Origin of the sequence: Variovorax restrictus, from assembly GCF_051216715.1 — a bacterium.
In the GTDB taxonomy this organism is placed as follows: domain Bacteria; phylum Pseudomonadota; class Gammaproteobacteria; order Burkholderiales; family Burkholderiaceae_C; genus Variovorax.
The window spans coordinates 723164-777898 of the sequence record NZ_JBPJZH010000002.1; the positions used below are offsets into that span (position 1 = coordinate 723164).

General features: G+C 69.6%; 55 protein-coding genes (1 of these 55 running past the window's edge). 28 read left to right on the top strand and 27 right to left on the bottom strand.

Features of this window, described 5'->3' with window-relative positions:
* Positions 1-147: 147 nt before the first annotated feature.
* The 4 genes from ACSFA0_RS18020 to pdxH all read right to left on the bottom strand — a co-directional run bounded on the left by ACSFA0_RS18020 (position 148) and on the right by pdxH (position 2728).
* The gene (locus ACSFA0_RS18020) at positions 148-498 is read right to left on the bottom strand and encodes an FKBP-type peptidyl-prolyl cis-trans isomerase (RefSeq protein WP_435451627.1); all 351 of its coding nucleotides are present in this window, start codon (positions 496-498) and stop codon (positions 148-150) included.
* A 103-nt stretch (positions 499-601) separates the two neighbouring features.
* Positions 602-991 (bottom strand): winged helix-turn-helix transcriptional regulator, encoded by a 390-nt coding sequence (locus ACSFA0_RS18025; RefSeq protein ID WP_435451628.1) that lies wholly within the window; start codon positions 989-991, stop codon positions 602-604.
* A gap of 125 nt (positions 992-1116) precedes the next feature.
* Positions 1117-1968, bottom strand: coding sequence for an archaetidylserine decarboxylase (gene asd, locus ACSFA0_RS18030; protein ID WP_435451629.1), 852 nt, complete (start codon positions 1966-1968; stop codon positions 1117-1119).
* A gap of 115 nt (positions 1969-2083) precedes the next feature.
* On the bottom strand, positions 2084-2728 hold the full coding sequence (gene pdxH, locus ACSFA0_RS18035; protein WP_435451630.1) for a pyridoxamine 5'-phosphate oxidase: 645 nt from the start codon (positions 2726-2728) through the stop codon (positions 2084-2086).
* A gap of 53 nt (positions 2729-2781) precedes the next feature.
* Here pdxH and ACSFA0_RS18040 point away from each other — a divergent pair, with 53 nt between their 5' ends.
* Positions 2782-3363, top strand: coding sequence for an NTP transferase domain-containing protein (locus ACSFA0_RS18040; RefSeq protein ID WP_435451631.1), 582 nt, complete (start codon positions 2782-2784; stop codon positions 3361-3363).
* A gap of 145 nt (positions 3364-3508) precedes the next feature.
* Here the strand turns inward: ACSFA0_RS18040 and ACSFA0_RS18045 are convergent, their stop codons facing one another.
* Positions 3509-4045, bottom strand: coding sequence for a superoxide dismutase family protein (locus ACSFA0_RS18045; RefSeq protein WP_435451632.1), 537 nt, complete (start codon positions 4043-4045; stop codon positions 3509-3511).
* Positions 4042-4716, bottom strand: a complete 675-nt coding sequence (locus ACSFA0_RS18050; protein WP_435451926.1) for a gamma-glutamylcyclotransferase — start codon at positions 4714-4716, stop codon at positions 4042-4044. The genes ACSFA0_RS18045 and ACSFA0_RS18050 overlap by 4 nt, the downstream gene beginning before the upstream one ends.
* A gap of 120 nt (positions 4717-4836) precedes the next feature.
* Between ACSFA0_RS18050 and ACSFA0_RS18055 the strand changes: the two genes are divergently transcribed.
* Positions 4837-5403 carry an OmpA family protein gene (locus ACSFA0_RS18055; protein WP_435451633.1) on the top strand — a complete coding sequence of 189 codons (567 nt, stop codon included), beginning with the start codon at positions 4837-4839 and terminating at the stop codon, positions 5401-5403.
* Between the two features lie 61 nt (positions 5404-5464).
* Here ACSFA0_RS18055 and gntR read toward each other — a convergent pair whose 3' ends face one another.
* Complete coding sequence (gntR, locus tag ACSFA0_RS18060) at positions 5465-6493, bottom strand: HTH-type transcriptional regulator GntR (protein WP_435451634.1); 1029 nt, start codon at positions 6491-6493, stop codon at positions 5465-5467.
* 185 nt (positions 6494-6678) lie between these two features.
* Between gntR and ACSFA0_RS18065 the strand changes: the two genes are divergently transcribed.
* The 7 genes from ACSFA0_RS18065 (at position 6679) to ACSFA0_RS18095 (ending at position 13447) form a co-directional block, all read left to right on the top strand.
* A complete protein-coding gene (locus ACSFA0_RS18065; protein ID WP_435451635.1) occupies positions 6679-7263 on the top strand; it encodes a gluconokinase in 585 nt (194 codons plus the stop codon).
* Positions 7260-7775: a TRAP transporter small permease gene (locus ACSFA0_RS18070; RefSeq protein WP_435451636.1), complete on the top strand. Its 516-nt coding sequence runs from the start codon at positions 7260-7262 to the stop codon at positions 7773-7775. Before ACSFA0_RS18065 ends, ACSFA0_RS18070 begins: the two co-directional genes overlap by 4 nt.
* 10 nt (positions 7776-7785) lie before the next feature.
* Positions 7786-9066: a TRAP transporter large permease gene (locus ACSFA0_RS18075; RefSeq protein ID WP_435451637.1), complete on the top strand. Its 1281-nt coding sequence runs from the start codon at positions 7786-7788 to the stop codon at positions 9064-9066.
* Positions 9067-9127: 61 nt separating this feature from the next.
* Entirely contained in the window at positions 9128-10135 is a 1008-nt protein-coding gene (locus ACSFA0_RS18080) for a TRAP transporter substrate-binding protein (RefSeq protein WP_435451638.1), read from the top strand.
* A gap of 107 nt (positions 10136-10242) precedes the next feature.
* Positions 10243-12081 (top strand): phosphogluconate dehydratase, encoded by a 1839-nt coding sequence (gene edd, locus ACSFA0_RS18085; RefSeq protein WP_435451639.1) that lies wholly within the window; start codon positions 10243-10245, stop codon positions 12079-12081.
* The gene (gene eda / locus ACSFA0_RS18090; protein WP_435451640.1) at positions 12072-12716 is read left to right on the top strand and encodes a bifunctional 4-hydroxy-2-oxoglutarate aldolase/2-dehydro-3-deoxy-phosphogluconate aldolase; all 645 of its coding nucleotides are present in this window, start codon (positions 12072-12074) and stop codon (positions 12714-12716) included. Before edd ends, eda begins: the two co-directional genes overlap by 10 nt.
* Before the next feature lie 5 nt (positions 12717-12721).
* Positions 12722-13447: a haloacid dehalogenase type II gene (locus ACSFA0_RS18095; protein WP_435451641.1), complete on the top strand. Its 726-nt coding sequence runs from the start codon at positions 12722-12724 to the stop codon at positions 13445-13447.
* A 19-nt stretch (positions 13448-13466) separates the two neighbouring features.
* Here ACSFA0_RS18095 and hpaI read toward each other — a convergent pair whose 3' ends face one another.
* The 3 genes from hpaI to ACSFA0_RS18110 are packed head-to-tail and all read right to left on the bottom strand — an operon-like array spanning position 13467 to position 16843.
* On the bottom strand, positions 13467-14276 hold the full coding sequence (gene hpaI / locus ACSFA0_RS18100; RefSeq protein ID WP_435451642.1) for a 4-hydroxy-2-oxoheptanedioate aldolase: 810 nt from the start codon (positions 14274-14276) through the stop codon (positions 13467-13469).
* A gap of 28 nt (positions 14277-14304) precedes the next feature.
* Positions 14305-15828 (bottom strand): UxaA family hydrolase, encoded by a 1524-nt coding sequence (locus ACSFA0_RS18105; protein WP_435451643.1) that lies wholly within the window; start codon positions 15826-15828, stop codon positions 14305-14307.
* A 19-nt stretch (positions 15829-15847) separates the two neighbouring features.
* Positions 15848-16843: a tripartite tricarboxylate transporter substrate binding protein gene (locus ACSFA0_RS18110; protein WP_435451644.1), complete on the bottom strand. Its 996-nt coding sequence runs from the start codon at positions 16841-16843 to the stop codon at positions 15848-15850.
* Positions 16844-16971: 128 nt separating this feature from the next.
* On the opposite strand from ACSFA0_RS18110, the gene ACSFA0_RS18115 reads away from it, so the two are divergent.
* Entirely contained in the window at positions 16972-17904 is a 933-nt protein-coding gene (locus tag ACSFA0_RS18115; RefSeq protein ID WP_435451645.1) for a LysR substrate-binding domain-containing protein, read from the top strand.
* Positions 17905-17926: 22 nt separating this feature from the next.
* Here the strand turns inward: ACSFA0_RS18115 and gloA are convergent, their stop codons facing one another.
* The gene (gene gloA, locus ACSFA0_RS18120; protein ID WP_435451646.1) at positions 17927-18337 is read right to left on the bottom strand and encodes a lactoylglutathione lyase; all 411 of its coding nucleotides are present in this window, start codon (positions 18335-18337) and stop codon (positions 17927-17929) included.
* Between the two features lie 133 nt (positions 18338-18470).
* Between gloA and trxC the strand changes: the two genes are divergently transcribed.
* Positions 18471-18908: a thioredoxin TrxC gene (gene trxC, locus ACSFA0_RS18125; RefSeq protein ID WP_435451647.1), complete on the top strand. Its 438-nt coding sequence runs from the start codon at positions 18471-18473 to the stop codon at positions 18906-18908.
* Here trxC and ACSFA0_RS18130 read toward each other — a convergent pair whose 3' ends face one another.
* The 6 genes from ACSFA0_RS18130 to ACSFA0_RS18155 all read right to left on the bottom strand — a co-directional run bounded on the left by ACSFA0_RS18130 (position 18909) and on the right by ACSFA0_RS18155 (position 24914).
* Entirely contained in the window at positions 18909-19904 is a 996-nt protein-coding gene (locus ACSFA0_RS18130; protein WP_435451648.1) for an exostosin domain-containing protein, read from the bottom strand.
* A gap of 102 nt (positions 19905-20006) precedes the next feature.
* Positions 20007-20678, bottom strand: a complete 672-nt coding sequence (locus ACSFA0_RS18135) for an ABC transporter ATP-binding protein (protein WP_435451649.1) — start codon at positions 20676-20678, stop codon at positions 20007-20009.
* Entirely contained in the window at positions 20675-22369 is a 1695-nt protein-coding gene (locus tag ACSFA0_RS18140) for an ABC transporter permease (protein ID WP_435451927.1), read from the bottom strand. Before ACSFA0_RS18140 ends, ACSFA0_RS18135 begins: the two co-directional genes overlap by 4 nt.
* 120 nt (positions 22370-22489) lie before the next feature.
* The gene (locus ACSFA0_RS18145) at positions 22490-23563 is read right to left on the bottom strand and encodes a Fe(3+) ABC transporter substrate-binding protein (protein WP_435451650.1); all 1074 of its coding nucleotides are present in this window, start codon (positions 23561-23563) and stop codon (positions 22490-22492) included.
* 122 nt (positions 23564-23685) lie between these two features.
* Positions 23686-24300 carry a flavin reductase family protein gene (locus tag ACSFA0_RS18150; RefSeq protein ID WP_435451651.1) on the bottom strand — a complete coding sequence of 205 codons (615 nt, stop codon included), beginning with the start codon at positions 24298-24300 and terminating at the stop codon, positions 23686-23688.
* Positions 24301-24365: 65 nt separating this feature from the next.
* Positions 24366-24914 (bottom strand): PaaI family thioesterase, encoded by a 549-nt coding sequence (locus tag ACSFA0_RS18155; protein ID WP_435451652.1) that lies wholly within the window; start codon positions 24912-24914, stop codon positions 24366-24368.
* A 51-nt stretch (positions 24915-24965) separates the two neighbouring features.
* On the opposite strand from ACSFA0_RS18155, the gene ACSFA0_RS18160 reads away from it, so the two are divergent.
* The 4 genes from ACSFA0_RS18160 to ACSFA0_RS18175 are packed head-to-tail and all read left to right on the top strand — an operon-like array spanning position 24966 to position 28983.
* Positions 24966-25415 (top strand): MarR family winged helix-turn-helix transcriptional regulator, encoded by a 450-nt coding sequence (locus ACSFA0_RS18160; RefSeq protein ID WP_435451653.1) that lies wholly within the window; start codon positions 24966-24968, stop codon positions 25413-25415.
* Between the two features lie 58 nt (positions 25416-25473).
* A complete protein-coding gene (locus ACSFA0_RS18165) occupies positions 25474-26790 on the top strand; it encodes an MFS transporter (protein WP_435451654.1) in 1317 nt (438 codons plus the stop codon).
* Between the two features lie 7 nt (positions 26791-26797).
* A complete protein-coding gene (locus ACSFA0_RS18170) occupies positions 26798-28237 on the top strand; it encodes an MATE family efflux transporter (RefSeq protein ID WP_435451655.1) in 1440 nt (479 codons plus the stop codon).
* Positions 28238-28284: 47 nt separating this feature from the next.
* Positions 28285-28983, top strand: a complete 699-nt coding sequence (locus ACSFA0_RS18175) for an SDR family oxidoreductase (RefSeq protein WP_435451656.1) — start codon at positions 28285-28287, stop codon at positions 28981-28983.
* Positions 28984-28990: 7 nt separating this feature from the next.
* On the opposite strand, the gene ACSFA0_RS18180 is transcribed toward ACSFA0_RS18175, so the two are convergent.
* The 3 genes from ACSFA0_RS18180 to ACSFA0_RS18190 are packed head-to-tail and all read right to left on the bottom strand — an operon-like array spanning position 28991 to position 31311.
* Complete coding sequence (locus ACSFA0_RS18180) at positions 28991-29764, bottom strand: aldolase (protein WP_435451657.1); 774 nt, start codon at positions 29762-29764, stop codon at positions 28991-28993.
* A 10-nt stretch (positions 29765-29774) separates the two neighbouring features.
* Positions 29775-30419 carry a 2-dehydro-3-deoxy-6-phosphogalactonate aldolase gene (locus ACSFA0_RS18185; protein ID WP_435451658.1) on the bottom strand — a complete coding sequence of 215 codons (645 nt, stop codon included), beginning with the start codon at positions 30417-30419 and terminating at the stop codon, positions 29775-29777.
* A gap of 7 nt (positions 30420-30426) precedes the next feature.
* A complete protein-coding gene (locus ACSFA0_RS18190) occupies positions 30427-31311 on the bottom strand; it encodes a 2-dehydro-3-deoxygalactonokinase (RefSeq protein ID WP_435451659.1) in 885 nt (294 codons plus the stop codon).
* Positions 31312-31525: 214 nt separating this feature from the next.
* On the opposite strand from ACSFA0_RS18190, the gene ACSFA0_RS18195 reads away from it, so the two are divergent.
* On the top strand, positions 31526-31924 hold the full coding sequence (locus ACSFA0_RS18195; protein WP_435451660.1) for a hypothetical protein: 399 nt from the start codon (positions 31526-31528) through the stop codon (positions 31922-31924).
* Positions 31925-32012: 88 nt separating this feature from the next.
* On the opposite strand, the gene ACSFA0_RS18200 is transcribed toward ACSFA0_RS18195, so the two are convergent.
* On the bottom strand, positions 32013-33806 hold the full coding sequence (locus ACSFA0_RS18200; protein WP_435451661.1) for a DEAD/DEAH box helicase: 1794 nt from the start codon (positions 33804-33806) through the stop codon (positions 32013-32015).
* A 280-nt stretch (positions 33807-34086) separates the two neighbouring features.
* Between ACSFA0_RS18200 and ettA the strand changes: the two genes are divergently transcribed.
* The gene (gene ettA / locus ACSFA0_RS18205; protein ID WP_435451662.1) at positions 34087-35748 is read left to right on the top strand and encodes an energy-dependent translational throttle protein EttA; all 1662 of its coding nucleotides are present in this window, start codon (positions 34087-34089) and stop codon (positions 35746-35748) included.
* Positions 35749-35795: 47 nt separating this feature from the next.
* Positions 35796-36137 (top strand): hypothetical protein, encoded by a 342-nt coding sequence (locus ACSFA0_RS18210; protein WP_435451663.1) that lies wholly within the window; start codon positions 35796-35798, stop codon positions 36135-36137.
* 18 nt (positions 36138-36155) lie between these two features.
* Here the strand turns inward: ACSFA0_RS18210 and ACSFA0_RS18215 are convergent, their stop codons facing one another.
* Both ACSFA0_RS18215 and ACSFA0_RS18220 read right to left on the bottom strand, forming a co-directional pair.
* Positions 36156-37514, bottom strand: coding sequence for a TAXI family TRAP transporter solute-binding subunit (locus tag ACSFA0_RS18215; RefSeq protein ID WP_435451664.1), 1359 nt, complete (start codon positions 37512-37514; stop codon positions 36156-36158).
* A gap of 33 nt (positions 37515-37547) precedes the next feature.
* A complete protein-coding gene (locus tag ACSFA0_RS18220) occupies positions 37548-38570 on the bottom strand; it encodes a P1 family peptidase (protein ID WP_435451665.1) in 1023 nt (340 codons plus the stop codon).
* Positions 38571-38711: 141 nt separating this feature from the next.
* Between ACSFA0_RS18220 and ACSFA0_RS18225 the strand changes: the two genes are divergently transcribed.
* The 10 genes from ACSFA0_RS18225 (at position 38712) to ACSFA0_RS18270 (ending at position 52305) form a co-directional block, all read left to right on the top strand.
* The gene (locus ACSFA0_RS18225) at positions 38712-39824 is read left to right on the top strand and encodes an ion channel (protein WP_435451666.1); all 1113 of its coding nucleotides are present in this window, start codon (positions 38712-38714) and stop codon (positions 39822-39824) included.
* 218 nt (positions 39825-40042) lie between these two features.
* Positions 40043-41779, top strand: coding sequence for a PHA/PHB synthase family protein (locus tag ACSFA0_RS18230; protein WP_435451667.1), 1737 nt, complete (start codon positions 40043-40045; stop codon positions 41777-41779).
* A 1-nt stretch (position 41780) separates the two neighbouring features.
* On the top strand, positions 41781-42545 hold the full coding sequence (gene fabI, locus ACSFA0_RS18235; RefSeq protein WP_435451668.1) for an enoyl-ACP reductase FabI: 765 nt from the start codon (positions 41781-41783) through the stop codon (positions 42543-42545).
* Positions 42546-42555: 10 nt separating this feature from the next.
* Positions 42556-43980: an efflux transporter outer membrane subunit gene (locus ACSFA0_RS18240; protein ID WP_435451669.1), complete on the top strand. Its 1425-nt coding sequence runs from the start codon at positions 42556-42558 to the stop codon at positions 43978-43980.
* A 17-nt stretch (positions 43981-43997) separates the two neighbouring features.
* The gene (locus tag ACSFA0_RS18245) at positions 43998-45077 is read left to right on the top strand and encodes an HlyD family secretion protein (protein ID WP_435451670.1); all 1080 of its coding nucleotides are present in this window, start codon (positions 43998-44000) and stop codon (positions 45075-45077) included.
* On the top strand, positions 45074-47821 hold the full coding sequence (gene rbbA / locus ACSFA0_RS18250; protein ID WP_435451671.1) for a ribosome-associated ATPase/putative transporter RbbA: 2748 nt from the start codon (positions 45074-45076) through the stop codon (positions 47819-47821). Before ACSFA0_RS18245 ends, rbbA begins: the two co-directional genes overlap by 4 nt.
* Before the next feature lie 8 nt (positions 47822-47829).
* Positions 47830-48957, top strand: coding sequence for an ABC transporter permease (locus ACSFA0_RS18255; RefSeq protein WP_435451672.1), 1128 nt, complete (start codon positions 47830-47832; stop codon positions 48955-48957).
* Between the two features lie 36 nt (positions 48958-48993).
* Positions 48994-50409 (top strand): bifunctional enoyl-CoA hydratase/phosphate acetyltransferase, encoded by a 1416-nt coding sequence (locus ACSFA0_RS18260; protein ID WP_435451673.1) that lies wholly within the window; start codon positions 48994-48996, stop codon positions 50407-50409.
* Positions 50410-50435: 26 nt separating this feature from the next.
* Positions 50436-51704 carry an acetate/propionate family kinase gene (locus tag ACSFA0_RS18265; protein ID WP_435451674.1) on the top strand — a complete coding sequence of 423 codons (1269 nt, stop codon included), beginning with the start codon at positions 50436-50438 and terminating at the stop codon, positions 51702-51704.
* 148 nt (positions 51705-51852) lie between these two features.
* On the top strand, positions 51853-52305 hold the full coding sequence (locus ACSFA0_RS18270) for a universal stress protein (protein WP_435451675.1): 453 nt from the start codon (positions 51853-51855) through the stop codon (positions 52303-52305).
* 7 nt (positions 52306-52312) lie between these two features.
* Here the strand turns inward: ACSFA0_RS18270 and ACSFA0_RS18275 are convergent, their stop codons facing one another.
* The 4 genes in view from ACSFA0_RS18275 to ACSFA0_RS18290 are tightly spaced (at most 30 nt apart) and all read right to left on the bottom strand, a layout consistent with a single transcriptional unit that may run on beyond the window.
* Positions 52313-52612: a copper-binding protein gene (locus tag ACSFA0_RS18275; RefSeq protein ID WP_435451676.1), complete on the bottom strand. Its 300-nt coding sequence runs from the start codon at positions 52610-52612 to the stop codon at positions 52313-52315.
* 23 nt (positions 52613-52635) lie between these two features.
* Positions 52636-53100 carry a DUF411 domain-containing protein gene (locus ACSFA0_RS18280; protein WP_435451677.1) on the bottom strand — a complete coding sequence of 155 codons (465 nt, stop codon included), beginning with the start codon at positions 53098-53100 and terminating at the stop codon, positions 52636-52638.
* Between the two features lie 26 nt (positions 53101-53126).
* Positions 53127-53621 carry a cupredoxin domain-containing protein gene (locus ACSFA0_RS18285; RefSeq protein ID WP_435451678.1) on the bottom strand — a complete coding sequence of 165 codons (495 nt, stop codon included), beginning with the start codon at positions 53619-53621 and terminating at the stop codon, positions 53127-53129.
* A 30-nt stretch (positions 53622-53651) separates the two neighbouring features.
* Positions 53652-54735, bottom strand: the 3' portion of a protein-coding gene (locus tag ACSFA0_RS18290) for a multicopper oxidase family protein (RefSeq protein ID WP_435451679.1). It continues 299 nt past the right edge of the window; the window shows 1084 of its 1383 coding nt (coding positions 300-1383); its start codon lies beyond the right edge, outside the window; the stop codon is at positions 53652-53654.

Sequence of the window (54735 nt, forward strand, 5' to 3'; positions counted from 1 at the left end):
CTTGCTCGGCAAGGCGCACGCAGTGCGCGAGCCCACAGAACACCAGGGCGACCGCGGAACCGGCTTCGCCGGGCCGCCGGTCTTGCCCCCGGAGGGGGGGAAGGGCGCTGGCGACACGAAGTGCGCCAAGCCCCTCAGGGGGGCGCCTTAGTGCGCGTCGAGCAGTTCGACGTCGAACTTCAGCGTGGCGTTCGGCGGGATCACGCCGCCGGCGCCGCGGGCACCGTAGCCCAGCGCGGCCGGGATGACCAGCGTGCGCTGGCCGCCGATCTTCATGCCGGCGACACCTTCGTCCCAGCCCTTGATGACCTGGCCGGCGCCCAGCGAAAAGGCGAAGGGGTCATTGCGGTCGCGGCTGGAGTCGAACTTGGCGCCCTGAACGCCGTCGTTGTAGAGCCAGCCGGTGTAGTGCACGTGCACGTGCTGGCCGGGCTTGGCCTCGGCGCCGTCACCGACGATGGTGTCTTCGTACTGCAGGCCGGAAGGGGTGGTGGGCATGGGCGCTCCTTGTGTGGGGGAAGAGGAAGAAAGCGGGGGAGTTTAACGAGCGTACGGTCTCGCTCTGCGGGACGCCGCGCCGTCGCTGCGCCGCATCGGGCGGTCAGTGCGGAGGCAGGGGCGGCTGCGAGGAGGCGGGCGACGCGGTCGGGTGTGCGGTGACGGGGGCTGCCGCCGTCGCAGCCGCCGCTTTCCGGACCTGGCCCGCCTGCCATTTGGCGGCGAAGGCCTGCAGGTCGGACAGGCGCTTGAGCAGGTCCTGCCCGCTCGGCGTGAGGCAGTAGCCCTCGCCGCCGTGGCTGACGACCCCGGCCTCGCGCAGTTCCTTGATGCGGGTGTTGAGCGTGTTCGGCGTGATGCCGCCCACGCTGTCCTGCAGCAGCCGGAAGGTCTGCGGATGGCCGTCCCGCAGTGCCCAGAGCACCCGCAAGGCATAGCGTGCTTCGAGCAGCGCCAGCAGCTGGTTCACGGCTGCGTTTTCCTTGGAACTCATCGGGATCGACTCCTCGGCATGGATGGCGGCGCAAAGCGGGGCTGGCGACTATAGCGCAGCAGGGCGGTTGCTACGAATGTTGTAGCTGTCGTCTCGCGCCAGCCTTGGGCTGTGGCGGGTGGGGCTCAATCGGTGCTGTGGTTGGCCATCACTTCGCCCAGACGCACCGGCCGGCTTGGCGCCCAGGTCGGGTTGAACGCCAGCGCGGGCCGCGGGAACAGCATCACGACCGTCGATCCGAGCAGGAAGCGGCCCATTTCCTCGCCCTGCTTGAGCGAGATGTCCTGGTCGTCGTAGCGCCATTCGCGCACCTCGCCGCCGCGTGGCGGGTTGATCACCCCATGCCAGACGGTGGCCATGCTGCCCACGATGGTGGCGCCGACCAGCACCAGCACGAAGGGCCCGCGCGGCCCGTCGAACAGGCACACGGTGCGTTCGTTGCGCGCGAACAGGCCCGGCACGCCGCGGGCGGTGGTCGGGTTCACCGAGAACAGCTCACCCGGCACGTAGATCATCCGGCGGAGCCGCCCGTCGCAGGGCATGTGGATGCGGTGGTAGTCGCGCGGGCTCAGGTAGAGCGTCGCGAAGCTGCCGTGCGCGAACTGCGCGGCCAGCGCTGCATCGCCGCCGACCAGCGCCGTGGCCGTGCAGTGGTGGCCCTTGGCCTGGAAGATCTGGTCGTCGTCGATCGTGCCGAACTGGCTGATCGCGCCATCCACCGGCGAGACCAGGTCGGCGGCGGCGATCGGCCGGGCGCCGGGCTTGAGCGCCCGGGTGAAGAAGTCGTTGAAGCTGGCGTAGCTGGCGATGTCGCTGTCGAGCGCCTCCGCCATGTTCACGCCGTACTTGGCGACGAAGCGCCGCACGATCCAGGTCGTGACCGCGCCGCGCTCCTTGCCGGCGACCCAACCGGCGAAGGAGGTCAGGGCCTGCTTGGGCAGGAGGTACTGGGGAAGAACGGGGAGGCGATCGGACACGTGGGGGAGGCAAGAGCGACGGGAGCGCGCATTCTAGGAACTTGCGGGCCGCGCGCCGGTGACCCGGGCGGGCGCGATCCGGTGTAGGCGGGCGCCGCGCCGGGCGAGGGACGGTTCAGGGAGCGAGCCGCTCGCGCACCCAGTCGCCGTCGAGCCGGTAGCGCAGTCGGTCGTGCAGGCGGCTCTTGCGGCCCTGCCAGAACTCCCAGCGGTCGGGCACCAGCCGGTAGCCGCCCCAGTGCGGCGGGCGCGGCGGGGACAGCAGATGCCGCGCGGCGGCCATGGCGGCGTTCTTCACCAGCACGTCGCGCCCCGAGATCACCTCGCTCTGCGGGCTGGCCCAGGCGCCGATGCGCGAGTCGAGCGGGCGGCTGGCGAAGTAGGCATCGCTTTCGGCGGCATCCACCTTCTCGACCCGGCCCTCGATGCGCACCACGCGTTCCAGCTCGACCCAGTGGAACTGCAGCGCCGCGTACGGGTTGCCGGCCAGTTCCTGGCCCTTGCGGCTCTGGTAGTTGGTGTACCAGACAATGCCGCGCGCGTCGTAGCCCTTGATGAGCACGATGCGGGTCGACGGCCGCAGGTCGCTGCCGACGGTGGCCAGCGTCATGGCGTTGGGCTCAGGCACTTGCGCCTCGATGGCTTCGCCGAGCCAGCGTTCGAACTGCTGCAGCGGCTCGGGCGCGCTGTGGGTTTCGTCCAGCTCGGCGCGTTCGTAGCTCTTGCGCAGGGCGGCGAGGTTGTCGTTGGGGGAGGTCATCGGGCGATTGTCGACCCACCGCGGCTCTGCGGCCGGCGCGTGATACTTCGCGCATGACCGCGCCCCTGCCTTCCGACCTGCCCACCGTACTTGTGCTGGCCTCCGGTCGCGGTGAACGCTTTCGTGCCTCGGGCGGGGCAACGCACAAATTGGCAGCGCCCCTCGGCGGCAAACCGGTGCTCGAACGCACGCTCGATGCGGTGCGTGCCAGCGGGCTGCCGTGGCACCTCGAGGATGCAGGGCATCCGGGCATGGGGGATTCGGTCGCCGCGGCGGTGCGCGCGACGTCGGGTGCTAGCGGCTGGCTCGTGCTGCCGGCCGACCTGCCGCTGGTGCTGCCCGAAACGCTGCGTCGCGTCGCTGAGGCGCTGGCTGCAGGTGCCGCCGCGGTGCAACCGCATCACGAAGGAAAACGGGGGCATCCGGTCGCGTTCGCCGCCGACGCGCGCGACGCGCTCCTGGCCCTGTCCGGCGAACGCGGCGCGGCGCCCGTGCTGCAGGCGTTGCGCGCACGCGGCCAGGTGCTCGACCTCGTGGTGGACGACATCGGCACCGTGACAGACATCGACACCCTGGCGGACCTCGCGGCGGCCGAAGCGCTGTTGGCGGCGCGGGGTGTCAGAAGCTGTGAATGAATTGGCCGCGTCCGAGCGGCGCGGCAGGGCGGTGTCCATCGAGACGCAAAGCGCAGCCATAGCTCGGGCTATGGCGAGCATTTGCAACGACGAGGGACATCGTCAGGGCGCGTCGAGCGGGCGTGGATGATTCGTTCACAGCTTCTTAACCCTTCGCGATGACCGCGCAGGCGATGCGCGGGCCGGAATTGCCGGCCGGCTGCGTCGTGTAGTCGTCGCGGTCGCGGTGCACCACCAGCGCCCGGCCGAGCACGTTGTTGGCAGCGCCGTCGGTCAGCGAGATGGAATGCACGTCGACACGGAAACGCGCCACGCCGCTCGCGTCGGCCATCAGGCTGGGCAGTTCTCCCGCGTGGGCGCCGGGGGCCGCGAACTTGCCGTGCACGCCGCCGGCCGGGTTGAAGTGCCCACCGGACGCATTGCCGTTGTCGCCGCAGTCGCCCTTCTCGTGGATGTGGAAACCGTGCTCGGTGTTCGGCGGCAGGCCGCGCACCTCGCCGGCCACGCGCAGGCCGTGTTCGAGCGGCGTGAACGTCACCTTGCCCACGGTCGGGTTCGGCGTGATCGCCGCGGTCGGCACCAGGTTGGCGACGGCACCGGTGCCACCGGACATCGAGGCGCAGCCTGCGAGCAGGCCTGCGGCCGCGGCGGCCAGGGCGATCGAACGGAAGCGAGAGGTCATGGTTTCTCCTGGAAGTTGTCGGGCGCTGCGGATGCGGCGGTGTCCCGGTATAGCGGCGCCGTCGTGGCGCTGCAAGCGGCCGATGCCGACAGTTCGGATTCTGCGAGCTGCACGAGTCGGGCGAGCGCCCGGTCGTGGATGGCGTGGCGCTGCAACTCGAGCAGGGTCTGGCGCGCGTAGTCGAGCGAGGTGCCGTAGCGGCCGGTGGCGCTCTGGAAGATCTGGCGGTAGCGCGCGTCGCTCAACTCGCCTGTGAAGTTCGGGCTGCGCCGCGACAGCGTGAAGGCCAGCGCCCGCACCCGCCCGCCGGGCGTGACGCAGTCGAGCCAGCGCGGGTCGTACACGCCGGTGGGCATCTCGCGCAGCCACAGCCGGCCCAGTGTCTCGAGGCCGTCGGCGGCCGGAATGCGGAACACCATCCCCTGGCAACAGCCGCCCGAGAGCAGCCCGAAGACCAGCCCCGGGTTCTGCACCGTGCCACGGTTCACGCGGCTCCACATCTTGAGCGCCCGGTGCCAGCCGTGCACCTTGGCCGCGCGGCGTTCCGAGAAGTCGAAGTCGGGCCGCCAGATGAGCGAGCCGTAGCCGAACAGCCAGAGGTCGTCGTGGCCGCCCCATTCGGCGATGGTGCGCTCGAGCATCGGCTGCGGGTCGCGCAGCGCGTGCGGCAAGGGGTCGAGGCCCGGCGGGCCGGGGTTGCCGCAGGCCGCGTCGGCCAGGGCACCTACAATTTCGCGGTCATGGATCACCCACCCATTATTTACCGCCCTCTTTCCTACGGAGAACATCGGATGTCATCCAGCAACGACGAAGACAGCCAGCAGCGCTTTGCCCTCGGATTCCTTTTCGCGCTGATCGCGCTGGTGGTCTTCACCGTGGTGGGCTTTGCCACGGCGAACTACGGCATGGGCGGCGCCAGTGCGCAGGACAGCGGCCTGCCGGTCACGCAGGTCGAGCCGGCGGAAGCCCCGGCACCCGCGCCTGGCAGCACGGTGACCTCCGAAACGGTGATGGTCGTCGTGCCCGAAGGCGCGAGCATCCAGGTGGTGGGCGGCGTGGTGAACTTCTACTTCGCCACCGGCAGCGCCGACCTCGCCCCACGCGCGGCCGAGGCGCTGGCCACGGTGATCCAGGGCATCGAGAGCGGCCGCCGGGCGGTCATTTCGGGCTTCCACGACGCCACGGGTGATCCGAAGATCAACGAGGAACTCGCCAAGCTGCGGGCCCAGACCGTGCGCGACGTGTTGCTGGGCCTGGGTGTGTCGGCCGACAAGGTCGACCTGCAGAAGCCTGCAATCAGCGCCGGTTCGGGCAACAACGCCGAGGCGCGTCGCGTCGAGGTCAAGCTGCTGGACTGACCCAGCTGACGCCTCGCACGAGCCCGGTGTCGACCGGGCTTTTTCTTGGGCGCCGCGTTCCTCAGCTGCTGCCGCGCACGACCAGCTGGTAGTCCAGTTCGACGCAGCCGGGCAACGGCAGCCTGCCGCGCATCATCCCCAACAGCATCTCGGCGCCAGCCCGACCGACTTCGCTGCGCGGCGTCCGCACGGTGGTCAGCGGCGGCACCATCTGGTCGCTGCCGGCCAGGTCGTTGAAGCCGGCAATGGCGAGGCGCCCCGGCACCGGTACCTGCAGGCGGTTGGCGGCCAGCAGCCCTCCCTGGGCGATGTCGTCGTTGCAGAAGAAGATCGCGTCGATGTCCGGCATGCGCTGCAGCATCTCCTCGAACAGGCGCGCGCCCAGCGCGATCGACGAGCGTTCGGGGCTGAGCATTTCCAGCCGCGGGTCGTAGAGGCCCGCCTCGCTCAAGGCGCGGCGGTAGCCTTCGGCGCGCTGCATCACGCGCGGGTCGAGTTGGGCGCCGCAGAAGGCGATGCGGCGGCGTCCCCGCTCCAGCAGGTGACGCGTGATGGCCGCGCCCGCGTCCACCTGCGAGAACCCCACGCACGCGACGCCGGGCGCGGTGCTGGTTTCCATCAGATGCACGCAGGGCACGCCGCTGCGCACGATGAGCTGGCGCGCCGTTTCGCTGCGGTCGAAGCCGGTCACCAGCAAGCCGGCGGGACGGTGGGGCAGGTAGGTGTGCAGCAGCAGTTCCTCTTCGGCGCTGTCGTAGTGCGTCACGCCGATGAAGGGCTGGTAGCCCTCGGGGAAGAGCGTGCGGTGCACGGCTTCCAGCAGGTCGACGAACAAGGTGTTGGACAGCATCGGCACCAGCACCAGGACCTGGCTGCTGCGCTGCGAGGCCAGGGCCCGCGCGGCGGGGTCGGGCACGTAGCCCAGGCGCTCGGCGGCTTCGCGGACCCGCACGGTCAGAGCGGGGTCGACGCTGCGCTCGCCGCGCAGGGCGCGCGAGACGGTGATCGGGCTGACGGCGGCCGCGCGAGCCACGTCGTCGAGGGTGATGCGGCCACTCGATCGGCGAGGGCGGCGGGGCGCTTCGGTCAAGGGTTAATCCGGATGAAAAGAGTGCCCATTGTTCTCTAGGATAGCGCTATCTCTCACAGGGTTAACAAGTAGTGCCAGTTGTGCGCGGCGGGTAAGTAACCGCACTTTTCCCTTGTGAGCGCCTTAGTTCATCAAGACAACAGCGGCCATCGCCCGGTGCTTCGACCGGGTTTTTTTGATTCCCAATGGATAGCGCTATCTCACCGTTCCAGCCGCTGGCCCTCGTGGTCATGGGCGTCTCCGGCTGCGGCAAGTCCAGCGTCGGCGCGGCCTGTGCCGACGCCCTGGGCTGGACGCTGCACGAGGGCGACACCTACCACGCGCCCGAAAGCGTCGCCAAGATGCGCGCGGGCACACCGCTGACCGATGCCGACCGCGCCGGCTGGCTGGACCGCCTGGCCGACCTGCTGGCATCTCCGCCCGAGGGCGCCGGTCGGGTGCTGACCTGTTCCGCGCTGCGCCGCCGTTACCGCGACCGGCTGCGCGAGGCCACGCCGCGGCTGGGTTTCGTCTTCCTGGCGTTGGATTACGACGCGGCGCTGGCTCGGGTGCAGTCGCGCGCCGGCCACTTCTTCTCGCCGGCGCTGGTGTCGAACCAGTTCGCCACGCTCGAATCGCCCATGGGCGAGCCTGGCGTGCTGGTGCTGGACGCCACGCAGCCCATGGCGGCACTGGTCGCCGCGGTGGTCGCCTGGGCCGCACCCACGCAGGCCGTTCCGCCTTCCGAATTCACCACAGGGCGCGCCACGTCGCCTGGAGACATCGCATGAGTCATCCCCCTTCCACCACACCGACGCCCCGGAAGCCGGCGCTGCAACGCCTGGCCGAACTCTTCATGGTCGTGGCGTTGGCCGGCATGGTCATCGCCGTCTTCGTCAACGTCGTGCTGCGCTACGTGTTCGCCACCAGCATCGTGTCGTACGAGGAAATCTCGCGACTGCTGTTCGTCTGGCTGGTGGCCATCGGCACCATCGTCGCGGCCTTCGAGGGCAAGCATCTGGGCTTCGACATGCTGACCTCGCGCCTGAAGGGCGGGTCGCGCAAGGGCCTGTTCTGGGTGAGCCAGGCGCTGGTCGCGCTGTGCATGGTGCTCTTGCTCAAGGGCGCCTGGGGCCAAGTGATCGCCGGCATGGAAAGCTTCAGCACCGTGCTGGGTTATCCGCTGGCGATCGGTGCCGCAGCGACGCTGGTGCTGGCGGTCGGCCTGCTGGTCGCGCTGGTGTTCGACCTGCTGCGCGGCGAGCCGCCTGCCACGTCCGGCGACGCCGGCGAGATCGAGTGAGGGCGGCGCCATGATCGTCACTGCCATCTTCCTGATCGTGCTCATCGGCGGCATGGTGATCGGCATGCCGATCGCCCATGCGCTGGTGCTGACCGGTGTCGCGCTCATGTGGCACCTCGACTTCTTCGACGCGCAGCTGCTCGCGCAGAACCTGCAGGCCGGCTTCGACAACTTCCCGCTGCTGGCCGTGCCCTTCTTCATCCTGGCCGGCGAGCTGATGAACGCGGGCGGCCTGTCGCGCCGCATCATCGACCTCGCTCGTGCGTTCGTGGGCCACATCCCCGGCGGCCTGGGCTTCGTGGCCATCGGCGCCGCAGTGCTGCTCGCGTCGATGAGCGGCTCGGCCATCGCCGACACCGCCGCGCTCGCCACCATCCTGCTGCCCATGATGCGCGAGCAGAAGTACCCGCCGGGCTACAGCGCGGGCCTGCTCGCCTCCGGCGGCATCATCGCGCCGATCATCCCGCCGTCGATGCCCTTCGTGATCTACGGCGTGACGACCAACACGTCGATCAGCAAGCTGTTCCTGGCCGGCGTGTTCCCGGGCCTCATGATGGGCTCGTTCCTGATCGCCGCCTGGTGGTGGATCGCCCGCAAGCACCGGCTGCCTGCCATGCCGCGCGTGGCGTGGGGCGCGCGCATGAAGGCGCTGCTGCACAGCTTCTGGGCCATGATGATGCCGGTCATCATCCTGGGCGGCCTCAAGGGCGGTATCTTCACGCCGACCGAAGCAGCGGTGGTGGCCGCGGTCTACGCGCTCATCGTCTCGATGTTCGTCTACCGCGAAATGACCTGGGCCCGGCTCTACGAGGTGTTCCTGGCCGCAGGCAAGACCACGGCGGTGGTGATGTTCCTGTGCGGTGCCGCCACCGTCACGGCCTACATGATCACGCTGGCCGACCTGCCCAACATGCTGGCCGACAGCTTCTCCGGCGTGATGGGCGACCCCATCCTTTTCATGGCGCTGATGATGATGTTCCTGCTGGTGGTCGGCACCGCGATGGACCTGACGCCCACCATCCTGATCTTCGGCCCCGTGTGTGCGCCGCTGGCCGTCAAGGCCGGCATCGACCCGGTGTACTTCGGCTTCATGTTCATCTTCGTGGGCTGTATCGGGCTGATCACGCCGCCCGTGGGCACGGTGCAGAACGTGGTGGCCGGCGTCGGCAAGCTGCGCATGGAAACCGTGATCAAGGGGACCACGCCCTTCCTGCTCATGTACGTGCTGCTGGCCGTGCTGTTCGTGCTGTTCCCGTCGCTCATCACCGCGCCGCTGGCGTGGATGCATTGAACGCCGGCGCCAACTTTTTTCTTTTCTTTCTGCCATCCCTTTCGACAACAGGAGACTTCCCATGCGCATTCGTTTCGCTCTCGCCGGCCTCGTGGCCGCACTCGCCGCCGCCGGCGCCGTCCAGGCCCAGGACTTCAAGCCGCGCATCGTGCGCTTCGGCTATGGCCTGGTGGACAACTCGAACCAGGGCCGTGCCGTGCGCGTGTTCGCGCAGGAGGTCGAGAAGGCCACCGGCGGCAAGATGAAGATCCGCGGCATCGGCAATGCGTCGCTCGGCTCCGACACGCAGATGCAGCAGGCGCTCATCGGCGGCGCGCAGGAGATGATGGTCGGATCGACCGCCACGCTCGTGGGCATCGTGCCCGAGATGGCGGTGTGGGACACGCCCTTCCTCTTCAACAATGTGAAGGAAGCCGACGCCGTGCTCGACGGCCCGGTGGGCGAGAAGGTCAAGGCCAAGCTCGAGCCCAAGGGCATGGTCGGTCTGGTGTACTGGGAGAACGGCTTCCGCAACCTCACCAACAGCAAGCGTCCGGTCAACAAGCTCGAAGACATGGGCGACATCAAGCTGCGCGTGATGCAGAACAACGTCTTCCTCGACAGCTTCAAGGCGCTCGGTGCCAACGCCGTGCCACTGCCGTTTTCCGAACTGTTCACCGCGTTGGAAACGCGCGCGGTCGATGGCCAGGAGAACCCGTTCAACACCGTGGTGTCGAGCAAGTTCTACGAAGTGCAGAAGTACCTGACGGTCACCAACCACGTCTACAGCCCCTGGATCGTCACGGTGAGCAAGAAGTGGTGGGACACGCTGACGCCGGCCGAGAAGAAGGTGCTGCAGGACGCCGCCCTGAAGAGCCGTGACTTCGAGCGCAAGGACACGCGCGAGGAAGCCACCAAGGCGCTGGCCGAGCTCAAAGGCAAGGGCATGCTGGTGAATGAACTCCCGGCCGCCGAAGCCAACCGCATGCGCGAGAAGCTCGCCACGGTGAACGTCGGCATCGCCAAGTCGGTGGGCCAGGAGACCTGGGATTCGGTCAACGCCGCCGTGGCGCAAGTGCGCGGCAAGTAAATTCCACCCCGCGGTGCGGAGGGCTGCGCGCTCTTCGCCCGCACCGCGCCGCAGGTCCAGGGTTTACCATGAAGCCTCCAGCCAGCCGGCGCATCCACAGCCCCCGCATGCCACTCCACGACACCGTCCAAGCCGTCACCCGACGCATCCGAGAACGCAGCGCGCCCACGCGCGCCGCCTACCTGGAACAGATCGACGCCTACGGGCGGCGCGACCGCGGTTCCGACCGCATGGGCTGCGCCAACGTCGCCCACGCCGTGGCCGGTGTGCCGGTCAACGACAAGCTCAAGATCGTCGCGGAACGCGCGCCGAACATCGGCATCGTTACCGCCTACAACGACATGCTCTCGGCCCACGCGCCGTACCAGGGCTACCCGGACATCATCAAGCACGAGGCTCGCCGCCTCGGCGCCACGGCGCAGGTGGCCGGCGGCGTGCCGGCGATGTGCGACGGCGTCACGCAGGGCACGCCCGGCATGGAGCTCAGCCTGTTCAGCCGCGACGTGATCGCCATGGGCACGGCCGTCGCGCTGACGCACGACATGTTCGACGCCGCGCTGATGCTCGGCGTGTGCGACAAGATCGTGCCCGGCCTGTTGATCGGCGCGCTGCACTTCGGCCACCTGCCGACCGTCTTCGTGCCGGCCGGCCCGATGCCCTCGGGCCTGTCGAACAGCGACAAGGCCAAGGTGCGTGAACAGGCGGCGCAAGGCCTGGTCGGCCGCCAGGGCCTGATGGACGCCGAGATGGCGGCCTACCATGCGCCCGGCACCTGCACCTTCTACGGCACCGCCAACAGCAACCAGATGCTGCTCGAGGCGATGGGCCTGCACGTGCCCGGCACGGCGTTCATCCAGCCGGGCAACGCGATGCGCGAGGCGCTCACGCGTGAGGCGGTGCGCACGGTGCTGGGCCAGGCGTCGTCGGCCGCCTTCCAGTGCCCGCCGATCGGTCGCCTGGTCGACGAGCGCGCCATCGTCAACGCGATGGCCGCGCTGCTCGCCACCGGCGGGTCGACCAACCACCTGATCCACTGGGTCGCGGTGGCACGCGCGGCCGGCATCGTGATCGACTGGAACGACTTCTCCGAACTGTCCGACGTGGTGCCGTTGCTCACGCGCGTCTATCCCAACGGCAGCGCCGACGTGAATGCCTTCCAGGAGGCCGGCGGCCCCGGCTACGTGATCGGCGAACTGGTCGGCGCCGGCCTCATGCATGCGGACGTGCTCACGGTGCGGGCCGGCGGCATCGCCGAGTTCGCCAAGATCCCGACGATGGACGGCGAGCCCTCGGCAGAGGGCGTGCTGCACTGGCACGCGGCGGCGCCGTCGAAGAACGATGCGGTGGCGCGCCCGGTGTCGGCGCCATTCAGTGCCACCGGCGGGCTCAAGCTGCTCAAGGGCAACCTGGGCCGCAGCGTCATCAAGGTGTCGTCGGTGCCCGACGACCGACACGTCATCGAAGCGCCTGCGCGCGTGTTCGACTCGCAGGCCGCGCTGCAGAAGGCCTTCACCGCCGGCGAGCTCGACCGCGACGTGGTGTGCGTGGTGCGCTGGCAAGGCCCGCAGGCCAACGGCATGCCCGAACTGCACAAGCTCACGCCGCCGCTGTCGGTGCTGCAGGGCAAGGGCTTCCGCGTGGCGCTGGTGACCGATGGCCGCATGAGCGGCGCATCGGGCAAGGTGCCCGCCGCCATCCACGTGTCGCCCGAAGCGGCGGCCGGCGGCCCGCTCGCCAAGGTGCGCGACGGCGACGTGATCCGCCTCGACGGCGTGGCTGGCACTTTGGCGGTACTGCTGCCGGACGACGAATGGGCACAACGCGAGACGGCGACCATGCCCGACGATCAACGCTTGGCCGACGGCCGCGGCCTCGGCCGCGAACTGTTCGCCGGCATGCGCCGCAACGCGCTCACCGCAGAAGAAGGAGCCTGCTCATGGCTTTGAACAAAGACAAATTGACCGCGCTCGACGTGATGCGCGACGCCCCAGTGATCCCGGTGATCGTGCTGACCGACGTGGCGCATGCCGTGCCCTTGGCGCGTGCGCTGGTGGCTGGCGGCATTCGCATGCTCGAAGTCACGCTGCGCACGCCGCAGGCGCTGCAATGCATCGAAGCCATCGCCCGCGACGTGCCTGAGGCTGTGGCCGGTGCCGGCACCATCCGCAGCGCGTCCGACGCGCAGGCCTCGGTGCTGGCCGGCGCGAAGTTCGGCGTGAGCCCGGGCTACACGTCCGCGGTGGGCAAGGCCTGCCGCGAGCTCGGCCTGCCGCTGCTGCCCGGCGTCGCGACCGGCAGCGAAATCATGATGGCGCAGGAAGACGGCTACCAGCAGCTCAAGTTCTTCCCGGCGATGCAGGCCGGCGGCTTGCCGATGCTCAAGGCCTGGCAAGGGCCCTTCGGCGACGTGACCTTCTGCCCGACGGGCGGCATCCACGCCGGCAACGCGGCCGAGTTTCTGGCGCTGTCGAACGTGGCCTGCGTGGGCGGCTCGTGGATCGTGCCGACCGATGCCATCCAGACGGGCGACTGGGCGCGCATCGAGCAGTTGGCGCGCGAAGCCGCGCAACTGGCGCGCTGAACGCCATGCAGGCGCGTCCCGACTTCGACGACCTGAAGGTCATCGCCTTCGACGTGTTCGGCACGGTGGTCGACTGGCACGGCGGCATCGCCGCCGAGGTCGAGCGTCTGCTGCCCGGTGTCGACGGCGGCGCGTTCGCCCTGGCCTGGCGCGCCGGCTACCAGCCTGCCATGCGGGCGGTGATGGACCGCATCGCGACGGGCGAGGGCGGCTTCACGCTGATCGACGAACTGCACTTGAACATCCTCGAGGGCGTGCTGCGCGAGTTCGGCGTGACGCGCATCGACGCGGCCGGCAAGCGCGAACTCAACCACGCGTGGCATCGGTTGCCGGCGTGGCCCGACGCGGTGGCAGGCCTGACGCGGCTGAAGTCGAAGTACATCGTGTGCACGCTGTCCAACGGCAACATCGGCCTGCTCACCGAGATGGCGAAGCACGCCGGCCTGCCCTGGGACTGCGTGCTGTCCGCCGAGGTCTTCAAGGCCTACAAGCCGGACCCGCGCACCTACCTGGGCGTGGCCGGGGTGTTCGACATCGCGCCGCGGCAGGTGATGCTGGCGGCGGCGCACCACGACGACTTGGCAGCAGCGCGCGCCTGCGGCCTGCGCACGGCGTACATCGAGCGCCCGCATGAGTTCGGCCGCGATCAGCCGAAGGACGTGTCGCCGCAGATGGGTAACGAGCTGCACGCCCGCGACATCGGCGCGCTGGCCGACCGACTGGGCTGCTGAACGACGGCGCTGACGTCGCTCAGTAGGCGCCGCGCTCCTGCGCGGTCGCAGCCGGCGGCGCCGGCCGCTGAAGGAAATCGGCAGCCAGCCTGCGCGCCGCACCTGCATAGAGCAGCACGTCGACGCCCACCGCGACGAAGGTGCAGCCCAGGTCGAGGTAGCGCCGCGCCAGCGCCGGGTCGGAGGTCAGCGTCCCCGCGGCCTTGCCTGACGCCACGATGGTCTGCATAGCGGCCTCGATGGCCGCCTGCACCTCGGGGTGCCCCGGCCGCCCGCGGTGTCCCATCGAGGCCGCGAGATCGGCCGGGCCGATGAAGACGCCATCGACCCCCTCCACATCGCAGATCGCGGCCAGGTTCGACAGCGCCGTCACCGTCTCGACCTGCACCAGCAAACAGACCTCGTCGTCCGCGCTGTCGAGGTAGTCGCCGCGTGAACTCCATTGCGATGCGCGACCCACGGCGCTGCCCACACCCCGGATGCCGTGGGGCGGATAGCGTGTGGCCGACACCAGCGCGCGGGCCTGGTCGGCCGTGTCGACCATCGGGATCAGCAGGGTCCTGGCGCCGATGTCGAGCAACTGCTTGACGAGCGCCGTGTCGTCATTCACCGCACGCACGACCGGCTGTGCGGGATGCGGCGCCACGGCCTGCAGGGCGGCCAGGGTGGAGCGCAGGTCGTTCGGCGCGTGTTCGCCATCGATCAGCAGCCAGTCGAAGCCGGTGGTCGCGCTGACCTCGGCCATGTACGGGTCGGCCATCGACAGCCAGAGGCCGACCTGCGGCTGGCGCGCGGCCAGCGCGGTCTTGAAGGGGTTGTGAGCGGGCATGATTTTCTTCAGGGATTGGAGGAGCGCGTCAGCTGACGATGCCGAGATGCCACGGCACGAACTCGTGATCGCCCAGGCCGAGCACTTCACTCTTCGTCGGCTCGCCGGAGGCATGGCGAAGGATCTGCTCGAAGATGCGCTGCCCGAGTTCCGTCACGGTCAGTTCGCCGTCGATCACCACGCCACAGTTGATGTCCATGTCTTCCTCGAGGCGGCGGTACATCGGCGTGTTGCTCGCGAGCTTGATGGTGGGAGCAGGCTTGCTGCCGAACATCGATCCGCGTCCGGTGGTGAAGCAGATCAGCTGCGCGCCGCTGGCGATCTGGCCGGTGGCCGCGACCGGGTCGTAGCCGGGGGAGTCCATGAAGACGAAGCCGTGCTCCTCGATCCGCTCCGCGTACTCGTACACCGCACGCAGTGGCGTGGTGCCGCCCTTCATCGCGGAGCCCAGCGACTTCTCGAAGATGTTCGCGAGTCCCCCGGCCTGGTTGCCGTGGCCGACGACGCCGTTGAACTGCGCGTTCTGGCCGGCGGCGTAGCGTTCCCACCAGGCCAGCCGATCGAGCAGCTTCTGGCCGACGGCCGGCGTGATGGCGCGCCGCGTCAGCATGAATTCCACGCCATGGATCTCCGGCGTCTCCGACAGGATGGCCGTGCCGCCGTGCTGCACCAGCACGTCCATCGCGGCGCCGAGCGCGGGGTTGGCCGAGATGGCCGAGAAGCCGTCGGACCCGCCGCATTCGAGCCCGATCTTGAGGTGGTGCGCGCCGACCCGCGTGCGCCGTGCCGCATCGGCGTCGGGCAGCATGTCCTCGATGGCGCGGATGCCGGCCTCGATCGTCTTGCGCGTGCCACCGACGTCCTGCATGACCAGCGTGCGCATCAGCCGGCCGGCCTTGAGCTGCTGCGAGTCGACCAGCGCGTCGACCTGGTTGCGCTCGCAGCCCAGCCCGACGATCAGCACGCCTGCCAGGTTGGGATGGCGCGCATAGCCTGCCAGTGTGCGGCGCAGCACGTCGAAGTGCTCGCTCGGCGACGACATGCCGCAGCCGCTGGTCTGCGCGAAGGCGACCACGCCGTCCACGTTCGGGAATGCGGCGAGCCGCTGCGGCGTGAAGTGCGCCGCGATGTGGTTGATGACCGTCGCGGAGCAATTCACCGACGCCAGGATGCCGATGAAGTTGCGCGTGCCCACGCCGCCGCCCGGCCGCACGAAGCCCATGAAGGTCGCACGCTCGGCCTCCGGCACGAAGGCCACCGGGCGCACGTCGGTGCAGAAGGCCGGGTCGCGGTAGAAGTCGACCAGCGTGAGGTTGTGGCTGTGCACGTAGTCGCCCGCCTGCAGGTCGCGCGAGGCCACCCCGATGACGGTGTCGTACTTCTTCACCGGCTCGCCGGCCGCGATGGCGCGGGCGGCGATCTTGTGGCCGGCCGGGATCTGGGCGCGTGCGCGCACGCCGAAGGTCTCGATCGTTTCACCCAGGGCGATGGCGGCCTTGGCGACCAGCACGTTGTCGTTCGGATGCAGGCGGAGCAGGGGGCTGTTGTTCATGCGGCGTGGCAGGGGCGCATCAGCCCTTCGCCATTATTTCCTTGAGATTCAGTTTGCGGATCAGCTCGGTCTCCTGCCGGTACACCGACTGGACGTAGGTGCGGTAGTCCGGGCCGTCCTGGTACATGACCGGTGCGTCGATGCTCTCGGCCACCTTGCGGAAGTCGTCGCTCCGCACGGCCACGCGAAAGGCATCGCGCAGGCGCTTCTCCACGTCGGGCGGCAGGCCGGCCGGCGCGCCGATGCCGTTGGGTGCTTCCACCACGACGTCGAAGCCGAGCTCCTTTAGCGTGGGCGTGTCCTTGAAGCGGGGCGTGCGTGCTTCGCCCCAGGTCGCGAGCAGGCGCAGCTTGCCGCTTTCGACATGCGGCGCCCACGAGCTGCTGTCGGCCAGCATGTCGACCTGCTCGCCCAGCACGTCCTGCAAGGCCGCCGAGCCGCCCTTGTAGGCGATCGCGTTGAACTTCACGCCGGCGGCCTGTGCGAATTGCTCCATGCCGACGTGCGTGGCGCCACCGATGCCGGCGTGGGCGTAGGTGAGAATGCCCGGCTTCGCCTTGGCCTGCGCCACCACGTCCTTCAGCGACTTGAAGGGCGAATTGGCGGGCACGGCGATGCCGAAGGTCTGCCCCGAGGTGCGGGCGAGGTAGGTGAGGTCCTTGAGCGGATCGAGTTGCAAGGTGCCGAGTTGGGAGAAGCGCGTCACCGAGATCGGAATCTGCCCGATGGTGTAGCCATCGGGCTTCGCCGAAGCCATCGCCTTGGTGCCCAGCATGCCCGATGCGCCCGCGCGGTTCTCGAATGCGATCGGCTGCCCGAGTTCGCTCGCGGCGATCAGGCAGATGCTGCGCATCGATCGGTCGGCGGTGCCACCGGCCGGCCAGGGGCAGATGAAGGTGATGGGGCGTTCAGGGTAGCCGGCGGCAAATGCGCGCGCCGGTGCGATGGCCAGCGCGGCGGCGCTCAACCCGCCGAGCACGAAGTGGCGTCGCGCCACGGAAGTGGTGGTCTTCATCGTTGTCTCCAGGATTCTTGTTGGTTGGCGGGGTCGATTCTTCCGGAGAGAATCATTGCCTTCCAATGAAATAGAAGACTCGCTTCATGTCGTCGAGGTTATGAAGCGTTTCGACCGAGGAGACCTCCATGAGCGACATCGATCGTGTTCTGCGTTCCAACCTGAAGCTGCGACACCTGCAGATGCTGGTGGCGCTCGACCAGTTCAGGCACCTGGGCCGCGCGGCCGAATTCCTGTCGGTGACGCAACCGGCCGTCTCCAAATCCCTCGCCGAGATCGAGCGGATGTTCGGGCTGGCGCTCTTCGATCGCTCCACGCGCGGCACGGAGCCCACGCCTTACGGCGACAGCGTGGTGCGCTTTGCGCGCACGGTGCTGGCCGACTACGGCCGCACGCGCGACGAGATCGATGCGGTGGCCAGTGGTGCCGCCGGCCGTACCAGCGTCGGCGCAATGGTGGTGGCCATGCCGGTGCTGGTCGCACGCGCGGTCGAGATGCTCAAGACGAGCTCGGCCCTGACCACGGTGCTGGTGGAGGAGGGCGATCTGACGCGGCTCTTGCCCAAGCTGCGCCTGGGTGAACTCGACGTGTTCGTCGGCCGGCTCGAGCCCGGCTACGCGGCGCCCGACCTGGAGACCGAGGCGCTGTACGACGAGCCCATGACGGTGGTGGTGCGCCCCGGCCACCCCTTGCTCGACAAGCGCCGTCTCGGGTGGGCCGACCTCGCCCGGGTGCCCTGCGTGATGCCGCCGCCCTGGGCATCGCTGCGTGTGAAGCTCGACCAGATGTTCTTCCGGGACGGCGTCCACCCGCCGGCGGACATCATCGAGTCCGCCTCATTCCTCGCGCAGATGAGCTTCCTGTGGCAGCGCGATGCGGCGGCCTTCATGGCGCGCTCGGTGGCGCGGCACTTCGAGGCCGAAGGCAGCCTCAAGGTGCTGCGGCTCAAGGTGCCGATCGACCTGCCGCCGGTCGGCCTGATCACGATGCGCGGTAAGCGCCGCACGCCCAGCACCGAGAAGATGATCGGCTTCCTCCGTCAGGCGGCGAAGATGAAGTGATGCTCAGGGTCGGTGCGCGCGCTCAGCGCAGCCCGCCGCCCGCAGCGCCTTCCTGGCGTTGAATCAGCTCGATCTTGTAGCCGTCGGGGTCCGTCACGAAGGCGATCACGGTGCTGCCGCCCTTGACCGGGCCGGCTTCGCGCGTCACGTTGCCACCGGCGGCCTTGATCTTCTCGCAGGCCGCGTAGGCGTCGGGCACGCCCAGCGCGATGTGGCCGTAGGCGGTGCCCATCTCGTAGCTGTCGGTGCCCCAGTTGTAGGTCAGCTCGATCTCGGCCTGGGCCGGGTTGCCCTCGTAGCCCACGAAGGCCAGGCTGTACTTGTATTCGGGGTTTTCGGAGGTACGCAGCAGCTGCATGCCCAGCACTTGTGTGTAGAAGTCGATGGAGCGTTGCAGGTTGCCGACGCGCAGCATGGTGTGGAGGAGTCGCATCTCGTGGGTCCGGAAGGTTTTCGAAGCCGCCGATTGTGCGACGCCGGCCGCATGCGCGCGTGGGGAGGGGGCTTGCAAAGCCGATGGCCGGACCTCAGTTACCGCGTTGAACCACGAGACCCCGAGGCGCCCCATGACCGACACCCTGCACATCGTCTGCCCGCACTGCCACACCACCAACCGCGTGCGTGCGGACCAGACGGGCAGTGCCCCGGATTGCGGCAGCTGCCACCAGCCGTTGTTCACCAGCCATTCGACCGCGCTCAACGAATCCAGCTTCGAGCGCCATGTGGCGCGCAACGACATTCCCGTGCTGGTCGATTTCTGGGCGCCCTGGTGCGGGCCCTGCCGCCAGATGGCGCCGGGCTTCGAGGCTGCAGCGGCGCGCCTCGAGCCGCGCGTGCGCCTGGCCAAGGTCGACACCGAAGCCGTACCGGCGTTGGGCGCGCGTTTCAACATCCGCAGCATCCCGACACTGGCGCTCTTCCAGGGTGGCCGTGAGGTCGCGCGACAGGCCGGCGCCATGGGCCAGGCCGACATCGTGCGCTGGGTGGAGTCGCAGCTGCGCTGATCAGGCCGGGGACTTCTCGACCATCCGGCGCAGCTTGTTGGCGATGCGCTGCGGCAGCGTCCAGCCGTTGAGCCGTGCCATGCGCGACGAGCGCCAGCGCGTGATCTCGGTCGCCATCGAACCGCCCGTGGCATTGCCCTGGACGAGGGTGAAGAGCGCATCGGCGTAGTACCCCATCAGGCGGTCGTAGCGGAAGTGCGCCTGCCACGCCTGGGCCGCGCGCTCACCGATGGCGCGGTAGTCGTCGCCACGGGATTCGAGCACCGCTTGCAGCGACGACAGCTCCGCCTCGGGCACTCGCAGCGCGACAGCCGCCCAGTCAGGCCCTTTCGGCTCGACGAATTCGTCGGCGATCAGCACGGGGGCGACGCCGAGGGCCATGCTCTCGAAGATGCGCATGGACGCAGGGGCCCAGCCCCCCGGGCACAGCGAGAACCGCCCCGAGCGCAACAGCTCGACATAGTGGCGCTGCTCATCGGGGTCGTGGTTGAGCCAGCTGTCCGTCGATTCGACCTGGAAGGCCGGCGAACCCCCATAGAGGTCGATCAAGCCCTGGCGCAGCTTGCGGTTGGATTTCGGGTTGCCGCGCCAGGTGGCCAGCAGCGTGGCCGGCGGACGCGGGGTACCGGCGAAGGCCGCCACCTCTTCGTTCGGCTGCGCGAGAAAGGGCACGGCAGCGTGCAGCGCGGGGTCGAAGCGGCTGCGCCGCAGGCAGGTGTAGACGCCACGCAGCAGGCCGGCCGCTGCATCGTCCGTGTTCACGGTGAACACCTTGTACGCGAAGCGGCCCACCACCGGGTCGGCGACCAACCGGTCGACGTAGCGCCATTCCCTGAAGGCCCAGGGCTCGTGCAGGATCAGGGCATCGGCCGCCTCGACGTCCTTCACCTCGATGACACCGGGGCGTTGCAGCATCTCGGCGCGAAGGGCGTCGAGCAACGCAGTGTCGGTGCTGGCGAGGGGTGTGTCGGAAGGCGTGAGAAAGCAAAGCTTCATGCGTCGATGGCCCGCGCGGAGGACGGCCGAAGTCGTGGATTACCCCAATATAAGCGCAGCTTCCGCCCGGACTCGCTGCCGGCGCGAAGTCGATCCATTGGCCTACAGCCAGCGGGTCAGCCGTCCGTTGTGCATGGTCCCGATGCGGTCGGCCATCACCTGCGCCTCCTGCTCGTTATGCGTCACCAGCATGGCGGTCTGGCCCGCCTGTTTCAGGATGTCTCGCACCTCGACCGTCAGGCGCTCGCGCGTGGCGCCGTCGAGGTTCGAGAAGGGCTCGTCGAGCAGCAGCAGGGCCGGCGCCGGTGCCAGCGCACGCGCCAGCGCGATGCGCTGCTGCTGCCCACCCGACAGTTCATGCGGGAAGCGCGCACCGGCCTCGGCCAGCCCGACCAGCGTCAGCATCGCAGACACCCGTGCCTGTCGCTGCGCAGCCGTCGCACGGCGCAGCCCGAAGCCCACGTTCTGCGCGGCCGTGAGATGGGGGAACAACGCGTACTCCTGGAACATCATGCCCACGCGCCGCTGTTCCGGCGGCTGGTGGGTACCGGCCGCGGCGAGCAGCACGCCACCCAGTTCGATGCGCCCGGCGCGTACCGGCTCGAAGCCGGCGATGGCGCGCAGCACCGTCGTCTTGCCGCAGCCCGAGGGGCCGAGCAGGCAGCCGATCTGCCCGGCGTCCAGCGCGAGCGAGAAGCCGTGCACCACCGTGTGCAGGCCGCGGGCGCCGTCGTAGCCCAGCTGGAGATCTTGGATGAGCAGAGCGGCGGTCATGGGCGTGGATTGTCGTGGGCGATGGTGGGCGGCCGACGGCTGCCGGCCGGCGCCTGGCGGAACTGCGTGCGCGCCAGCAGCACCACCGGCAGCAGGCCGGCCGCCACGATGGCCAGCGCCGCGAGCGCGCCTTCCTCGTAGGTGCCGCGCGCCGCCTCGGCGTAGAGCCAGGTGGCGAGGGTGTCGAAGTTGGCGGGCCGCAGCAGCAGTGTGGCGGGCAGTTCCTTCATCGCGTCGACGAAGACCAGCAGCGCGCTGGCGCCGATGGCCGGCTGCAGCAGCGGCAGGTGGACGCGGCGCAGCGTGCCGGTCGCGTTCTCGCCGAGCAGGCGCGCCGCCTGTTCGAGCGCGGGGGGGATGCGCGCCAGGCCCGACTCGATACCACCCACCGGCATGGCGAGAAAGCGGATCACGCAAGCCACCACCAGCACCATGCCCAGGCCCATCAGCGGCAGGCCCGGCAGGCCGAGCCAGCCGGCCACTTGCGCATCGAAAGCCAGCGCCGGCGTGAGCAGACCGATGGCGAGCACCGTGCCCGGCAGGGCATAGCCGAGCGTCGCGGCGCGCGCCTGCCAACGTGCGGGGTTGGGGGTCGACGCCTGGCTGCGGGCCGTCCACGCGACCAACAGCCCAGCGGCCACCGCCAACACCGTGACGCCGAGCGCCAGCGCGATCGTGTTGCCGAGGCTGGTGATCAGCCCCCGCGAGATGCCCTGGCCGAGCTGCAGGCGTTTGATGCTTTCCCAGACCAGGTAGGCGGCGGGTGCGACGAAGCCAACGAGCACAGGCAGCGAGGCGGCGGCAGTCGCCAGCCACGCCGCCGCGCCGTGCAGCGGCCGCGGCTGCATGGGGCGCATGCGCTGCGCCGAGCCGAAGCGCCGGTGCCGCCGCCCGTGGCGCTCGAGCAGTACCAGCGCGATCACGACCAGCAGCATCGCGCAGGCGATCTGCGCGGCGCCCGCCAGGTCGGAGCGCGTGATCCACGTGGTGTAGACCGCCACCGTGAGCGTCTGGATGCCGAGGAATTCGGAGGCGCCGATGTCGTTGAGCGTTTCCAGCAGCGCCAGGCTCAGGCCCACGGCGATGGCCGGGCGCGCGAGCGGCAGCGCCACGCGGCGGAAGGCGCCGAAGCGACCCTCACCCAGCGTGCGCGCGGCCTCCATGAGGTGCGCCGGCTGCGTCATGAACATGGCGCGCGCCGTCATGTAGACGTAGGGATAGAGCACGACGCCGAGCACGAAGTTCGCACCACCCATCGACCGCAGGTCGGGCAGGCGGAACTGCCGCGGGCTGTCGTAGCCCAGCATCCAGCGGATCGCGCCCTGGACCGGGCCGATCGGGTGCAGCAGGTCGAGGTACGCGAAGGCGACGATATAGGTCGGCATCGCCAGCGGCAGCAGCAGCGCCCAGTGCAGCACGCGCCGGCCGGGAAAGTCGCAGCTGCTCACCAGCCAGGCGCAGCCCGTGCCGATCACCAGCACCATCGCACCGACGCCGGCCAGCAGCAAGGCCGTGTTGAGCGCGGCCTGCGGCAGCACGAACTGCAGCAGGTGCGCCCAGTGAGAGAAGTCGGCGCCCAGCGCCAGCCAGGCGAGCGACGCCACCGGCGCGAGTACGCCGAGGGCCACGAGCAGCGTGGCGATGCGCCAGAGCGGTCCGGCCGCGCGCAGGCCGCGCGGCGTGGCGGTCAGAACATGTGAAGGAACCGTCGCGAGCGCCCCGAGCTTGCGTCGAGGACCGGAGCCGCACTCACGTGCGGTGAGGACCGCAGGTGCGAGATGGGGGCGCGCAGCAGGTTCATTCACAGGTTCTCACCGGTCGAAGCCGACCTTGTCCACCAGCGCGCTGGCTTGCTTGCGGTACTTGGCGATCTCGGTGAGCGGCAGCGGGTCGACCTTCAGTTCACCGATGGTCTCGCCGATGATCGGGTCGAGCGCCACGCCCTTGCGCACCGGGTATTCGTAGTTGGCCTGCGCGTAGAGCGACTGGGCCGAGTCCGACACCAGGAACTCCAGCAGCTTCACCGCATTGGCGCGCTGCGGGGCGTTCTTCGCCACGGCCGCGCCGCTGATGTTCACGTGCGTTCCGCCGCTCTTGCCGTTCGCGAAGGTCGGCCGCACCACCTGGATGGCGTCGCCCCACTTGCGCGCGTCGCTGCCTTCCTTGGACGCCTTCATCTGGCCCACGTAGTACGAGTTGGCCAGGCCGATGTCGCAGATGCCGCCGAGGATGTCGCGGGCCACGTCGCGGTCGCCGCCGGTCGCCTTGCGCGCCAGGTTGGCCTTCACGCCGCGCAGCCATTGTTCGGCCTTGGCTTCGCCGTCGTGTGCGATCAGCGAGGCGACCAGTGCCGTGTTGTAGGGGTGCTGGCCGGCGCGGATGCAGACCTTGCCTTTCCACTTCGGGTCGGCCAGGTCCTCGTAGCGAAAGTTGTCGAGCTTCAGCCTCTTGTCGGCGTACAGCACGCGGGCGCGCATCGACAGCGCGAACCACTGGCCGTCGGTGCCTCGCAGGTTCGCCGGGATGGCCGATTCGAGCGCGGCCGACTTCACCGGCTGCGTCACGCCGCCGTCGACCAGGTCGAGCAGGTTGCCGACGTCGACGGTCATCAGCACGTCGGCCGGCGAGCGGGTGCCCTCGGCCTTCACGCGCTCGAGCAGGCCGTCCTTCACGAACACGGTGTTCACCTGGATCTTGGTGGTCGCGGTGAAGGCGGTGAGCAGCGGCTGGATCAGGCCCGGCTCGCGCGTTGTGTAGAGCGTCAGTTCGTCCGCGGCGTGCGCGGGCAGCGCCGCGGCGGCCAGGCAGGCGGTGGTGGCAACGGAAGCGAAAAGGCTCAGGGCGCGCGGCGTGCTGCGGCCCGTCGCGCGGCGGCGGTCGGTCATGGAAGGTCTCCTGGATGGGCGAAGGTCGGCACGGCCGGCCCTGACGGGCACGGCGTGTTGCCTATACGAATCATTATCAATGAACTCGCGGGCCCAGGGGCCATTGAGCCTACGGGCGGTCGCTATTTGGCCGCTGGCTCGTCTGGCGGTGCGGCCTTGAAGCGATCGCGCGTGCGCACATAGAACTCGCCCCCGAAACGGCCGACGGGGAAATAGTTGTCGAGGTCGACCCGCCATGTGGTGGCGTCGACCAGGCCTTCCCGCACGTGCAGCCAGCGCACCTGGCCGATGAAGACCTTGCGGCTCTCGGTTTCCATCTTCTCGAACAGCGTGCACTCGAAGGCCACGGGTGTCTCGGCGATGCGCGGCGGCGCCACCGCCGTGCTCGGCAATGTGGTGAAGCCGACCACCGCCGTTTCGCTCACATGCGGCGGATGTTCGACGCTGCACTGGTGCATCTGCCACGCCGTCGCCTCGTCCGCCAGGTGCACCACGAATTCGCCGGTGCGCTCGATGTTGCGCGCGGTGTCCTTGAGCGACTGGTCGCTGCGGCGGTTCATGCTGATCATCACGATCGGCGGCTCTTCGCCGACCATGTTGAACATGCTGATCGGCGCCGCGTTGACGGTGCCGTCGGGGCCGAGCGTGGTCACCAGCGCGATCGGGCGCGGCACGATGAGGCTCGCCATGAGTTTGTAGCGCTGGTATTCGGTGAGGGTGGCGAAGTCGATGTGCATGGGAGGCGTGGAGTCGTAGCGACCTGGAGACCAGCAAGTTCGGTGCCGCGCGCACTCGCGTGCGCTCAGGCTGCCTTGCGCGTCAGCTCGAACACCAGACAGGTCGTGGTCGCATGCGCGTACAGCGTGCCGTCGGGGCCGAGCACGCGCGCCTCGGCGGTGGCGAGCTGGCGGCCGCAGTGGATCACCTTGCCTTCGGCCCGCACGCGCTGCACCTTGGGCGTGACCGCCTTCACATAGTTCACGCCGAGTTCGGCCGTGGTGTAGCTGCGGCCCACCGGCATCATCGTGTGGATGGCGCAGCCGAGCGCCGAGTCGAGCAGGGTGGCGATCCAGCCGCCATGGATCGTGCCCAGCGGGTTCAGGTGCTGCGCCAGCGGCGTGCCCTGGAACACCGCGCGCCCGGCGCTCGCTTCGATGATGGTGAAGTCCAGCGTCTTGGCGATCGCGGCATAGGGGATCTCGCCGTCGATCATGGCCTGCATCACCTCGAGGCCGGTCTTGTCGGCGATCTCGTCGAAGCGTGCGACGCCCGGGCCCGGGCCGGCCTCGAGCTTCTGACGGACCACGCGTTCTTCGGCGATCCAGGTGTCGAGTGGGGTGATGTCTGCCATCGAATCTCCTTACTAATGTATATGCAATAGTTGCAGCTACAATCATATGTCATGAACACCGCCATCAAGCCGCAGGGCTGTACCAGTTCAAAGGTTCGCCAACTCGCCCGTCGCCTCGCGCAGCACTACGACGCCGAGGTGATGCAGTGCGGGCTGAAGACCACGCAGTACTCGCTGCTGAGCCACGTGGTCGGCCTGGGGCCGATCCGGCCTGTCGACCTGGCCGAGCGGATGAAGATGACAGCGTCGACACTGAGCCGCAACCTGCAGCCGCTGGTCACGGCCGGTTGGCTGGTGCTGGCGCCCGGCGCCGATGCGCGCAGCCGCCTGGTGCAGGCGACCGAGGCCGGCATCGCCAAGCGGCAGGAAGCCCAGCGCCACTGGAAGGCGGCGCAGCAGAAGCTCAACGCGCAACTGGGCATCGAACGCGTGGCCGCGCTGCATGCGCTCATCGACGATTCGCTGGCCTTGCTCGCGCCCGACGCCGACGCGCTGGACTGACGCGTTCGCACGACCTCTTCGTCTCACTCCCCCTCGTCCCCGTCCACCGCCCACGACCATGTTCGCTTCACAGCTCTCCGCCTGGCTGCAACGCCGCGGCATCCACTACGGCTGGATCGTCGCCGCCGTCACTTTCCTCACCATGCTGATGATGTCGGCGGCGCTCGGCTTGCCGGGCGCGATGATGCAGCCGCTCGGCAAGGAGTTCGGCTGGAGCACCGAGCAGGTGTCGTCGGCGCTGGCCTTGCGTTTCGCGCTGTTCGGCCTGATGGGCCCGTTCGCGGCGGTGCTGATGGAGCGCTACGGCCTGCGCGCCGTGATGTGCACCGGCCTCGCGCTGGTCGGCTTCGGCATGGCGATGGTCACGATGGCCTCGCAGCTCTGGCAGCTGTTCATCGTGTGGAGCCTGATGCTGGGCATCGGCACCGGCATGACCGCGCTGGTGCTCGGCGCGGTGGTCGCCAACCGCTGGTTCGTGGCGCGCCGCGGGCTGGTCATCGGCGCGCTGGCGGCGAGCGCAGCCACCGGGCAACTGGCCTTCCTGCCGGTCGCGGCGTGGATGATCGAGCACTGGGGCTGGCGCTCCGCTGTCGTGCCGGTGTTCGTGGGCGCCATCGCAATCGGGCTGCTGGCGCTGGCCTTCGTGCGCAACAGGCCGTCCGACCTTGGCCTGCTGCCCTTCGGCCAGACCCCGAGGGAAGCGGCTGCGCTGCCGGCCACACCGGCCACGGCCATGAACTGGCGCACGCCTTTCGTGGTGCTGCGCGAGGCCGCGTCGAACCGGACCTTCTGGATCCTGGCCGGGACCTTCTTCATCTGCGGCCTCAGCACCAACGGGCTGGTGCAGACGCACTTCATCTCGCTGTGCGGCGACAACGGCATGGGCGCCATACCGGCCGCGTCGGTGCTGGCGATGATGGGTGCCTTCGACTTCGTCGGCACCATCCTGTCGGGCTGGCTGTCCGACCGCTACGACAACCGCAAGCTGCTCTTCTGGTACTACGGCCTGCGCGGGCTCTCGCTGTTCTGGCTGCCGCATTCGGATTTCACGATCTATGGCCTTGGCCTGTTCGCGATGTTCTACGGCCTCGACTGGATCGCCACCGTGCCGCCGACCGTCAAGCTCGCCGGTGCCGCCTTCGGCCCGCAGAAGGCCGGCATGGTGTTCGGCTGGATCTTCGCGGCCCACCAGCTCGGCGCGGCGACCGCGGCCTATGGCGCGGGCGTGGCGCGCACGCTGCTGCTGACCTACACGCCGGCGCTGTACGTGGCGGGCGCGGCCTGCCTGCTGGCGGCGGTGCTCGTGCTGGTCATCCGCCGGCCCGCTGCGTCGGGTGGCGCGCGGTCGCCGTCACCCGCCGCTTCGCGCGCCTGAGGCCACCATGAACACCACGACTGCTACCACTGACACGCCACCGGCCCCGCCGCTCGCACCGCGCACGCGCCTGCTCCTCGAAGGGCCGATCGTCCCTACGCTGCTGCGCCTGGCCGCGCCCAACGTGCTGGTGATGGTCGCGCAGGCCGCCGTCGGCCTGATCGAAACCTACTTCGTCGGCAAGCTCGGCACCGACGCGCTGGCCGGCATGGCGCTGGTGTTCCCGATCGTCATGCTCATGCAGATGACCTCGGCCGGCGCGATGGGCGGCGGCATCGCGTCCGCCGTCGCACGCGCGCTGGGCGCGCAGCGGCGCGACGAGGCCGACGCGGTGGCCGTGCATGCGATGGTCATCGCGGCGGGCTTCGGCATCGTTTTCATGCTCGCGCTGCTCGTCGGTGGGCGCTGGCTGTATGCGTTGATGGGCGGCACCGGCGCGTCGCTCGAAGCGGCCCTGACGTATTCCCATGTCGTGTTCGCCGGCGCGGTGCTGGTGTGGGTCTTCAACTCGCTCGCGGCCGTGATCCGCGGCACCGGCAACATGTCGGTGCCGGCCAACGTCACGGTCGCCGGCGTGGTGGTGCTGATCCCGCTGTCGCCGCTCTTGATCTTCGGCTGGGGCCCGATCCCCGGCATGGGCATCGCGGGCGGTGCGGTGGCGCTGCTGCTGTACTACCTGTTGGGCATCATCGCCTTGCTGGTCTACATGGCATCGAGCCGCAGCCTGCTCAAGCTGTCCTTCTCGACCGTGCGGCTGCGCTGGCCGATCTTCCGCGGCATCCTGCGCGTGGGCCTGATCTCGTCGATCGCGACGGTGTCGACCAACCTGTCGATCGGCATCGCGACGGCATTGGCCGGCCACTTCGGCCCCGGCGCCATTGCCGGCTACGGCACGGCCTCGCGGCTCGAGTACCTGCTGGTGCCGCTGATCTTCGGCCTGGGCGCGCCGCTGCTCGCCATGGTGGGCACCTGCATCGGTGCGGGCCAGCGCGAACGGGCGCTGCGCGCGACCTGGGCCGGCGCGGGCATCGCCTTCCTGCTGGCCGAGTCGATCGGGCTCGCCGCTGCCTTGTTCCCGCGGCCCTGGCTGCTGCTCTTCGGCAACGACCCCGCAATGCTCGAGGCCGGCACGCAGTACCTGCGCGCGGTCGGGCCGCTCTACGGCTTCTTCGGTGTCGGGCTGGTGCTGTACTTCGCCTCGCAGGGCGCGGGGCGGCTGCTGTGGCCGGTGACCGGCAACCTGATGCGGCTCGCGGTCGCCGGGGCGGGCGGCTGGCTCGCACTGCGGCTCAGCGGGGATCTCGGCCACGTCTTCGTCGCGCAGGGCGTGGCGCTCGTCGTGTACGGCGTGGTCATCGCTTCGGCCATCGCGGGCGGGGGCTGGTTCGGCCGCGTCGGCTGGCCGCGCACGCCGTCACGGCTGATGCAACGCCTGGCATCGCCGTGACGCGCCGGCCTTCTTCCCCGTCCCTTTCATCACTCTGAAAGCCCACCATGCAACTCAAGGACTCCGTCGTCTTCGTCACCGGCGCCAACCGCGGCCTCGGACTCGCCTTCGCCCAGGCTGCGCTCGCCGCCGGTGCGCGCAAGGTCTATGCGGCGGCACGCGATCCGGCCAGCGTGACGCTGCCGGGCGTGGTGCCGATCCAGCTCGACGTCGGCAACGCAATGCAGGTCGCGGCCGCGGTTCGCGACTGCGCCGACGTCACGCTGCTGGTCAACAACGCAGGCATCTCGATGGGGTCGAGCTTCCTCGCATCGCCCGATGCGATCGCCGCGGCACGTGCCGAGTTCGAGGTCAACTTCTTCGGCCCGTGGGCGCTGGCCAGCGCGTTCGCGCCGGTGCTCAAGGCCAACGGCGGCGGCGCGATCGTGAACGTGCTGTCGGCGCTGAGCTGGGTGTCGTTCCCGAGCGTGGCCACGTACAGCGCATCGAAGTCGGCCGCCTGGTCGCTCACCAACGGCCTGCGCAACGAGCTGCGCGCGCAAGGCACGCAGGTGGTCGCATTGCACGTCGGCTACATGGACACCGACATGACGCGCGGGCTCGATGCGCCCAAGTCGTCGCCGGCCGACGTGGCGCGGGTCACGCTCGAAGGCGTGGAGGCCGGTGCGTTCGAAGTGCTGGCCGACGACATTAGCCGGCAGGTCAAGCAGAGCCTGTCGTCGGCGACACCGGCGTACGCGGGCTGAGCACAGCTCAGCGGCTGGCCGCGGGCGCTGGCAGCAGGCGCCGCAGCGACTCGAAGAACAGGTCCGACTGCTCGCGCTCGCTCTGCACCTGCGCGGCGACGCGCGCGGCCAGCGCGGCGTTCACCGGCGCGAGCGGCCGGCCGGTCGACTGCGCGATGACCTGGTGCAGGCAGGCGCGCTCGAGGTAGTAGAGGTCGTCGTAGGCATGCGCGAGGGTCGCGCCCGCCACCACGACGCCGTGGTTCGCTAGAAAGGCCACGTCCTTGCCGGCCATCGCACGGGCGATGCGCTCACCCTCGGCATCGTCGAGGGCCAGGCCGTTGTACTCGCCATCGATCGCGAGCCGGTCCATGAAGCGCATCGCGTTCTGGCTCAGCGTCGGGTCGAGCGCACGGTCGGCCGTGAGCGTCAGCGCCGTCGCGTACGGCGAATGCACGTGCAGCACCACCGCGTGGCCGGTGATGCGGTGGATCGCGCCGTGGATGAAGAGGGCGGTCGGCTCCACGCGGTGGCGGCCGGCCAGCACCGCGCCGTGCACATCGATCAGCACGATGTCGTCGGGGCCGACCTCGCTCCAGTGCAGGCCGCGGGGGTTGATGAGATAGCGGTCCTGCGCGCCCGGCAGCATCACGCTGAAGTGGTTGCAGACGCCCTCCGACAGGCCATGGTGCGCGGCGGCGCGCAGCGCGAGCGCGAGGTCTTCGCGCAACTGCCGCACGCGCGGGGTGGCGTACTGCGCGTCGGCGCTTTCGGGGAGGGCGGTGTGAACGGTGTCTTTCATGGGTGAGCCTTCAGGTCCGTATGGCGCCGTGCCATGCCGCGACGAATTGCAGCGCGGCGTCGCGCACCTCGGCGGCGGGCTTGCCGGGCTTGTACAGGGCCGAGCCGATGCCGAAGCCGGTGGCGCCGGCGGTGCGCCAGGCGTCCATGTTGGCCGGCGAAATGCCGCCGACCGGCATCAGCGGCGTGCCCTTGGGCAGCACGGCCAGCCAGGCCTTGAGCACGGCGGGGGAGGCCGCTTCGGCCGGGAACAGCTTGAGCCCCGTCGCGCCCGCGGCCAGCGCGCCGAAGGCCTCGGTCGGCGTCGCCACGCCGGGCAGGCTGACCATGCCCAGGCGGCCGGCCTCGGCCACCACCTCGGCGTTGAAGTTGGGCGCGACGATCAGCGCGCCGCCCGCGGCATGCACGTCGCGCACCTGCTGCGCCGTGAGCACCGTGCCGGCGCCCACCAACGCGTCGGGGAAGCGCTGGCGCATCAGCGCGATGCTCTCCAGCGGCTGCGGCGAATTCAGCGGCACTTCGAGCAGGCGGAAGCCGGCGTCGACCAGCGCGTCGCCCACCGCTGGCGCCTCGGCGGGCGTCAGACCGCGCAGGATGGCGACCAGCGGGAGTTGCCGCACGGCGGCGTGGAAGGTGTCGAGGGGCGTCATGGTCATCCGGTGTTCAGGGGTTCAGGGTGCGGGACAGGGCTTGCAGGCCGGCCCAGGTGGCCTCGGCCCCCAGCGTCCGGCTGGCCACGCCGCTGGCGTGCAGCGCGAGTTCGTAGCGCCGCGTGAGCGCCGGTGCGCCGATCAACACCACCTCGCCCCTGGCATGCAACGACTGCGTGCGCAGCTCCTCGCCGATCAGCAAGCCCGACAGATAGCTCGCCAGGTCCGCCGCGCTCATGCGGCCGAACAAGGACAGCGTGCGCGCCCCGAAGGCGTTGTGCAGCAGGCCTTCGTTGTTGCCGGCCTGCGTCACGCCGAGCAGGAAGGCGGCTTCGTCGAGCGGCGCCTGCGTGTCGATGGTGCGCGACAGGATCGAGTGGGTGCCGAGCAGCGCATAGAACTCGCCCGTCATGAAGGTGCGAAAGCCGATGACGCGGCCATCGTTCACGCGGGCCCACTTGTTGTGGGTGCCGGGCAGCACGAAGAGTCCGTCGCGCCGGCCGGTCAGCGCCATGGCGCCGAAGATCTGCACCTCCTCGCCGCGCATCACGTCGGGCACGCCGCTGTGCTCGATGCTCAGGCCGGGCACGAGCGCGATGCGGTCGCCGTCGATCGGGATGACTTTCGCCGCGATGTCGGCCAGGCCCGCCGGACAGGCGCAGTACGGTGCCTCGACCCAGCCCTGTTTGCTGCCGGCCATGCCGGAGATCAGACAGCGCGGGTGGCCCGGTGCGCGCATCCAGTCGCCCACCAGCGATTCGAACACTGCGCCGAATTGGCCGGCCGGCACGCTCAGGATGCCGCGCGGGGCGCTGCGCTCGTCGAGCACACGGCCGTCGGCATCGAGCAGTGCGCCGCGCAAGGAACTGGTGCCCCAGTCGATCGCCACCAGGTTCATGCCGTGTCTCTCATCGTGTGGTCGGGAGGGACGGATGATAAGTGCCGCGGCGTTGCGCCACCGGCTGTGCGGGCATCGATCGCGCCCGCGTGTCTCCCGTTGGGAGGAGACGAGACCTGGCCGCGTGGGGCTGGTCCGGGCGGACGCGGCCTGTCACGCTGACCTGGCCCTCGCTGTTTCTCGAACGACCCGATCCACCCGCCAAGGAGTTCCCATGAAAACTGTCTTTGTTGCCCTGAGCCTTGTCTGCGTCCAGATGTCGGCCCTCAGTGTGGCGGCGCAAACTGCATCCACCGACCCGGTGCGCGTCGAGCGCAAGCAGGAAGCGCGGCAAGCCGCGCGCACACCGCTGCTGGGCGAAGGCTATCCGCAGCCCGATCCGCGCGCCAAGGTGAGTCCGCAAGACAAGGCCCAGGCGCGGGCCGAACGCCGCAAGAACGCGGCAGTTGCCGCCAAGGAGTCCAACCCGGGCGAGCTCTACACCACGGTGCCCGAGGCACGCCCGAAGGTGCCCAGGAGCGAGCGCACGGCCGCCCGTGTGGCGCGCAACGCGGAGGTCTCGCGCGCGGTCAAGGCGGGCGAGATCAAGCCGATCGGCGAAGGCAGCAAGTGACAAGGGCGCGCTCGGCGCGCCCATGAAGCAGAGGAAAAGAGAAAGGGCGCCGAAGCGCCCTTTCTGCTGGTCGATCGACGGAGGTCGATCAGCGGCCGTAGGAACGGCCGCCGCCGCCGCCGTAGCCGCCACCCGAGCGGCCGCCACCACCGCCGCCGCCGGAGCGGTTGCCGCCGTAGCCACCACCACCGCCACCACCGCCGGTGCGGCGACCCCGGCCTGCGCCGAAGGTCGCGTCGACGCTGGTGCGCAACGGATCGGGCTGGCCGGCAACGCCGCCAGTCACGGCTTCGGCGCGCAGGTGCGCCACCTGGTTGGCCTGCGTCGGGCTGTGGCTGTTGCCGTGATGGCGAGGCTGACGCTCGTCGCGCGGCTGGCGCTCGTCGTGCGGCAGACCTTGCGGCGCGCGCGACGGGCCTTGCGGGCCGCGACCCGGGCCTTGCGGACGCGGGCCCTGGCCACGGGCGCCCTGGCCCTGACCACCACCGCCACCGCCGTTGCGGGCGCCTTGCGGGGCACCGCCACCGCCACGGCGCTGACCGCCGCCACCGCCGCCACCGCCGCCACCACCGCCGCCCGAGCGTTCGCCCTGGCCGGCCTTGTTGTCGCGCACGCGTTGCAGCATCTCGGTGCGGGCGGCCTTCGCGGCGGCCTGCATCACGTCACGGCTCGGCGGACGGCCGGCGCCGCCCCAGATCGTCTGGCGACCCATGGCGATCGGTTCGGCGCGTTCGCCTTCTTCGGGGCCGAAGCCTTCGACCGTCACGACCGGGATCTGCTGCTTGGTGAAGCGCTCGATCTCCTGCATGAAGCCTTCCTCGTCCAGGCAGACCAGGCTCACGGCTTCGCCGCTGTTGCCCGCGCGGCCGGTGCGGCCGATGCGGTGCACGTAGTCTTCGCTGACGTTGGGAATTTCGTAGTTCACGACGTGCGGCAGCTCGTCGATGTCGATGCCGCGCGCGGCGATGTCGGTGGCCACCAGTGCGCGGATGTCGCCGCTCTTGAAGCCGGCCAGCGCCTGCGTGCGGGCGCTCTGGCTCTTGTTGCCGTGCAGCGCCATCGCCTCGATGCCGTTCTTGGTCAGAAATTCGGCGACGTTGTTGGCGCCGAACTTGGTGCGCGTGAACACCAGCACCTGGCTCCAGTTGTGCTCGTTGATGATGTGCGCGAGCAGCGCCTTCTTCTTGCCGCGGCCCACGGGGTGGACCACCTGCGTGATGCGCTGCACCGTGGTGTTGCGCGGTGTCACCTGGATGCTCTGCGGGTTCTTCAGCAGGTTGGCCGCCAGGTCGCGGATCTCGTCGCTGAAGGTGGCCGAGAACAGCAGGCTCTGCTTGTCCTTGGGCACCAGCGCGAGGATCTTCTTCACGTCGTGGATGAAGCCCATGTCGAGCATGCGGTCGGCTTCGTCGAGGATGAGGATCTGCACCTGCGACAGGTCGAGCATGCCCTGCTGCTGCAGGTCGAGCAGACGGCCGGGCGTCGCCACCAGGATGTCCACGCCCTTCTTGAGCTTGCTGATCTGCGGGTTCATGCCGACGCCGCCGAAGATCACGGTGGAGTCGAGTTGCAGGTACTTGCCGTAGGTGCGCACCGATTCCTCGACCTGTGCGGCGAGTTCGCGGGTGGGGGTGAGCACCAGGGCGCGGATGCCGATGCCGCCGAACTTGTTGGTGGCGCTGCGGCTCATGGTGAGCTTGTGCAGCATGGGCAGCGTGAAGGCCGCGGTCTTGCCGGTGCCGGTTTGGGCACCGCCGAGCAGGTCGTGCCCGTCGAGCACCACGGGAATCGCCTGGGCCTGGATGGGCGTGGGCGTGTCGTAGCCGTGCTCGAGCACAGCCTTCAGGATGGCCGGGGCCAACTTCAGATCGTCAAAGGTCATTTGGAAGCAATAGCGCCTTGCACGGCGCAGTGGCATCGGCCTTCCAAGCACCCTTTGCTGGGGTGGCGTGGTCAGTTCAGGCAGATGAATCAAGGGTGGGAGCCGAGAGCTGTCGCATCGCGATGCTGAAGCCTTCTTGTCCCCGGCAGAAAAGCCGTTGTTGCGGGCAACTGGACCCGGCAACAGGCGCAATTGTCGCATGAGTCGATAATCGACGGTTTGCCGCGCCCGATTTTCTCGGCCGCCCGCGCAACCACCCTGACCCAACGCAAGTACACAGATGGCCCAATACGTCTATTCGATGAACCGCGTCAGCAAGACCGTGCCGCCTAAGCGGCAGCTCTTGAAGGACATTTCGCTTTCGTTCTTCCCCGGCGCCAAGATCGGCGTGCTCGGCCTCAACGGCTCGGGCAAGTCGACCTTGCTCAAGATCATGGCCGGTGTCGACAAGGAGTACGAGGGCGAGGCGTTGCCCATGCCGGGCATGACGATCGGCTACCTCGAGCAGGAGCCCAAGCTCAATTCCGAGCACACCGTCCGCGAATCGGTGGAAGAGGCCATGGGCGCCGTGTTCGCGGCCAAGGCCCGCCTTGAAGAGGTGTACGTCGCCTACGGTGCCGAAGACGCCGACTTCGACGCGCTGGCGGCCGAGCAGGCCGAGCTCGAAGCGATCATCGCCACGGCAGGCACCGATTCCGAGCACCAGCTGGAAATCGCGGCCGACGCACTGCGCCTGCCGCCCTGGGACGCGAAGATCGGCCTGCTGTCGGGGGGCGAGAAGCGCCGCGTGGCCCTGTGCCGCCTGCTGCTGTCCAAGCCCGACATGCTGCTGCTCGACGAGCCGACCAACCACCTGGACGCCGAATCGGTCGAGTGGCTGGAAGTGTTCCTGCAGCGTTTCTCCGGCACCGTGGTCGCCATCACCCACGATCGCTACTTCCTCGACAACGCGGCCGAATGGATTCTGGAAATGGACCGCGGTCGCGGCATTCCATGGAAGGGCAACTACAGCACCTGGCTGGAGCAGAAGGGCGAGCGCCTGGCGCAGGAGCAGAAGGGCGAAGAAGCCCATGCCAAGGCGCTGAAGAAGGAACTCGAATGGTCGCGCCAGAACCCCAAGGCGCGCCAGGCCAAGAGCAAGTCCCGTCTCGCGCGTTTCGAAGAGCTGAGCGACATGGAATACCAGAAGCGCAACGAGACGCAGGAAATCTTCATTCCCGTCGCCGAGCGCCTGGGCCAGCAGGTCTTCGAGTTCCACAACGTCAGCAAGTCCTTCGGCGACCGCATGCTGATCGACAACCTGAGCTTCACCGTACCACCGGGCGCGATCGTCGGCATCATCGGCCCGAACGGTGCCGGCAAGTCGACGCTGTTCAAGCTGATCGCAGGCAAGGAGCAGCCCGACACCGGCGAAGTCGTCATCGGCTCCACCGTGCGTGCGGCCTTCGTCGACCAGCACCGGGACGAACTGGCCAACCAGAAGACCGTGTGGGAAGACATCTCGAACGGCCTGGACATCATCAACGTCGGCAAGTTCCAGATGGCCAGCCGCGCCTATGCCGGCCGCTTCAACTTCAACGGCGCCGACCAACAGAAGAAGGTCGGCACGCTGTCGGGTGGTGAGCGCGGTCGCCTGCACCTGGCCAAGACGCTGATCGCGGGCGGCAACGTGCTGATGCTCGACGAGCCGTCGAACGACCTGGACGTGGAAACCCTGCGCGCGCTGGAAGACGCCTTGCTCGAATTCGCCGGCACCGTGATGGTCATCAGCCACGACCGCTGGTTCCTCGACCGCATCGCCACGCACATCCTCGCGGCCGAAGGCGACAGCCAATGGACCTTCTTCAACGGCAACTACCAGGAGTACGAAGCCGACAAGAAGAAGCGCCTGGGCGAAGAAGGCGCCAAGCCGAAGCGCATGCGCTACAAGGCGCTGAAGTAGGCCTTCTCCTGCCGTGGCGGGGCGACATCCGTGAGAGACTGACCGTCATGAAAACCGCAAGCGTTCTCCTGTTGAGCCTCCTGGCCGGCGTCTCCCTCGCGCAGGCCGAGGAGGTGAAGGTGCCGATCGACAGCGACGACAAGCGCATCATCTACGTCGCCCCCGACGTCGCGCCGACAGGCAGCACGGTCGTCACCAACGGCGCCACCGTCGGCATGCAGCGCCCGGATGGCAGCACCACCTACGGTGGCATGAACACGGCCGGGGATCGGCCGACGTACTCCGTCGGCGCCAGCACCGGCGGCGACACCTCCTTCTCGGCCGGCGTCTCGTCGGATGGTCGCAAGGAAAGCGCCGGCGTCAAGGCCGGCGTCAAGATCAAGTTCTGACTCGGGGCTGCGGCAGGCTCACGCCGCCGCCCTCGCCAGCCCGCCGACGCTGGCCTGCACGCGCTGGCGCACCGCCGCGATGTTGTTGCGCAGCGCATAGAGCTCGTCGGCATACGACAGTGGCACGGCCACCTTGTTGACACGTCGGTCGAGGTCGTCGAGCTTCGTCAGCAATGCATCGTGGTCGCCCTTGGCCGATTCCAGTTGCGTCTCGATGTCGCGCAGCTGCCCATACCAGCGGAACACGCGCGAGCGCACCCTGAACTGGTAGAGCGGCGGCACCACGCGGCTGAGCGGCAGCATCAACACCACCAGGCCGCCCAGCACCAGCCACATGCGCTCGATCAGGTTGCTGGCCCAGAAGGGCAGGTAGCGCTGCCAGAAGGGCGGTGTGCCGTTGATCGCGCGGTCGCCCTCGGGGCTCACGGGCAGCTCGCTGGTGCGGGTGTTGGGGAAATCGCGTGCGCGGTTGAACCAGCCGGCATCGCCGTGCAAGGTCTGTGCGCTCTGCGCAAAGAGTTGGCGCAGGGCAGGGTGCGTCTCTTCGCGCGCCAGCAGCGAGGTGGTGGCGGCCAGCATCGAGACGTCGTGCGTCGGCACATCGCGCGCCAGGTCGACCACGCCCCGCGGCAGTGTGACGGCCGACAGGAAAGCGAAGCGGCGCGAGTAGGCGTCGCTCTGCGCGAGGTCCATCAGCGCGATGCCCGGCGCGCGCAGCAGCTGCTGCACCTGCGGCGACTGCGGGGCCGAGGCCAGCACGATCACGTCGAGCAACCCGGCCTGCAGGGCCTCGGTCGCTGGTGTCTGCTCCAGGTTCGACAACTGCAGTGCGCTCGCGTCGAGGTGGTTGGCGCGCAGCATGCGCTCCATGATCTCCGGCACGCCGCTGCCCGGCTTGTCGACGTTCACGCGCAAGCCCTTGAGTTGGGCGATGGATTCGAGCGTGCCCGTCTTGCGGTTGACCGTGCGCGCCGCATCGCTGCGGTAGAAGATCCACAGCGGCTCGTAGAACAGGCTGCCCAGCGAGCTGAGGCCGGCCTCTTCGTCGGCCACCACGTCGGCGCTGCCGCCGCGCACGAAGCCCACGTCGGCCGTGCCGTTGCGCAGCATCTGCAGGTTGTCCGACGAGCCTTCGCTGGGCTTGAGGATGACCTCGATGCCGTTGGTGGCCAGGGCGCGCGCGTAGCGCTGGCCGAACTCGGCATACGCGCTGCCGGCCGGGCCGGTGGCCAGCGTCACGCGCTTGGGCGGCTGAGGCTGCAGCCACCAGTACGCCGCGATCAGCAGGCCGATCACCAGGAAGACCACGGGGCCTGCCGAGGCGATGAGGTCGCGGATCGACAGCAGGATCAGCTTGAGCGTTTTGGGCATGGACATCGTGGGTTCGCGGTCGTCGCTGTCGTGAGGGGGTCAGGTACCCGCGAGGTCCGCCGCGCAGGGGATGTGCCAGTCGCCCAGGGTGAGCGCGCGCGCCGCGCGTACCGCACGCACCGTGGCGATGGCCACCACCTCGGCGGCCATGGCGCTGAGCACGGTCATACCCGGCGCGGCGCCGTCGAGCGGCACGCGGCCGGTGGCCAGCGCGAACAGCGTGTCGCCATCGCTCATGGTGTGCACCGGGTTGATGCTGCGCGCGAGCCCGTCGTGCGCCACCATCGCCAGGCGGTTGGCCTGCACCTTGGTCAGCACTGCGTCGGTCGCGACCACGCCAATGGTGGTGTTGGTGCCGGCCAGCAGCGGCTTGGGCAACTCGCCGCGCATCAGTGCGCGGCGCGTGTCGAGCAGTGCGCGGCCGTCCACCGTGCGCGCGCCGGCCACCACCTGCGCCGTGTCGGGGTCGATCACGTCGCCCAGCGCGTTGCAGGCGATCAGTGCGCCGACGGTCACGCCGCCGACCGTGATCGATGCGTTGCCGATGCCGCCCTTCATCGCGCGGTCGACGCCGAAGAGCTTGCCCACCAGTGCGCCGCTGCCGGCGCCCACGTTGCCTTCGGCCGGCGTCTGCGTCGATGCGGCCTCGCAGGCCGCGTAGCCGGCCGCGGCGTCGGGGCGGATGCGCGCGTCGCCCATCGGCAGGTCGAACAGCACCGCGGCCGGCACGATCGGCAGCGTGCCGAAGCGTACGTCCATGCCGATGCCGCGTTCTTCCAGCCAGCGCATCGCGCCCTCGGTGGCCGCCAGGCCCCAGGCGCTGCCGCCGGCCAGCATGATGCCGTGCACCTGCTGCACCAGGTTGCCGGGCGCGAGCAGGTCGGTTTCGCGCGTGCCCGGTGCGGCGCCGCGCACGTCGACCCCGCCGACAGCGCCCTCGCGCGTGAGGATCACGGTGCAGCCGGTGGGGCGGCGGGGGTCGCTGAAGTGGCCGACTTCGATGCCGGCGACATCGGTGAGGCTGCCCGCGGAGGGCAGGGAGGTGAAAGCGGCAGAAGACATCGGGCGGGATGATACGGCCCGCAGCACCTGGGCCCCGGCGCGGTTGAGGCGCTGCTTCGACGGCTGAGAGCGGCCGGCGGCTGGCCTTGCACCCCGCCTGGCGCGAGGCATGATGTGTTTTTCTTTTCCGCGTGGTGTCCGATGCATTTGTTCGCCCTGCTGCTCGGCGCCGTGATGGTGTTTGCGACACTGATCGACGCGTTCGAGGTGGTCTTGCTGCCGCGCCCGGTTCGCCGCCGCATTCGGTTGAACCACTACTTCTTCAAGTGCACCTGGGCGGTCTGGGCTCGGTGCGCCCGCCTCTGGCCAGACGGACGCCAGCGTGAGGACTTCATCGGGGTCTACGGGCCGCTGTCGATGGTGATGCTCTTCGCCGTGTGGGGCGCGAGCCTGATCGTCGGCTTCGGTCTGGTGCAGTGGGCGCTGCAGGCCTTCCTGCCTGGCGGCGGCGCGGCGTCGCTCGCAACCCAGATCATCGTCAGCGGCGACGCCTTCTTCACGCTCGGCTATGGCGACAGCGTGCCGCACCATGGGGTGGCACGTCTGCTGGTGATCGTCGAGGCGGGCACGGGCTTCGGGTTCATCGCGCTGACCATCGGCTACCTTCCCGTGCTCTACCAGCACTTCACCCGCCGCGATCTTCAGCTCATCGAATTCGCGGCCCGGGCCGGCTCGCCGCCGACGGCCGCTGCACTGCTGGCCTGGCATGCGCACGGCAGTCCGGAAGCGCTGGAGCGCTGGTTGAGAGATTGGGAGGTCTGGGCCAGCGACCTGATCGAGAGCCAGGCCGTGTACCCGATGCTCGCCTTCTACCGATCGCAACACGAGGGCCAGTCGTGGCTGGGGTCGCTGGCCGTGGTGCTGGACGTGTGCACGCTGCTCATCGCCGGGAGCGACGACCAGCGACGCAACCAGGCCACCGCCACGTTCTCCGCATTGCGGCGCATCCTCGACGAGGCGATCGATGCGTTGCGCGTGAGGCCGGCCGCAAAGGTCGGCCATCGGGGGATGGACGCCGACGCGTTGAGGGCGCTCGCACCCGACATTCGCCGCCTGCTGCCGGCCTGGCGCGACGACGAGCTGGCCGTGCAGGCGATGAGCCGGCTGCGCAAGAGCTACGAGCCCCAGCTCGAAGGGCTGGCGGCCTACCTGCTGCTGCACCTTCCCGACTGGCGCGGACCCACGGAAAGTGCCGCGCAGCGCTTCGGTCGTGAAGCGGTCGTGCGTCAACTCACCGAGGGACGCGGCGACTGATCGCCATCGGCAGGCGCGATCCTGGCGAGGTCATGCGGTTGTGGCGATGCACCGCTGGCGCTAAGGCATCGGCCCGCGCTTGACGGGGATCAAGGGGGTGCGGGGCGTTCCCACTATTCTGTGGACGGTCGTTGTGCTTGGCTTTCGAGGCCGACGGCGCGACCGAGCTTTCGATCAACTCCGTTTCGCGTCGACCGCGGAAATCCTGAGGACCGCGCATGTCTGAGCCAACTCCGCCTTCGCCTGTCACGCATCTCGACACGGTGGCGCACGGCGCCCTGGCACGCCTGACCGGCGCACTCTCTCCGGCATCGGCCCTGCTGGCCGGGCTGGACTGGGGCGCGCACCTCGCGGTGTCGCCGGGGCGGCAACTGGCGCTGGCGCAACTGGCCGGCGAACACGCGCAGCAGCTCGCCCGCTATCTGCACGAATGCCTGCTGGCGGGCCCGGGCGAGGCGCGCGCGCTGGTCGAGCCCCCGGCCCGCGACCGCCGGTTCGCCGAGCCCGAATGGCGCCAGTGGCCCTTCAATCTCTGGCATCAGTCCTTTCTCCTGACGCAGCAATGGTGGGACGCCGCCACGCACGGCATCGCTGGTGTCGAGAAGCACCACGAGAACGTGGTGGCCTTCTGTGCCCGCCAGTGGCTCGACATGCTCTCGCCGGGCAACCGCTTCCTCACCAACCCGACGGTGCTGCGCCGCACGATGGCACAGGGCGGCGTGAACCTGGTGCGCGGCATGCAGAACCTGGCCGAGGATCTGTCGCGGCTCGCCGCCGGTACTGCGCCCGCCGGGACCGAGGCCTTCGTCGTCGGGCGCGACGTGGCGGCCACGCCGGGGAAGGTCGTGCTGAAGAACCGGGTGATGGAGCTGATCCAGTACACGCCGACGACGGCCACCGTGCATGCCGAGCCGGTGCTCATCGTGCCGGCGTGGATCATGAAGTACTACGTGCTCGACCTCTCGCCGTCGAATTCGCTGATCCGCTACCTGGTGGCGCAGGGGCACACGGTCTTCTGCATCTCGTGGAAGAACCCGGGCGTGGAGGAACGCGACCTGGGCATGGACGACTACCTGCAGTCCGGCTTCCAGGCCGCGCTCGATGCGGTCAATGCCATCGTGCCGCGGCAGCGCGTGCATGCCGTGGGCTACTGCCTGGGCGGCACGCTGCTGGCCATCGCGGCGGCCGCGATGGCGCGCGACGGCGACGAGCGCCTGGCGTCGGCCACGCTGCTGGCGGCGCAGACAGACTTCAGCGAGCCTGGCGAGCTGGGGCTCTTCATCGACGAGAGCCAGGTCAGCCTGCTCGAGGCGCAGATGGCCGAGACCGGCTACCTCACGGCGGCCCAGATGGCCGGCGCCTTCCAGATGCTGCGCTCCTACGACCTGCTGTGGTCGCGCCTGGTCAACGAGTACATGCTGGGCGACCGCGCCCCTATGAACGACCTGATGGCCTGGAACGCCGACGCGACGCGCATGCCCGCGACGATGCATTCGCAGTACCTGCGCCGCCTGTTCCTGAACGACGACCTGAGCGAAGGGCGCTACCCGGTCGGCGGCCGGCCGGTGGCGCTCGGCGACATCACGTTGCCGCTGTTCATGGTCGGCACCGAGACCGACCACGTCGCGCCCTGGCGGTCGGTGCACAAGCTGCACTACCTCACGGCGACGGACATCACCTTTGTGCTGACCAGCGGCGGGCACAACGCCGGCATCGTCAGTCCGCCGGGCCATCCGCACCGCCATTACCGGATGCTTCGGCGCGAGGCCGGCGGCAGCTATGTCGCGCCGGACGCGTGGCTCGCCGCCGCACCGGACGCCGAAGGCTCCTGGTGGCCGGCTTGGCAGCAGTGGCTCGCGGGGCGGTCGGGCCGGCGCGTGAAGCCGCCGCGCATGGGCGCCACGGGCTACGCGCCCATCGCCGATGCGCCGGGCAGCTACGTTCTGGAGAAATGAGATGAACACCACCTTGCAGGGCAAGAAGGGGCTGGTCGTCGGCATCGCCAACGCGCAGAGCATCGCGTGGGGCTGCGCACGCGCGTTCCGCGATGCTGGTGCCGAGCTGGCCGTGACCTGGTTCAACGACAAGGCGCGCCCGCATGTGGAGCCGCTGGCGCAGCAACTGCAGGCGCCCATCGCGCTGCCGCTGGACGTGGAGCAGCCCGGCCAGATGGAGGCCGTGTTCGCCGCCATCGAACAGCAGTGGGGGCGGCTCGACTTCGTGCTGCACTCCATCGCCTTCGCCCCCAAGAGTGACCTGCATGGCCGCGTGACCGACAGTTCGCGCGAAGGCTTCGGTCGGGCGATGGACATCTCCTGCCATTCCTTTGCGCGCATGGCCCGGCTGGCCGAGCCGCTGATGAAAGACGGCGGCAGCCTGATGACCATGAGCTACGTGGGCGCCGAAGAGGTGATCCCCGACTACGGTCTGATGGGCCCGGTGAAGGCCGCGCTGGAGGCCAGCACGCGCTACATGGCGGCCGAGCTCGGCCCCAGGGGCATCCGCGTCAACGTCGTTTCGCCCGGCCCGCTGGCCACGCGCGCGGCGTCGGGCATCCCGAACTTCGATGCGCTGCTCCAAGAGGCCGTTCGTCGTGCGCCGCTGCGGCGGCTGGTGGGTATCGCAGAGGTCGGCGCACTGTGCGCCTTCCTGGCCAGCGACGCTTCGAGCGCGATGACCGGGGGCACGCTGTATGTGGACGGCGGCGCTCACATCCTGTGAACCCGGCCGCATGCTGAAACCCGCCGTTCTCGCCACCGTCCTGCTGCTCGCCGGCTGCGCCTCCATGGCACCCGATGTCGAGGTACCGGCGCTGCCCGTGCCCGCGGCGTACCCCGCCGACGCCCTGACCGACCCCGCGGCCACGCCCGGTCAGCACGCCGCCGCGCTGGACTGGCGCGAGCACTTCGCCGACCTGCGGCTGCAGCAATTGATCGCGCAGGCGCTGCAGAACAACCGCGACCTGCGCCTGGCCGCGCTGCGCGTGCAGGAGGCGCGCGCGGCCTACGGCATCCAGCACGCCGAGCGCTTTCCCGTCGTGGGTGTCGGTGGCGACGCCCGCCGCGCCCGCGTGCCCGCGTCGCTCAGCACCGCGGGCCGGGCCATGGTCGGCAGCCAGTACCAGGTGGCGCTGGGCGTGAATGCGTGGGAGATCGATTTTTGGGGCCGCGTGCAGAGCCTGCAGGACGCGGCCCTGCAAAGCTACCTCGCCAGCGATGCGGCGCGGCGCGCGCTCACGCTGTCGCTGGTGGCGCAGGTGGCCGACGGCTACCTCAGGCTGCGCGAACTGGACGAGCGCCTGGTGCTGGCCCGCCGCAGCATCGCCTCGCGCGCGGAGTCGTTGCGCATCTTCACGCGCCGCGTCGAGGTCGGGTCCACCTCGCGACTCGACCTGGCCCAGGTGCAGACCCTGTCGACCCAGGCCCGCGCGCTGGGTGCCCAGCTGGAACAGCAGCGCGCCGTGGAGGCCCATGCGCTGGCGCAGCTGGTCGGCGGCCCGGTCGACCTGGCACCGGCGGCCACACCGCTGGACGACAGCGCCGTGCTCCAGCCGCTGGACGCCGGCCTGCCGTCTGCATTGCTGGCCGACCGGCCCGACATCCTGGCGGCCGAACACCGGCTGCGCGCCGCCAACGCCAACATCGGCGCCGCGCGCGCCGCCTTTTTCCCACGCATCGCGCTGACCGCCAACGCCGGCGTGGCCAACGCCCAGCTCGACGCGCTGTTCGAGGGTGCCAGTCGGGCCTGGACCTTCGCGCCGAGCATCTCGCTGCCGATCTTCGACGGCGGCGCCCGCAGGAGCGCTCTGGACCTGACTGAAGTGCGGCGCGACCTGGCCGTGGCCGACTACGAGAAGACCGTGCAGGCCGCGTTCCGCGACGTGGCCGATGCGCTGTCGGCGCGCCAGTGGCTGGCCGAGCAGGTGCGCATCGGCGCGGAAGGCCTGGCGGCCCAGGCCGAGCGCGCGCGCCTTGCCACGCTGCGCTATGACCATGGCGCGGCCGCGTTTCTCGAGGTGCTGGACGCACAGCGCGACCTGCTCGCGGCCGAACAGTCGCAGGTGACGACGCGCCGCGCGCTGCTGTCGGCCCGCATCGCCCTGTATGCGGCGCTGGGCGGCGGCGCCCAGCATGTCGACACCGCCGCTGCCCCTTGATCCCCCCGAACACGTCCATGAATCCGAACCCCGCTCGCAAACAAAAACTGATCGCCGCCGCCATCGTGCTGGCCCTGGCCGCCGGCGGCGGGTATGTCTGGCAGAAGACCCGGCACAACGGACCTGGCGAGGGCTTCGTCAGTGGCAACGGCCGCATCGAGGCCACCGAGATCGATGTCGCGGCCAAGCTCGGCGGGCGACTGCAGGCGCTGCTGGTGGAAGAGGGCGCCTTCGTCAAGGCCGGCCAGAAGCTGGCCGAGATGCAGGTCGACGTGCTCAATGCGCAGCGCGACGAAGCCCGCGCCCAGCACGCGCAGACACTGACTGCCGTGGCCAGCGCCCGCGCCCAGGTCAGCGCGCGCGAGAGCGACCGCGCCGCCGCGCTGGCCGTGGTGGCCCAGCGCGAGAGCGAGCTCGACGCCGCGCAGCGCCGGCTGGTGCGCTCGCAGACGTTGTCGGCCGAAGGCGCGTCGTCCCTTCAGGAGCTCGACGACGACCGCGCCCGCGTGCGCAGCGCCCAGTCCGCCGTCGCCGCCGCACGCGCCCAGGCTGCCGCCGGCCAGGCGGCCATCGACGCGGCGCGCGCCCAGGTCGCCGGGGCGCAGTCGACCGTCGGCGCGGCCGAGGCCACCATCGCCCGCGTCCAGGCCGACATCACCGACAGCGCATTGACGGCGCCGCGCGACGGCCGGGTGCAGTACCGCGTGGCCCAGCCCGGCGAGGTGCTGGCCGCCGGCGGCAAGGTGCTGAACCTGGTCGACCTGTCGGACGTCTACATGACCTTCTTCCTGCCCGAGACGGTGGCCGGCCGCGTGGCGCTGGGCAGCGACGTGCGCATCGTGCTCGACGCCGCACCCGGCTTCGTGATACCGGCCAAGGTGAGCTTCGTCGCCAGCACCGCGCAGTTCACACCCAAGACGGTGGAAACCGCGAGCGAACGGCAGAAGCTCATGTTCCGCGTGAAGGCGCGGATCGACCGTCAGCTGCTGAAGGAGCACCTGGAACAGGTCAAGACCGGCCTGCCCGGCGTGGCCTGGCTCAAGCTCGACGACAAGGCCGAGTGGCCGGCCGAGCTGGTGGTGAAAGTGTCCCGGTGAGCGATGTCGTCGCCCGGGTCGAGGGCTTGAGCCAGCACTACGGCAAGACCTGCGCGCTGGACACCGTCACGCTGGACATCCCGGCCGGCTGCATGGTCGGGCTGATCGGACCCGACGGCGTGGGCAAGTCCAGCCTGCTGGCGCTGCTGTCCGGCGCACGCGCCGTGCAGCAGGGCCGCATCGAGGTGCTGGGCGGCGACATGGCGGCCAAGGCGCACCGCGACCGCGTGTGCCCACGCATCGCCTACATGCCGCAGGGCCTGGGCAAGAACCTCTACCCCACGCTGTCGGTGGAAGAGAACCTGCAGTTCTTCGCGCGCCTGTTCGGCCATGCGGCCGCCGAGCGCCGCCGCCGCATCGACGACCTCACGCGCAGCACCGGCCTGCAGCCCTTCCTGTCACGGCCGGCCGGCAAGCTCTCGGGCGGCATGAAGCAGAAGCTGGGCCTGTGCTGCGCGCTGATCCACGACCCCGACCTGTTGATCCTCGACGAGCCCACCACCGGTGTCGACCCGCTGGCGCGCGCGCAGTTCTGGGGCCTGATCGCGCAGATCCGCCAGGCGCGGCCCGGCATGAGCGTGGTGGTCGCCACTGCCTACATGGACGAGGCCCAGGGCTTCGACTGGCTGGTGGTGATGGACGATGGCCGCGTGCTCGCGGCGGGCACGCCCGCCGAGCTGCTGCAGCGCACCCGCAGCGACTCGCTGGAGGAGGCCTTCATCCAGCTGTTGCCCGACCAGAAGAAACAGGGCTATGCGCCGGTCGAGATCCCACCGCTGCCGGCGGACGGCGCCGAGGACATCGCCATCGAAGCCCAGGGCCTGACCATGCGCTTCGGAGACTTCACCGCCGTGCACCGCGTGAATTTCCGCATCCGGCGTGGCGAGATCTTCGGCTTCCTCGGCTCCAACGGTTGCGGCAAGTCGACCACCATGAAGATGCTGACCGGCCTGCTGCCCGCCACCGAGGGCCGGGCCTGGCTGTTCGGCCAGGAAGTGGAGCCGAAGGATATCGACACGCGCCGGCGCGTCGGCTACATGACGCAGGGCTTCTCGCTGTATGGCGAGCTGACCGTGCAACAGAACCTGTTGCTGCACGCGCGGCTGTTCCACGTCGCCGAGGCCGAGGTGCCGGCGCGGGTGGACGAAATGGTGGCGCGCTTCGACCTGTCTGCCGTGCGCGCCAGCCTGCCCGAGAGCCTGCCGATGGGCATGCGTCAGCGTCTGTCGCTGGCGGTGGCCATGGTGCACCGCCCCGAGCTGCTGATCCTCGACGAACCCACCTCGGGCGTGGACCCGGTCGCGCGCGACAACTTCTGGCGGCTGCTGATCACGCTGTCGCGGCGCGACAAGGTCACCATCTTCATTTCCACTCACTTCATGAACGAGGCCGCGCGCTGCGACCGCATGTCGATGATGCATGCCGGCAAGGTGCTCGACAGCGACACACCGGCCAACCTGGTGGCCAAGCGCGGCGCGAAGACGCTGGAAGAGGCCTTCATCGGCTACCTGGTCGATGCCGGCGGCGGCGGCGCACCGGCCGAACGCAGTGCCGCGCCCGCCCGGGTGGAGGTCGAGCCGCCGGCGGCCGAAGTACCCGCCGCGGCCCGCGCGCGGGCGCCCCACTTCAGCGTGCAGCGGCTGTGGAGCTACCTGTGGCGCGAGACGCTGGAGCTGCAGCGCGACCCGGTGCGCGCGACGCTCGCGTTGGGCGGCTCGTTGATCCTGCTGTTCGTGATGGGCTTCGGCATCAACATGGATGTGAACCAGTTGAGCTATGCGGTGCTGGACCGCGACCAGAGCACGATCAGCCAAAGCTACACGCTGAACCTGAGCGGCTCGCCCTACTTCTCCGAGCAGGCGCCCATCGCCGACTATGCCGACATGGATCGCCGCATGCGCAGTGGCGAGCTGTCGCTGGCCATCGAGATCCCGCCCGGCTTCGGCCGCGACGTGCTGCGCGGCAGCCGGGCCCAGGTCGGCGCCTGGATCGACGGGGCCATGCCCGCGCGTGCCGAAACCGTGCAGGGCTACGTGCAGGGCATTCACCAGCAGTGGCTGGCCGACCGGATGCTCGAACGCGGCGTGAGCACGGCCGGCGCCGGCTCGGTGCAGACGCGCTTTCGCTACAACCCCGACGTGAAGAGCCTGCCGGCTATGGTGCCGGCCGTGATCCCGATGCTGCTGCTGATGCTGCCGGCCATGTTGACGGCGCTGGCGGTGGTGCGCGAAAAGGAGATGGGCTCCATCATCAACCTGTATGTCACGCCGGTCACCCGCACCGAGTTCCTGCTGGGCAAGCAACTGCCCTACGTCGGCCTGGCGATGGTCAACTACCTGCTGATGTGCGCCCTGGCCGTGACCGTGTTCGGCGTGCCGATGACGGGTAGCTTCCTGGCGCTGACCGTCGCGGCCGCGATCTTCAGCTTCGCCTCGACCGGCATGGGGCTGCTGGCCTCGGCCATCACGCGCAGCCAGATCGCGGCCATCTTCATCACCATGCTGGGCACCATCATCCCGGCCCAGATGTTCGCCGGGCTGACCGACCCCGTCTCCTCGCTGGAAGGCGGTGCGCGCCTGGTCGGTGACATCTACCCGGCCAGCTACATGTTCACCATCAGCCGCGGCGTGTTCAGCAAGGGGCTGGGCCTGGGCGACCTGGACGGCCTGATGCTCCCCATGCTGATCTCGGTGCCGGTGATCCTGGGCATTGCCATCCTGCTGCTCAAGAAGCAGGACAGCTAAGGGCCACCATGGGAAGACACATCGCCAACATCTACCGCCTCGGCGTGAAGGAACTGTGGAGCCTGTGGCGCGACCCGATCATGCTGGTGCTGATCGTCTACACCTTCACCCTGTCGGTCTACACCTCGGCTCGCGCCATCCCGGAGACGCTGCACAACGCACCGATCGCCATCGTCGACGAAGACGGCTCGCCGCTGTCCGCGCGCATCGCGTCGGCCTTCTACCCGCCGCAGTTCACGCGGCCGGCGATGGTCACGCTCGCCGAGATGGACCCGGGCATGGACGAGGGCCTCTACACCTTCGTGCTGAACATCCCGCCGAACTTCCAGCGCGAGGTGCTGGCGGGCCGCGCGCCCGAGCTGCAGCTCAACGTCGACGCCACCCGCATGAGCCAGGCCTTTTCCGGCAGCGGCTACGTGCAGCAGATCGTGCTGGCCGAGGTCAACGAGTTCGTGCAGCGCTACCGCGGCAGCACCGCGCCACCCGTGGAACTGGCGCTGCGCGCGCGCTTCAACCCGGCGCTGGAGAAGGCCTGGTTCGGCGCGCTGATGCAGATCATCAACAACGTCACCCTGCTGTCGCTGATCCTGACCGGCGCGGCGCTGATCCGCGAGCGCGAGCACGGCACCATCGAACACCTGCTGGTCATGCCGGTGACACCGACCGAGATCATGCTGGCCAAGGTCTGGGCCATGGCGCTGGTGGTGCTGGTGGCCGCCGCGGTGTCGTTGATCGGCGTGGTGCGCGGTTTCATGGGGGTGCCCATCGAGGGCTCGGTCCCGCTCTTCCTGCTCGGGGCCGCGCTGTCGCTGTTCGCCACCACGTCGATGGGGATTTTTCTGGCGACCGTGGCGCGCTCGATGCCGCAGTTCGGCATGCTGGTGGTGCTGACGGTGCTGCCGCTGCAAATGCTCTCCGGCGGCATGACGCCGCGCGAGAGCATGCCGCAGGTCGTGCAGACGCTGATGCTGGCCGCACCGACCACGCATTTCGTCGAACTCGGCCAAGCCATCCTTTTCCGCGGCGCAGGGCTGAACGTGGTCTGGCGGCCGTTCTTCTGGCTGCTGGTCATCGGCTCGGTGCTGTTCGCCTATTCGCTGGGCCGCTTCCGCAAGACGGTGGCGCAGATGACCTGAGCGGCGCACCACGCCACAACACCGCAGAGGACACCGATGCAGAGAGCCCAAACCGATACCTTGCGCATGCTGCGCAACCGTACCTTCGACGAAATCGGCGTCGGCGACAGCGACTGCATCCAGCGCACGCTGACCGCGCAGGACATCCAGCTCTTCGCGGTGATGTCCGGCGACGTCAACCCGGCCCATCTGGACGCCGAGTACGCGGCGTCCACCCGCTTTCATGGCGTGATCGCCCACGGCATGTGGGGCGGTGCGCTGATCTCGGCCGTGCTGGGCACGCGTCTGCCCGGCCCCGGCACGGTGTACCTGGCGCAGACGCTGAAGTTCCTGCAGCCGGTGCGCGTCGGCGACACGCTGACGGTGCGCGTGACCGTGACCTGCAAGGACGCAGCGAAGCATCAGGTCACGCTGGCCTGCACCTGCGTGAACCAGGACGGAAAGACCGTGATCGACGGCGAGGCCACGGTGCTGGCGCCCCGCGAGAAGGTCGAGCGACCGGCCAACACGCTGCCCGAGGTGCGCATCACGACGGCCGATGGCCTGCCGCGCCTGTTGCAGCACGTGCGGCCGCTGGCGGCGATCCGTGTCGCCGTGGTCCACCCCTGCGACGCGCTGAGCCTGGGCGGCGCACTCGATGCACGAGCCGCGGGCCTCATCGTGCCGGTGCTGGTGGCCCCGCGCGCGAAGCTGCTGGCCGTGGCGGCCGAGGCCGGCCTGCACCTGGACGGCATCGAGATCGAAGACGTGCCGCACAGTCACGCGGCGGCTGCGCGCGCCGCCCAGATGGCCGGCAAGGGCGAGGTCGAGGCGCTGATGAAAGGCAGCCTGCACACCGACGAACTGATGCGCGCCGTGCTGGCCGCCAGTGCGGGGCTGCGCACCGCGCGGCGGCTGTCGCACTGCTACTTGATGCAGACACCGGCGTATCCGCGGCCCTTCATCCTCACCGACGCGGCGATCAACATCGCACCGACGCTGCCCGAGAAGGCCGACATCGTGCGCAATGCCATCGACCTGGCGCATGCCATCGGCGTGGCGATTCCCCGCGTGGCGATCCTGGCGGCGGTGGAAACGGTCAACCCGGCCATGCCCGCCACGCTCGATGCCGCCGCGCTGTGCAAGATGGCCGACCGCGGCCAGATCGCCGGCGGCGTGCTCGACGGGCCGCTGGCCTTCGACAACGCGGTCTCGATCGCCGCCGCGCGCGTCAAGGGCATCCGCTCCGAGGTGGCCGGCCAGGCCGATGTGCTGGTGGTGCCCGACCTGGAGAGCGGCAACATGCTGGCCAAGCAGCTCGAGTACATGGGCGATGCGGCGACGGCCGGCATCGTGATGGGAGCGAAGGTGCCCATCGTGCTGACCAGCCGCGCCGATTCGCGCGAGACGCGCATCGCCTCGTGCGCCATCGCGCTGCTGCTGGCACATCGCTACCGCACGGCGCGACCCTGAATGCGCAATGCCCACGCAGAAGCACCATGAACCTTCCACGTCCCGATTCGCCGCATGCACCGGATGCCTCGACGCCGACGAGCCGCCTGGTCCTGGTGCTCAACTGCGGCTCATCGAGCATCAAGTTCGCGCTGTTCGATGCCGGCGCGTCGCCGCTGCCGCGCGTGCCGGCCTGGAACGGCAAGGTGCAGGACATCGGCGGTCCGGCGCCGACCTATGGTGAAACCGGCGTCGCGCCGGGGCCGGTCGCCCTCGACGCGCAGCAGCCGTACCACGCGGCGCTGGCGCACATCCGCGATCGCGTGACCGCCCGGCTGGCCGGCCGCCCGCTGGCGGCGGTGGCGCACCGCGTGGTGCATGGCGGCAGCAAGTACGCGGCCCCGGTGCGCATCGACGCCACGGTGCTGGCCGACCTGCGGGCCTTCGTTCCCCTGGCGCCGCTGCACCAGCCGTTCGCGCTGGAGGCCATGGCCGCGCTGCTGGCGTCGCAGCCGGCCCTTCCGCAGGTCGCCTGCTTCGATACGTCCTTCCACCACACCTTGCCCGCCGTCGAGCGGATGCTGCCGCTGCCCTACGCCGCATGGGAGCGGGGACTGCGCCGCTACGGCTTCCATGGCCTGTCGTACGAGTACCTGTCGGTGGCCTTGCCCGAGCGGCATGGCGAGCGCGCGCGTGGCCGCACGATCGTCGCGCACCTGGGCAGCGGCGCGAGCCTGTGCGCCATGCAGGGCCTGCGCAGCGTCGCCACGACGATGGGCTTCTCCGCGCTCGACGGCGTGATGATGGGCACGCGCACCGGCGCGCTGGACCCGGGCGTCGTGCTCTACCTGATGGAGGTCGAGCAGCTCACCGTGGCGCAGGTCGGGCATCTGCTGTACCACGCGTCAGGCCTGCTGGGCGTGTCGGGCGTTTCGTCGGAGCCGCGTGTGCTGCTGGCCGCGGAGGACCGGGAAGACGAGGTCGGCGAGCGCGTGCGTGCCGCGCTGGCGCTTTACGTTCGCCGCATCGTGCGCGAGATCGGCGCGCTGGTGGCGGTGCTCGGCGGGCTGGACCTGCTGGTCTTCACGGCCGGCGTGGGCGAGCACAGCACGCCGATCCGCGAGCGCGTCTGCGCCGCGCTGGGCTACCTCGGCCTGGTGCTGGACGATGCGGCCAACGCGCGCCATGCCCCCTGGATCTCTGCCGCCGACAGCCGCGTGGGCGTGGCGGTGGAGCCGACCAACGAGGAGTGGATCGCCGCGCGCGATGCCGCGGCGCTGCTGTTCCGCGCCAGCGCCGACGGCTCGGTCGACTGATGCCGACGATTCGCCGCGACGCGGTGTTCATCCGGGCCGTCGGGCGGACTTGATCGCCATCAAGCGCCCGCCGAGGCGCCGCACCTAGAGTGGGGGCCGATCCCCCCTTCATCCACCGCCGCACCCCGGCCGATCGAGTCCCTCCGTCATGTACCGAAAGATCCTGGTCCCCATCGATGGCAGCACGACCTCGCAGCGCGCGCTGACCGAAGCTGCGCAGTTGGCGCAGCTCTGCGGCGCATCGCTGGTGCTGCTGCACATCGTCGACGACGCTGCGCACGTCAACGGCTTCGAGCGACCGGCGGTCTACCTCCAGGACATCCGCCCGCGCTTCCTCGCGGCCGGCCAGGCGCTGCTCGACACCGCCAAGGCCGGGCTGGCCGGCACGCCGGTCGCAGTGGAGACCGTGCTGGTGGAATGCTGTGGCGACCGGGTGTCCGAGCGCATCGTCGAGCATGCGGCGACCTCCGGCGCCGACCTGATCGTGCTCGGCACGCATGGCCGGCGCGGGGTCGACCGCCTGCTGCTCGGCAGCGACGCCGAGCAGGTCGCGCGCCTGGCGCCGGTGCCCGTGATGCTGGTGCGCGCGCAGCGCGACTGAGCATCGGTCAGCGCACGGGTTCGATCGTGATCACCGTGAGCGTGCCGTCGAGCTTGTCGGCGGTGAACCGCACCTTGTCGCCGGCCTGAACCTGCGTGAGCAGGGCGGGCTCCTTCACGCGGAACACCATCGTCATCGGGCTCATCTCGATGTTCGGAATCTCGGCGTGGCGCAGCGTGATCTTCTGCTGCGCGATGTCGACCTTGCGCACCTCGCCGTCAACCAGAGGCAGCGGCGCCTGGGCGAAAGCGGCGAGGGACAGGGTGGCCAGGCCGAGGGCCAGGGGCGTGATGAAACGTCGCGTCATGACGGCTCCTTTCGTCCGTGGGTTCAACGGTGGCTGCTGAAGACACGCGAGCCGCCACCGGCCAGCACCAGCAGCACGTCGTAGGGGTCCCGCCGGTCGCCGTACACCGCACCGTCCATGCCCGGCGAGCCGATCGGCATGCCGGGAACGGCGAGACCCACGGCGCGGGGACGTTCCTTGAGCAGTCGTCGCAGATCGGCTGCCGGCACATGACCCTCGATGGCGTAGCCGTCGACCTGGGCGGTATGGCAGGAGCCGAACTTCGCGGGGATGCCCAGACGTTGGCGCGCCGCGGCATTGCCTTTGTCGTGCACGCGCGTGGCGAAGCCGTTGGCATTGAGGTGCTTGACCCAGTCGAGGCAACAGCCGCAGTTGGGGTCTTTCCAGATGTCGACCATCGGTGCGGCCGCATGGGCGCCGGACGTCAGCAGCGTGCCGACGGCGAGCAGGGCGAAGGGCGTGTGGCGCAGAAGCGTGCGTCTGTTCATGAGGGACTCCTTGAAATTCAGCGGGTTCATCGGGCGGGCAGCACACGCACGCGCCCGGCCATGCCGAGTTCGTAGTGGTCGCCGACCAGGCAGGCGAAATCGAAGTCGCCGGGGCGGTTGAAGTGCCACACCAGCTCGCCCGTTCGGCCGGCCTTCACATGCGCCATCCACGGGTCGTCATGCTCAATGGTCGGGTGCTTCTTCATCTGTTCGGCATGCTCGTCGATGGTCGCGCGAGTGCCGAGCACCAGCTCGTGCAGCTCCTTGCCGCGGTTGCGCAGGCGCAGGCGGACGGTCTCGCCTTCGCGCACGTCGATCACCGATGGCGTGAAGCGCATGTCGTCGGTCATGGCGATGTCGATGGTGCGGCGCACGGCCCGGGCTTCGCCGGCAATGCCCCAGGCCTGCTGTTCCGCGGGCAGCGCGGCCTGCGCGGCACGGGGCGTGTGCGCTTCATGCGCCAGGACGAAGGCCGGCGCGGCGAGCAGGGCACTCGCCATCAGTGTGCGTAAGAGGTTCATCGCGAATCCTTCGAGAGAGGTGAGGGGGTTTCAATGTGCGTGGCCACCATGGCCGGAAGGTTTGCGAACGCTGGCGTCGGGCGTGGCCGTGGAAGCCGGGGCCGCCGGTGCGGTGGCGGGCGGTGCGCTGTCGCCGCGCACCTCGCGCGCCACCGTGCCGGCCGGGTGTTTGAACCAGCCGGGGTCGCGGTAGTCGCCAGGCCGCTGGTCGCGCCGCACTTTCAGCAGCGTGAACATGCCGCCCATCTCGGCGGGGCCGAACGGGCCCTGGCCGGCCATCATGGGCAGCGTGTTGTCGGGCAGCGGCATCTCCATCGCGCCCATGTCGGCCATGCCCTTGTCACCCATCACCATGTAGTCGGGCACCAGCTTCTGGATCTTCTCGGCGATGCCGCGGTGGTCGACGCCGATCATGGTCGGCACGTCGTGCCCCATCGGCCCCATCGTGTGGTGGCTCTTGTGGCAGTGCAGCGCCCAGTCGCCTTCCTCGTCGGCGATGAACTCGACCTGGCGCATCTGGCCGACCGCGACGTCGGTCGTCACCTCGGGCCGGCGCGCCGTCTTCGGCACCGGGCCGCCGTCGGTGCCGGTCACCTCGAACTCGTGCCCGTGCACGTGGATCGGATGGTTCGTCATCGTGAGGTTGCCCACGCGGATGCGCACGCGGTCGCCCTTGCGCACGTTGAGCGAGTCGATGCCGGGGAACACGCGGCTGTTGAAGGCCCAGGTGTTGAAGTCGGTCATGGTGTTGACCTTGGGCGTGGCGCTGCCGGGCTCGACGTCGAAGCTGCCGAGCAGGAAGCAGAAGTCGCGCTGCACCTCGGCGATCAGCGAATGCCGAGCCTTCGGGTGCGTCACCCAGAAACCCATCATGCCCATCGCCATCTGCGTCATCTCGTCCGCGTGCGGGTGGTACATGAACGTGCCGGGCCGGCGCGCGACGAACTCGTAGACGAAGGTCTTGCCCGGCGGGATGTGCGGCTGCGTGATGCCGCCGACGCCGTCCATGCCATTGGGCAGGCGCTGGCCGTGCCAGTGCACGGTCGTGTGCTCGGGCAGCTTGTTGGTCACGAAGATGCGCACGCGGTCGCCTTCGACCACCTCGATCGTCGGG

What these genes read in the sequence shown, in the direction of transcription:
- ACSFA0_RS18020 (WP_435451627.1), bottom strand. Translation starts at nt 498, where the DNA reads ATGCCCACCACCCCTTCCGGCCTGCAGTACGAAGACACCATCGTCGGT.
- ACSFA0_RS18025 (WP_435451628.1), bottom strand. Translation starts at nt 991, where the DNA reads ATGAGTTCCAAGGAAAACGCAGCCGTGAACCAGCTGCTGGCGCTGCTC.
- pdxH (WP_435451630.1), bottom strand. Translation starts at nt 2,728, where the DNA reads ATGACCTCCCCCAACGACAACCTCGCCGCCCTGCGCAAGAGCTACGAA.
- ACSFA0_RS18040 (WP_435451631.1), top strand. Translation starts at nt 2,782, where the DNA reads ATGACCGCGCCCCTGCCTTCCGACCTGCCCACCGTACTTGTGCTGGCC.
- ACSFA0_RS18045 (WP_435451632.1), bottom strand. Translation starts at nt 4,045, where the DNA reads ATGACCTCTCGCTTCCGTTCGATCGCCCTGGCCGCCGCGGCCGCAGGC.
- ACSFA0_RS18055 (WP_435451633.1), top strand. Translation starts at nt 4,837, where the DNA reads ATGTCATCCAGCAACGACGAAGACAGCCAGCAGCGCTTTGCCCTCGGA.
- ACSFA0_RS18065 (WP_435451635.1), top strand. Translation starts at nt 6,679, where the DNA reads ATGGATAGCGCTATCTCACCGTTCCAGCCGCTGGCCCTCGTGGTCATG.
- ACSFA0_RS18070 (WP_435451636.1), top strand. Translation starts at nt 7,260, where the DNA reads ATGAGTCATCCCCCTTCCACCACACCGACGCCCCGGAAGCCGGCGCTG.
- ACSFA0_RS18075 (WP_435451637.1), top strand. Translation starts at nt 7,786, where the DNA reads ATGATCGTCACTGCCATCTTCCTGATCGTGCTCATCGGCGGCATGGTG.
- ACSFA0_RS18080 (WP_435451638.1), top strand. Translation starts at nt 9,128, where the DNA reads ATGCGCATTCGTTTCGCTCTCGCCGGCCTCGTGGCCGCACTCGCCGCC.
- edd (WP_435451639.1), top strand. Translation starts at nt 10,243, where the DNA reads ATGCCACTCCACGACACCGTCCAAGCCGTCACCCGACGCATCCGAGAA.
- eda (WP_435451640.1), top strand. Translation starts at nt 12,072, where the DNA reads ATGGCTTTGAACAAAGACAAATTGACCGCGCTCGACGTGATGCGCGAC.
- ACSFA0_RS18095 (WP_435451641.1), top strand. Translation starts at nt 12,722, where the DNA reads ATGCAGGCGCGTCCCGACTTCGACGACCTGAAGGTCATCGCCTTCGAC.
- hpaI (WP_435451642.1), bottom strand. Translation starts at nt 14,276, where the DNA reads ATGCCCGCTCACAACCCCTTCAAGACCGCGCTGGCCGCGCGCCAGCCG.
- ACSFA0_RS18105 (WP_435451643.1), bottom strand. Translation starts at nt 15,828, where the DNA reads ATGAACAACAGCCCCCTGCTCCGCCTGCATCCGAACGACAACGTGCTG.
- ACSFA0_RS18110 (WP_435451644.1), bottom strand. Translation starts at nt 16,843, where the DNA reads ATGAAGACCACCACTTCCGTGGCGCGACGCCACTTCGTGCTCGGCGGG.
- ACSFA0_RS18115 (WP_435451645.1), top strand. Translation starts at nt 16,972, where the DNA reads ATGAGCGACATCGATCGTGTTCTGCGTTCCAACCTGAAGCTGCGACAC.
- gloA (WP_435451646.1), bottom strand. Translation starts at nt 18,337, where the DNA reads ATGCGACTCCTCCACACCATGCTGCGCGTCGGCAACCTGCAACGCTCC.
- trxC (WP_435451647.1), top strand. Translation starts at nt 18,471, where the DNA reads ATGACCGACACCCTGCACATCGTCTGCCCGCACTGCCACACCACCAAC.
- ACSFA0_RS18130 (WP_435451648.1), bottom strand. Translation starts at nt 19,904, where the DNA reads ATGAAGCTTTGCTTTCTCACGCCTTCCGACACACCCCTCGCCAGCACC.
- ACSFA0_RS18135 (WP_435451649.1), bottom strand. Translation starts at nt 20,678, where the DNA reads ATGACCGCCGCTCTGCTCATCCAAGATCTCCAGCTGGGCTACGACGGC.
- ACSFA0_RS18145 (WP_435451650.1), bottom strand. Translation starts at nt 23,563, where the DNA reads ATGACCGACCGCCGCCGCGCGACGGGCCGCAGCACGCCGCGCGCCCTG.
- ACSFA0_RS18150 (WP_435451651.1), bottom strand. Translation starts at nt 24,300, where the DNA reads ATGCACATCGACTTCGCCACCCTCACCGAATACCAGCGCTACAAACTC.
- ACSFA0_RS18155 (WP_435451652.1), bottom strand. Translation starts at nt 24,914, where the DNA reads ATGGCAGACATCACCCCACTCGACACCTGGATCGCCGAAGAACGCGTG.
- ACSFA0_RS18160 (WP_435451653.1), top strand. Translation starts at nt 24,966, where the DNA reads ATGAACACCGCCATCAAGCCGCAGGGCTGTACCAGTTCAAAGGTTCGC.
- ACSFA0_RS18165 (WP_435451654.1), top strand. Translation starts at nt 25,474, where the DNA reads ATGTTCGCTTCACAGCTCTCCGCCTGGCTGCAACGCCGCGGCATCCAC.
- ACSFA0_RS18170 (WP_435451655.1), top strand. Translation starts at nt 26,798, where the DNA reads ATGAACACCACGACTGCTACCACTGACACGCCACCGGCCCCGCCGCTC.
- ACSFA0_RS18175 (WP_435451656.1), top strand. Translation starts at nt 28,285, where the DNA reads ATGCAACTCAAGGACTCCGTCGTCTTCGTCACCGGCGCCAACCGCGGC.
- ACSFA0_RS18180 (WP_435451657.1), bottom strand. Translation starts at nt 29,764, where the DNA reads ATGAAAGACACCGTTCACACCGCCCTCCCCGAAAGCGCCGACGCGCAG.
- ACSFA0_RS18185 (WP_435451658.1), bottom strand. Translation starts at nt 30,419, where the DNA reads ATGACCATGACGCCCCTCGACACCTTCCACGCCGCCGTGCGGCAACTC.
- ACSFA0_RS18190 (WP_435451659.1), bottom strand. Translation starts at nt 31,311, where the DNA reads ATGAACCTGGTGGCGATCGACTGGGGCACCAGTTCCTTGCGCGGCGCA.
- ACSFA0_RS18195 (WP_435451660.1), top strand. Translation starts at nt 31,526, where the DNA reads ATGAAAACTGTCTTTGTTGCCCTGAGCCTTGTCTGCGTCCAGATGTCG.
- ACSFA0_RS18200 (WP_435451661.1), bottom strand. Translation starts at nt 33,806, where the DNA reads ATGACCTTTGACGATCTGAAGTTGGCCCCGGCCATCCTGAAGGCTGTG.
- ettA (WP_435451662.1), top strand. Translation starts at nt 34,087, where the DNA reads ATGGCCCAATACGTCTATTCGATGAACCGCGTCAGCAAGACCGTGCCG.
- ACSFA0_RS18210 (WP_435451663.1), top strand. Translation starts at nt 35,796, where the DNA reads ATGAAAACCGCAAGCGTTCTCCTGTTGAGCCTCCTGGCCGGCGTCTCC.
- ACSFA0_RS18215 (WP_435451664.1), bottom strand. Translation starts at nt 37,514, where the DNA reads ATGTCCATGCCCAAAACGCTCAAGCTGATCCTGCTGTCGATCCGCGAC.
- ACSFA0_RS18220 (WP_435451665.1), bottom strand. Translation starts at nt 38,570, where the DNA reads ATGTCTTCTGCCGCTTTCACCTCCCTGCCCTCCGCGGGCAGCCTCACC.
- ACSFA0_RS18225 (WP_435451666.1), top strand. Translation starts at nt 38,712, where the DNA reads ATGCATTTGTTCGCCCTGCTGCTCGGCGCCGTGATGGTGTTTGCGACA.
- ACSFA0_RS18230 (WP_435451667.1), top strand. Translation starts at nt 40,043, where the DNA reads ATGTCTGAGCCAACTCCGCCTTCGCCTGTCACGCATCTCGACACGGTG.
- fabI (WP_435451668.1), top strand. Translation starts at nt 41,781, where the DNA reads ATGAACACCACCTTGCAGGGCAAGAAGGGGCTGGTCGTCGGCATCGCC.
- ACSFA0_RS18240 (WP_435451669.1), top strand. Translation starts at nt 42,556, where the DNA reads ATGCTGAAACCCGCCGTTCTCGCCACCGTCCTGCTGCTCGCCGGCTGC.
- ACSFA0_RS18245 (WP_435451670.1), top strand. Translation starts at nt 43,998, where the DNA reads ATGAATCCGAACCCCGCTCGCAAACAAAAACTGATCGCCGCCGCCATC.
- ACSFA0_RS18255 (WP_435451672.1), top strand. Translation starts at nt 47,830, where the DNA reads ATGGGAAGACACATCGCCAACATCTACCGCCTCGGCGTGAAGGAACTG.
- ACSFA0_RS18260 (WP_435451673.1), top strand. Translation starts at nt 48,994, where the DNA reads ATGCAGAGAGCCCAAACCGATACCTTGCGCATGCTGCGCAACCGTACC.
- ACSFA0_RS18265 (WP_435451674.1), top strand. Translation starts at nt 50,436, where the DNA reads ATGAACCTTCCACGTCCCGATTCGCCGCATGCACCGGATGCCTCGACG.
- ACSFA0_RS18270 (WP_435451675.1), top strand. Translation starts at nt 51,853, where the DNA reads ATGTACCGAAAGATCCTGGTCCCCATCGATGGCAGCACGACCTCGCAG.
- ACSFA0_RS18275 (WP_435451676.1), bottom strand. Translation starts at nt 52,612, where the DNA reads ATGACGCGACGTTTCATCACGCCCCTGGCCCTCGGCCTGGCCACCCTG.
- ACSFA0_RS18280 (WP_435451677.1), bottom strand. Translation starts at nt 53,100, where the DNA reads ATGAACAGACGCACGCTTCTGCGCCACACGCCCTTCGCCCTGCTCGCC.
- ACSFA0_RS18285 (WP_435451678.1), bottom strand. Translation starts at nt 53,621, where the DNA reads ATGAACCTCTTACGCACACTGATGGCGAGTGCCCTGCTCGCCGCGCCG.